This is a genomic window from Candidatus Polarisedimenticolaceae bacterium, from assembly GCA_036275915.1.
Taxonomy (GTDB): domain Bacteria; phylum Acidobacteriota; class Polarisedimenticolia; order Polarisedimenticolales; family DASRJG01; genus DASRJG01.
In genome coordinates this window covers 171748-228539 of record DASUCV010000011.1, presented here as the reverse complement: position 1 = coordinate 228539, position 56792 = coordinate 171748, and the positions used below count along the sequence as shown (strand labels likewise).

Annotated in this window: 54 protein-coding genes (2 of these 54 only partly in view); 34 read left to right on the top strand and 20 right to left on the bottom strand. The window is 68.1% G+C overall.

Annotation, left to right across the window (positions count from 1 at the left end; genetic code table 11):
- The 4 genes in view from VFV19_10620 to VFV19_10605 are tightly spaced (at most 21 nt apart) and all read left to right on the top strand, a layout consistent with a single transcriptional unit that may run on beyond the window.
- A protein-coding gene (locus VFV19_10620; protein HEX4824760.1) for a hypothetical protein crosses the window boundary here: on the top strand, positions 1 to 665 show its 3' end. It extends 880 nt beyond the left edge of the window; the window shows 665 of its 1545 coding nt (coding positions 881-1545); its start codon lies off the left edge, out of view; the stop codon is at positions 663 to 665.
- A complete protein-coding gene (locus VFV19_10615; GenBank protein HEX4824759.1) occupies positions 662 to 2863 on the top strand; it encodes a tetratricopeptide repeat protein in 2202 nt (733 codons plus the stop codon). Before VFV19_10620 ends, VFV19_10615 begins: the two co-directional genes overlap by 4 nt.
- Complete coding sequence (locus VFV19_10610) at positions 2860 to 3549, top strand: sulfatase-like hydrolase/transferase (protein ID HEX4824758.1); 690 nt, start codon at positions 2860 to 2862, stop codon at positions 3547 to 3549. The genes VFV19_10615 and VFV19_10610 overlap by 4 nt, the downstream gene beginning before the upstream one ends.
- A gap of 21 nt (positions 3550 to 3570) precedes the next feature.
- Entirely contained in the window at positions 3571 to 4548 is a 978-nt protein-coding gene (locus VFV19_10605; protein ID HEX4824757.1) for a tetratricopeptide repeat protein, read from the top strand.
- Here the strand turns inward: VFV19_10605 and VFV19_10600 are convergent.
- The 11 genes from VFV19_10600 to VFV19_10550 all read right to left on the bottom strand — a co-directional run bounded on the left by VFV19_10600 (position 4545) and on the right by VFV19_10550 (position 18710).
- Positions 4545 to 7175, bottom strand: coding sequence for a protein kinase (locus tag VFV19_10600; protein HEX4824756.1), 2631 nt, complete (start codon positions 7173 to 7175; stop codon positions 4545 to 4547). The two genes, VFV19_10605 and VFV19_10600, sit on opposite strands and share 4 nt — an antisense overlap.
- Position 7176: 1 nt before the next feature.
- A complete protein-coding gene (locus VFV19_10595) occupies positions 7177 to 7731 on the bottom strand; it encodes an ECF-type sigma factor (protein HEX4824755.1) in 555 nt (184 codons plus the stop codon).
- Between the two features lie 63 nt (positions 7732 to 7794).
- Positions 7795 to 11772 (bottom strand): FG-GAP-like repeat-containing protein, encoded by a 3978-nt coding sequence (locus VFV19_10590; protein HEX4824754.1) that lies wholly within the window; start codon positions 11770 to 11772, stop codon positions 7795 to 7797.
- 54 nt (positions 11773 to 11826) lie between these two features.
- On the bottom strand, positions 11827 to 12507 hold the full coding sequence (locus VFV19_10585; protein ID HEX4824753.1) for a cyclase family protein: 681 nt from the start codon (positions 12505 to 12507) through the stop codon (positions 11827 to 11829).
- On the bottom strand, positions 12444 to 13139 hold the full coding sequence (locus tag VFV19_10580) for a fatty acid desaturase (protein HEX4824752.1): 696 nt from the start codon (positions 13137 to 13139) through the stop codon (positions 12444 to 12446). Before VFV19_10580 ends, VFV19_10585 begins: the two co-directional genes overlap by 64 nt.
- A 104-nt stretch (positions 13140 to 13243) precedes the next feature.
- Positions 13244 to 14017: a tryptophan 2,3-dioxygenase family protein gene (locus VFV19_10575; GenBank protein HEX4824751.1), complete on the bottom strand. Its 774-nt coding sequence runs from the start codon at positions 14015 to 14017 to the stop codon at positions 13244 to 13246.
- Positions 14018 to 14022: 5 nt separating this feature from the next.
- Positions 14023 to 15327: an NAD(P)/FAD-dependent oxidoreductase gene (locus VFV19_10570; GenBank protein ID HEX4824750.1), complete on the bottom strand. Its 1305-nt coding sequence runs from the start codon at positions 15325 to 15327 to the stop codon at positions 14023 to 14025.
- The gene (gene kynU / locus VFV19_10565; protein ID HEX4824749.1) at positions 15324 to 16610 is read right to left on the bottom strand and encodes a kynureninase; all 1287 of its coding nucleotides are present in this window, start codon (positions 16608 to 16610) and stop codon (positions 15324 to 15326) included. The genes VFV19_10570 and kynU overlap by 4 nt, the downstream gene beginning before the upstream one ends.
- A 2-nt stretch (positions 16611 to 16612) precedes the next feature.
- Positions 16613 to 17641 (bottom strand): amidohydrolase family protein, encoded by a 1029-nt coding sequence (locus VFV19_10560; protein HEX4824748.1) that lies wholly within the window; start codon positions 17639 to 17641, stop codon positions 16613 to 16615.
- A 3-nt stretch (positions 17642 to 17644) separates the two neighbouring features.
- The gene (locus VFV19_10555; GenBank protein ID HEX4824747.1) at positions 17645 to 18169 is read right to left on the bottom strand and encodes a 3-hydroxyanthranilate 3,4-dioxygenase; all 525 of its coding nucleotides are present in this window, start codon (positions 18167 to 18169) and stop codon (positions 17645 to 17647) included.
- A gap of 37 nt (positions 18170 to 18206) precedes the next feature.
- Positions 18207 to 18710: a histidine phosphatase family protein gene (locus tag VFV19_10550; GenBank protein HEX4824746.1), complete on the bottom strand. Its 504-nt coding sequence runs from the start codon at positions 18708 to 18710 to the stop codon at positions 18207 to 18209.
- A 48-nt stretch (positions 18711 to 18758) separates the two neighbouring features.
- On the opposite strand from VFV19_10550, the gene VFV19_10545 reads away from it, so the two are divergent.
- From VFV19_10545 to VFV19_10530, 4 genes are all read left to right on the top strand, one after another.
- Positions 18759 to 19379, top strand: a complete 621-nt coding sequence (locus tag VFV19_10545; GenBank protein ID HEX4824745.1) for a hypothetical protein — start codon at positions 18759 to 18761, stop codon at positions 19377 to 19379.
- Positions 19376 to 20842, top strand: coding sequence for a TIM44-like domain-containing protein (locus VFV19_10540; protein ID HEX4824744.1), 1467 nt, complete (start codon positions 19376 to 19378; stop codon positions 20840 to 20842). The genes VFV19_10545 and VFV19_10540 overlap by 4 nt, the downstream gene beginning before the upstream one ends.
- Positions 20826 to 23864: a two-component regulator propeller domain-containing protein gene (locus VFV19_10535; GenBank protein ID HEX4824743.1), complete on the top strand. Its 3039-nt coding sequence runs from the start codon at positions 20826 to 20828 to the stop codon at positions 23862 to 23864. Before VFV19_10540 ends, VFV19_10535 begins: the two co-directional genes overlap by 17 nt.
- Before the next feature lie 67 nt (positions 23865 to 23931).
- The gene (locus VFV19_10530; GenBank protein ID HEX4824742.1) at positions 23932 to 24576 is read left to right on the top strand and encodes a response regulator transcription factor; all 645 of its coding nucleotides are present in this window, start codon (positions 23932 to 23934) and stop codon (positions 24574 to 24576) included.
- Between the two features lie 93 nt (positions 24577 to 24669).
- Here the strand turns inward: VFV19_10530 and VFV19_10525 are convergent, their stop codons facing one another.
- A complete protein-coding gene (locus VFV19_10525; protein ID HEX4824741.1) occupies positions 24670 to 25611 on the bottom strand; it encodes a metallophosphoesterase in 942 nt (313 codons plus the stop codon).
- A 35-nt stretch (positions 25612 to 25646) separates the two neighbouring features.
- On the opposite strand from VFV19_10525, the gene VFV19_10520 reads away from it, so the two are divergent.
- Both VFV19_10520 and VFV19_10515 read left to right on the top strand, forming a co-directional pair.
- Positions 25647 to 26711 carry an L-threonylcarbamoyladenylate synthase gene (locus VFV19_10520; GenBank protein HEX4824740.1) on the top strand — a complete coding sequence of 355 codons (1065 nt, stop codon included), beginning with the start codon at positions 25647 to 25649 and terminating at the stop codon, positions 26709 to 26711.
- A complete protein-coding gene (locus VFV19_10515; protein ID HEX4824739.1) occupies positions 26711 to 27046 on the top strand; it encodes a DUF6176 family protein in 336 nt (111 codons plus the stop codon). The genes VFV19_10520 and VFV19_10515 overlap by 1 nt, the downstream gene beginning before the upstream one ends.
- Before the next feature lie 94 nt (positions 27047 to 27140).
- Here VFV19_10515 and VFV19_10510 read toward each other — a convergent pair whose 3' ends face one another.
- A complete protein-coding gene (locus tag VFV19_10510; protein HEX4824738.1) occupies positions 27141 to 27521 on the bottom strand; it encodes a PQQ-binding-like beta-propeller repeat protein in 381 nt (126 codons plus the stop codon).
- Positions 27522 to 27628: 107 nt separating this feature from the next.
- Here VFV19_10510 and VFV19_10505 point away from each other — a divergent pair, with 107 nt between their 5' ends.
- From VFV19_10505 to VFV19_10490, 4 genes are all read left to right on the top strand, one after another.
- Entirely contained in the window at positions 27629 to 28519 is an 891-nt protein-coding gene (locus tag VFV19_10505) for a DNA-formamidopyrimidine glycosylase family protein (protein ID HEX4824737.1), read from the top strand.
- On the top strand, positions 28516 to 28899 hold the full coding sequence (locus tag VFV19_10500; GenBank protein ID HEX4824736.1) for a hypothetical protein: 384 nt from the start codon (positions 28516 to 28518) through the stop codon (positions 28897 to 28899). The genes VFV19_10505 and VFV19_10500 overlap by 4 nt, the downstream gene beginning before the upstream one ends.
- A 14-nt stretch (positions 28900 to 28913) precedes the next feature.
- The gene (gene mgtE, locus VFV19_10495) at positions 28914 to 30293 is read left to right on the top strand and encodes a magnesium transporter (protein ID HEX4824735.1); all 1380 of its coding nucleotides are present in this window, start codon (positions 28914 to 28916) and stop codon (positions 30291 to 30293) included.
- 139 nt (positions 30294 to 30432) lie between these two features.
- On the top strand, positions 30433 to 31377 hold the full coding sequence (locus tag VFV19_10490; protein ID HEX4824734.1) for a hypothetical protein: 945 nt from the start codon (positions 30433 to 30435) through the stop codon (positions 31375 to 31377).
- Positions 31378 to 31395: 18 nt separating this feature from the next.
- Here the strand turns inward: VFV19_10490 and VFV19_10485 are convergent, their stop codons facing one another.
- Positions 31396 to 31830 carry a response regulator gene (locus tag VFV19_10485; GenBank protein HEX4824733.1) on the bottom strand — a complete coding sequence of 145 codons (435 nt, stop codon included), beginning with the start codon at positions 31828 to 31830 and terminating at the stop codon, positions 31396 to 31398.
- A 255-nt stretch (positions 31831 to 32085) separates the two neighbouring features.
- Positions 32086 to 32637 (bottom strand): hypothetical protein, encoded by a 552-nt coding sequence (locus VFV19_10480; GenBank protein ID HEX4824732.1) that lies wholly within the window; start codon positions 32635 to 32637, stop codon positions 32086 to 32088.
- Positions 32638 to 32774: 137 nt separating this feature from the next.
- Here VFV19_10480 and VFV19_10475 point away from each other — a divergent pair, with 137 nt between their 5' ends.
- The gene (locus VFV19_10475) at positions 32775 to 33620 is read left to right on the top strand and encodes a PP2C family protein-serine/threonine phosphatase (GenBank protein HEX4824731.1); all 846 of its coding nucleotides are present in this window, start codon (positions 32775 to 32777) and stop codon (positions 33618 to 33620) included.
- 57 nt (positions 33621 to 33677) lie between these two features.
- Here the strand turns inward: VFV19_10475 and VFV19_10470 are convergent, their stop codons facing one another.
- Complete coding sequence (locus VFV19_10470; protein ID HEX4824730.1) at positions 33678 to 34139, bottom strand: GatB/YqeY domain-containing protein; 462 nt, start codon at positions 34137 to 34139, stop codon at positions 33678 to 33680.
- A 262-nt stretch (positions 34140 to 34401) separates the two neighbouring features.
- On the opposite strand from VFV19_10470, the gene VFV19_10465 reads away from it, so the two are divergent.
- The 15 genes from VFV19_10465 to VFV19_10395 all read left to right on the top strand — a co-directional run bounded on the left by VFV19_10465 (position 34402) and on the right by VFV19_10395 (position 52084).
- Positions 34402 to 34770 (top strand): hypothetical protein, encoded by a 369-nt coding sequence (locus tag VFV19_10465; protein ID HEX4824729.1) that lies wholly within the window; start codon positions 34402 to 34404, stop codon positions 34768 to 34770.
- 366 nt (positions 34771 to 35136) lie between these two features.
- Entirely contained in the window at positions 35137 to 36144 is a 1008-nt protein-coding gene (locus tag VFV19_10460) for a hypothetical protein (GenBank protein HEX4824728.1), read from the top strand.
- Positions 36141 to 37202, top strand: a complete 1062-nt coding sequence (locus tag VFV19_10455) for an LLM class flavin-dependent oxidoreductase (protein HEX4824727.1) — start codon at positions 36141 to 36143, stop codon at positions 37200 to 37202. Before VFV19_10460 ends, VFV19_10455 begins: the two co-directional genes overlap by 4 nt.
- Positions 37199 to 37795, top strand: a complete 597-nt coding sequence (locus VFV19_10450; protein HEX4824726.1) for a nitroreductase family protein — start codon at positions 37199 to 37201, stop codon at positions 37793 to 37795. Before VFV19_10455 ends, VFV19_10450 begins: the two co-directional genes overlap by 4 nt.
- 128 nt (positions 37796 to 37923) lie before the next feature.
- Positions 37924 to 38658 (top strand): amino acid racemase, encoded by a 735-nt coding sequence (locus VFV19_10445; GenBank protein ID HEX4824725.1) that lies wholly within the window; start codon positions 37924 to 37926, stop codon positions 38656 to 38658.
- Positions 38659 to 39035: 377 nt separating this feature from the next.
- Positions 39036 to 39341, top strand: a complete 306-nt coding sequence (locus tag VFV19_10440; protein HEX4824724.1) for a hypothetical protein — start codon at positions 39036 to 39038, stop codon at positions 39339 to 39341.
- On the top strand, positions 39334 to 41478 hold the full coding sequence (locus tag VFV19_10435) for a hypothetical protein (GenBank protein HEX4824723.1): 2145 nt from the start codon (positions 39334 to 39336) through the stop codon (positions 41476 to 41478). Before VFV19_10440 ends, VFV19_10435 begins: the two co-directional genes overlap by 8 nt.
- A gap of 52 nt (positions 41479 to 41530) precedes the next feature.
- A complete protein-coding gene (locus tag VFV19_10430) occupies positions 41531 to 42664 on the top strand; it encodes a prolipoprotein diacylglyceryl transferase family protein (protein ID HEX4824722.1) in 1134 nt (377 codons plus the stop codon).
- A gap of 1 nt (position 42665) precedes the next feature.
- Positions 42666 to 44198, top strand: coding sequence for a hypothetical protein (locus tag VFV19_10425; protein ID HEX4824721.1), 1533 nt, complete (start codon positions 42666 to 42668; stop codon positions 44196 to 44198).
- A gap of 16 nt (positions 44199 to 44214) precedes the next feature.
- Entirely contained in the window at positions 44215 to 44427 is a 213-nt protein-coding gene (locus tag VFV19_10420) for a hypothetical protein (protein HEX4824720.1), read from the top strand.
- Positions 44428 to 44429: 2 nt separating this feature from the next.
- Positions 44430 to 45485 carry a hypothetical protein gene (locus tag VFV19_10415; protein ID HEX4824719.1) on the top strand — a complete coding sequence of 352 codons (1056 nt, stop codon included), beginning with the start codon at positions 44430 to 44432 and terminating at the stop codon, positions 45483 to 45485.
- 25 nt (positions 45486 to 45510) lie between these two features.
- Positions 45511 to 48399 carry a two-component regulator propeller domain-containing protein gene (locus VFV19_10410; protein ID HEX4824718.1) on the top strand — a complete coding sequence of 963 codons (2889 nt, stop codon included), beginning with the start codon at positions 45511 to 45513 and terminating at the stop codon, positions 48397 to 48399.
- Between the two features lie 55 nt (positions 48400 to 48454).
- Positions 48455 to 49102 (top strand): response regulator transcription factor, encoded by a 648-nt coding sequence (locus tag VFV19_10405; protein HEX4824717.1) that lies wholly within the window; start codon positions 48455 to 48457, stop codon positions 49100 to 49102.
- A gap of 77 nt (positions 49103 to 49179) precedes the next feature.
- On the top strand, positions 49180 to 51531 hold the full coding sequence (locus VFV19_10400; protein HEX4824716.1) for a hypothetical protein: 2352 nt from the start codon (positions 49180 to 49182) through the stop codon (positions 51529 to 51531).
- A 13-nt stretch (positions 51532 to 51544) separates the two neighbouring features.
- The gene (locus VFV19_10395; GenBank protein HEX4824715.1) at positions 51545 to 52084 is read left to right on the top strand and encodes a hypothetical protein; all 540 of its coding nucleotides are present in this window, start codon (positions 51545 to 51547) and stop codon (positions 52082 to 52084) included.
- Between the two features lie 10 nt (positions 52085 to 52094).
- Here VFV19_10395 and VFV19_10390 read toward each other — a convergent pair whose 3' ends face one another.
- The 3 genes from VFV19_10390 to VFV19_10380 form a co-directional block, all read right to left on the bottom strand.
- Positions 52095 to 52955: a hypothetical protein gene (locus VFV19_10390; GenBank protein ID HEX4824714.1), complete on the bottom strand. Its 861-nt coding sequence runs from the start codon at positions 52953 to 52955 to the stop codon at positions 52095 to 52097.
- A gap of 74 nt (positions 52956 to 53029) precedes the next feature.
- Positions 53030 to 53398, bottom strand: coding sequence for a cupin domain-containing protein (locus VFV19_10385; GenBank protein ID HEX4824713.1), 369 nt, complete (start codon positions 53396 to 53398; stop codon positions 53030 to 53032).
- Positions 53399 to 53446: 48 nt separating this feature from the next.
- The gene (locus VFV19_10380) at positions 53447 to 53830 is read right to left on the bottom strand and encodes a hypothetical protein (protein HEX4824712.1); all 384 of its coding nucleotides are present in this window, start codon (positions 53828 to 53830) and stop codon (positions 53447 to 53449) included.
- A gap of 27 nt (positions 53831 to 53857) precedes the next feature.
- Here VFV19_10380 and VFV19_10375 point away from each other — a divergent pair, with 27 nt between their 5' ends.
- From VFV19_10375 to VFV19_10360, 4 genes are all read left to right on the top strand, one after another.
- The gene (locus tag VFV19_10375; GenBank protein ID HEX4824711.1) at positions 53858 to 54520 is read left to right on the top strand and encodes a hypothetical protein; all 663 of its coding nucleotides are present in this window, start codon (positions 53858 to 53860) and stop codon (positions 54518 to 54520) included.
- A complete protein-coding gene (locus VFV19_10370; protein HEX4824710.1) occupies positions 54517 to 55200 on the top strand; it encodes a CPBP family intramembrane glutamic endopeptidase in 684 nt (227 codons plus the stop codon). The genes VFV19_10375 and VFV19_10370 overlap by 4 nt, the downstream gene beginning before the upstream one ends.
- Complete coding sequence (locus VFV19_10365; protein HEX4824709.1) at positions 55197 to 55604, top strand: YciI family protein; 408 nt, start codon at positions 55197 to 55199, stop codon at positions 55602 to 55604. Before VFV19_10370 ends, VFV19_10365 begins: the two co-directional genes overlap by 4 nt.
- 81 nt (positions 55605 to 55685) lie before the next feature.
- Complete coding sequence (locus VFV19_10360) at positions 55686 to 56009, top strand: antibiotic biosynthesis monooxygenase (protein ID HEX4824708.1); 324 nt, start codon at positions 55686 to 55688, stop codon at positions 56007 to 56009.
- Positions 56010 to 56071: 62 nt separating this feature from the next.
- On the opposite strand, the gene hemF is transcribed toward VFV19_10360, so the two are convergent.
- Positions 56072 to 56792, bottom strand: the 3' portion of a protein-coding gene (gene hemF, locus VFV19_10355; protein ID HEX4824707.1) for an oxygen-dependent coproporphyrinogen oxidase. 185 nt of this gene lie beyond the right edge of the window; 721 of the gene's 906 nt are visible here — the last part of the coding sequence; the start codon falls outside the window, past its right edge; it ends in the stop codon at positions 56072 to 56074.

The window sequence follows — 56792 nt, the reverse complement described above, 5'->3', positions numbered from 1 at the left end:
CGATCGTCGCGGCGGTCCTCGTCGCGGTGTCCTACGCGAAGCGTTGGGACACGGCCCCCAGGCGCGGCATTATCGTGGCGCTGGCGCTCACGTTCGTCCTCACCGTCGCCTGGCGGTGGGCGCCGATCAACCTTCAGTGGACCGCGATCGGACCGGCGCTGATGATCGCGTGGGCGCTGTCACGGTGGAGCAGGAAGCGACTCGCCGCCGGCATCGCGTGGGCCTGGATCGCCGCCTTCGCCTTCGTCGGCGCCTACCGGATCGGCATGACCCTGTCGCCCGACGGATGGGTCGCCCTCCGGACGCCGGCCGGCACCTGGAAATCGTTCAACAAGCGCCAGGCATCGCAGCTCCAGGGCCTCGTCGACGAGATCGGCAAGCGCCTCTCCCCGGACGAGCCGCTCCTCTGCAAGTCGGTCCCGCTCGTCAACTTCATGACCCGGCATCCGAACCCGACGCGCTTCGATCTCTTCGTTCCTCCCGATTACACGCCCGAGCCCCAGGTCCGCGAGGCGATCGCCACCCTCGACCGCATCCACCTCCGGTGGATCGCGACCCCCGCGTTCGTGCCGTCCGAGAGCCTCTTCGATCGTTGGCTCCTCGAGCACTACGAGCTGGCGTGGGACAACGGAGAGTTCGGCCTGTGGCAGAGGACGGCGCCGTGACCGCTTTCGCGCGCCGCGCCGCCGTGATCTTCGTCGTCGCGTTCGCCCTCCGCGGGGCCCACGTCGCCGCGATCTCGCACACTCCGTTCGCGCACGTCCTCATGGGCGACGCCCGCGGCTACGACCGATGGGCGGCGGAGATCGCGGGCGGCGACTGGCTCGGGAAGGAGACGTTCTACCAAGCGCCCCTCTATCCCTACGTCCTCGGCGCGCTCTACACGATCGCCGGTCACGATCCGTCGGCGGCGCGGTGGCTCCAGGCGATCCTCGGTGCGTTCGCTTGCGTGCTCCTCGCCTGGGCCGGGCGGCAGTGGTTCTCCGAGCGGCACGGGATCGTCGCGGGAGCGGTCCTGGCCGTCTACCCGGCCGCGATCTTTTTCGACGGCCTGATCCAGAAGGCGGCGCTGGACAACCTCCTCATGTGCGCGGTGCTCGCCGCGGCCGGAACCTTCGCGCTCTCGGAGCGGATGGCGCTCGTGCCGCTCCTCGGCGTTCTCCTCGGCCTGTTCGCGCTGACGCGGGAGAACGCGCTCGTCTTCATCGTGGTGCTCGCGGCGTGGATCCCGTGGCAGCTCGCCGCGCGACCGCTTCGCGATCGAATGCGTGGCGTCCTCCTCCTCGTCGCAGGGGTCGCGATCGTGCTTCTCCCCGTCGGGCTCCGGAACCTCGCCGTCGGCGGCGACTTCCTCCTGACGACGTCGCAGGCGGGCCCGAATTTCTACATCGGGAACCATGAGGGGGCGAACGGGCGATACGTTCCCATCCGGCCCGGCCGCGAGATTCCGGAGTTCGAGCGCACCGACGCACGGGAGGTCGCCGAGCAGGCGGTCGGCCATCCACTCTCTCCGGCGGCGGTGTCGTCGTACTGGTGGTCGCGGGCGTTCGCGTGGATCCGCGCGCATCCTGGCGACTGGGCCGCGCTCTTCGTGCGCAAGATCGCGTACACGTGGAACCGCGCCGAGATCGCGGACACCGAGAGCCTCGAGGTCCATGCGTCCGCGTCACCGGTGCTGGGCGCGCTCACCGCCATCCTCGGGTTCGGAACGCTCGTCGCCTTCGCGGTCCCCGGCATGGTCGTCGCGTGGAGGGCGAAGCCGCGGCCCCTCCTCCTCTACGCGATGCTCTTCCCGTTCTCGATCGCGGTCGCCGTCTTCTACGTCTTCGCGCGCTACCGCTTCCCGATGGTGCCGCTCCTCATCCTCTTCGCGTCGGCCGCCCTCGTTTCCGGGCTCGATTGGATCCGCGACCGGAAGCGGCGCGTCGAGGCGCCGGTTGCGGCGGCGGTCGCCGTCGGAGCGATCCTCGGCCTGATGCCTCCGATGGTGCCGCCCCAGTCGTCGATGCGCCTCGCCGAGATGAACCTCGGCATCGCGTTCGCCGAGATCCACGAATACGAGAATGCCGTGGCGTCGTTCCGCCGCGCGATCGCCCTCGCCCCGCGCGTGGCGCAGGCCCATTACGAGCTGGGACGATCGCTCGTCGCTCTCGGCCGGATCGACGACGCGCAGAAGGAGCTCCAGGCTGCCGTCGATCTCGACCCGCGCTCGGCGGACGCGCACGACGAGCTCGGGGCCCTGCTCGTGCGGCGCGGCGACCCGGCCGCCGCCGAAGCGCAGTTCAAGGAAGCGCACGCGATCGACCCGCAGCGGCCGACGACGCTCGCAAACCTGGGGAGCGTCGCGCTCAAGCAGGGCCGCGCTGCCGAAGCCGCGGAGTGGTACGCGCAGGCGATCGCGCTCGCCCCGGCGATCGCCGGTTATCACTACGGACACGCGGTCGCCCTCATCGACGCGGGGCGCGCGGACGAAGCGATCGCGGAGCTTCGCGAGACGATCCGGCTCGATCCCGCGTCCGCGGCAGCCTACGACGACCTCGGCGTGACCCTCGCCCGAGGCGGCGATCTCGCCGGAGCCGAGCGCAGCTTCGAAGCCGCTTACCGCATCGACCCGAAGCGGACGTCGTCGCTCATCAACCTCGGCGGGATCGCCGCAAGCCGCGGCGAGAACGATCGGGCGGCCGACTGGTACCGGAAGGCGATCGCGGTGGAGCCTCATCTCACCGCCGCTCGTCTCAACCTCGCGCTCGTGCTCGAGAAAGCGGGACGGCTCGACGAGGCGCGCCACGAGGCCCAAGAAGCGTTGCGTCTCGACCCGAACAATCCCGATGCCGCACGTGCGGCGGCGCATTTCGGACGATGAAGCGCGCTCTCGTCGCGCTCGCCCTGGTCCTCAGCGCGTGCGCGAAGCCTGCCGCGCCCGCCGCTCCGCCCAGCATCGTCCTCGTCACGATCGACACCTGGCGCGCCGATGCGATCGGGGCGAGCGGCAGCGGCAAGGTCGCGACGCCGAACCTCGACGCGCTGGCGGCGAGCGGCCTCTACGCACCGAGGGCGTGGGCCTCGGCGACGCTCACCGCGCCCAGCCACGCTTCGATCTTGACCGGCGTGCAGCCGTACCGTCACGGGATTCGCGACAACCAGGGCTACCGGCTCGCAACCGGTATCGCCACGCTGGCCTCGGCGTTGAAGGCTGCCGGGTTTCAAACGGCAGCTTTCGTGTCGGCGCATCCTCTCCGGCACGGCACCGGCCTCGACGCCGGGTTCGACGTCTACGACGACCGGATGGCGCCGGGCGATCCGCTCTCGGTGACGCCGCGCTGGCGGCCCGGCGCCGAGACGGTGGAAGCGGCGCGTGCCTGGCTGCACGAGGTCCATGGGCGCTCGTTCGTGTGGGTTCACCTCTACGAGCCTCACGACCCGTACCAACCGCCTGCACCGTATCCTCAGAATTACTACGGTGAGGTCGCCTACACCGACGAGCTCGTCGGGCGCCTCCGCGCCGACGCCAAGAGCTCGATCTGGATCGTGTGCGGCGATCACGGCTAGGCGCTCGGCGATCACGGCGAGCTGACGCACGGCCTCTTCGTCTACGACGCGACCGCGCGCGTGCCGCTCATCGTCTCGGCCCCCGGAACGATCGCGCCGCGCCGGCTCGACGCCGCGCGGCTCGTCGACGTCATGCCGACGATCCTCGCGCTCGCCGGCGTCAACGTCCCCGCGGGCCTCGACGGACGGTCGCTGCTCGAGCAGGCCGGCGGAACGACGAACGCCTACGTCGAGACGATGTACGCTGCGCTCGAGTTCGGCGCTGCGCCGGTCCGCGCGCTCTCTGACGGAAAGATGAAGGCGATCGACGTCCCGAAGCGCGAGCTGTACGACCTGGTGGCCGACCCGGGCGAGACACGCAGCCTGCCGGCGCAAAGGCCTCTCTTCGACCTGCTCGCCGCCCGTCCCGCAACGCCCGATCCTCCCAACCTCGCCGAATCGAAGGAATCGAGCGAAGCGCTCCGCTCGCTCGGCTACGTCGGCGCCGGCGGCGCCTACCCGCTCGGGGCCGGCGGCATGGACCCGAAGGACTTCGCGCCGCTCTACCGCACGCTCGACGATGCGCATGCGCTGGCGCTCGCGCGCCGCTTCCCCGAAGCCGCGTCGCGCTACGCGACCCTCATCGCGTCGTTCCCCCGCTCGTCGATGCTCGAGCAGGAATACGGGATGGTCCTCGTCGCCAGCGGCCGGCCGCAGGATGCGGAGCCGCATCTCCAGCGCGCGGTGAACCTCGACGAGACGAACGTCCACGCGCGGCTCGGTCTGGCCAACGTCGCTCTCGCGCGCAACGACTTTCCGCTCGCCGAGAAGCGCCTGCTCGCCGTCGTCGCGCTCGACCCCGACGACATCGAAGCGAACTTCGACCTCGGCCTCCTCTATTTCCAGACGCTGAAGCAACCTGCGAAGGCGCGGCCGTACTGGGAACGATTCCTGGCGATGCAGCCGAACGACCCCGAGGCGCCGAAGATCAGGGAGATGCTCTCGAGCGCGCCGCGCTAAGCCGACGACTTGCGGACGGCTTCCTTCGTCGAAGGATGGTCCGCACCGACCGTGGTTTGCAGGTGTCGCACGGCTTCCTCGTAGGCGCGCTTCGCGGCGTCGCGATCGCCGCCCGCCGCCTCGACGTCGCCCTGCGTCAGGAGAGAGAGCCCGACGAAGAACGACGGCCCGTCCTTGTCGACGAGCGAGCGCGCGAGATCGAGAGCCTTGCCTGCAGCATCCCGCGCCGCGGCCGTGTCGTGAAGCGCAAGCTTGATCTGGGCGAGCCGGTCCAGCGTGACCACTTTCAGCAAGTTCGGGCGCTTGGCGTGCGAGAAAAAATCCAGCGCCTCACCATAGGCGGCGATCGCCGACGCGTCGTCTCCTCGAGCGGCAGCGATGCGCCCGCGTAGGTACGACAACGCGCCTTTTCGATTCGTGCTGATGTGCGATCCGCCGAGGAACGGTTGCAGCTGGCGCAGGTCTTCTTCCGCGCGCCCGGTCTCCCCGCGATCGAGATCGCTCTCCGTCAGCAGGAGCAGCCCCTCGATCTGGTCGGTTTCCGACTGGCGCGCTCGCGCCACGCGAATCCCGTCCTGGCTGAGCGTGCCCGCTTCTTCCGGATGGCCGGCACGCAGAAGGGCGTTGGCAAGATTGTTCGATGCGCTGGGCTTCGCGTCTTGTCCTTCGATGGCCCGATCCAAGTCGTACACGCGGCGCAGCAGCGTCACGGACTTGCCGACGTCGCCGCGCATGTGGAGGATGCCCCAGTTGTTCAGGGTGTCGGAGGCCGTGATCGTCTGCTCCTGACCGCTCGCCTCGAGCGTCTTCACCGCGAGGTCGTAGGTCGCGTCGGCCTTTCCGATCTGATGGCTCAGGTAGTAACCCTGGGCGAGGGCGTTCAGCGCATCGACCTTGACCGATGCGGACGCGCCGTGGGTCCTGTCCAGGATCGCGATCGCCTTCTCCGCGTTTTCGACCATCGGTTGAGCTTCGTCGGTGATGAACCCGAACTGCGCCCGGACGAGAAGACACTCCGCACGCTGCGGGTCGTACAGTCCGCCGTCCGGCAGTCCGCCGAGCGCGCGCTCCATCATCCGCTCGGCTTCCTTCGCGTCTCCGCCCTCGATCATCGTCATGAACGCCAGCGGGCAGAGGGCTCGAGCGCGGACGAGAGGGTCGTTCATGCGCTCCGCGACCTGGTCGGCTTTCTCGAGGAGCGGTTTCGCCTTGTCCCAATGGCTCGTCTCGGCGTAGAGCCCGCCGATCGTCGCCAGGAGGTCCGACCGCGTCGCGTCGTCGTGCGCGAATTGCTTGTCGATCGTCCCCTCGGCACGCTCGAGCAGCTCCGTCAGCGTGAACTTTCCGTCTCCGGGCGCCGCCCCGCTGAGAAGGGATCCGACGAACTCGTTGGTCGCCGTTGCCCGCGCGAGCTGCGCCAGCGCGGCATCGCGCTGGAGGCGCGCTTCCTGCGCTTGCCAGGCGATCCCCACGGCTCCGGCGATGAGAGCGAAGGCGACCATCATCGCCGCCGCGACTTGCGGACGATTGCGGCGGACGAACTTCGCGACGCGATAGCCGAGGGAGGTCGGGCGCGCCTGAATCGGCTGGTGCGCCAGGAATCGCCGGATGTCGTCGGCGAACGCCTCTGCCGAGGCGTACCGCTCATCGGGTTTCTTCCGGAGCGCCTTGGCGACGATCGTGTCGAGGTCGCCGCGAATGAGCCCTCGCGGCGGCTCGTTCTCGACGACGGACTTGACGACGTCGGCCGGCGTGCCTCCGCCGCCCCCGGTGGGATGCCGTCCGGTGAGCAGCACGAAGAGGAGGACGCCGAGCGCGTACACGTCGGTTGCGGTCGTGATCGCGCCGCCGGTCAGCTGCTCGGGCGCCGCATAGGCCGGCGTCATCGCGGCCTGTCCCTCGCCGGTGAGGGTCGCTCCGCCATCCCCCGTCGCGATCAGCTTCGCGATCCCGAAGTCGAGCAGCTTGACCTGTCCGTTCTTGGCGACGAGCACGTTGGCCGGTTTGAGATCGCGATGAACGACGAGGTTCGCATGTGCGAAGGCCACCGCATCGAGCACGTCGAGGAACATGCGGACGCGCGCTTCGATCGAAAGCCCGTGCCGGTCGCCGTACGCATCGATGCGCTCGCCGTCGACGTATTCGAGAATCAGATAGGGCTGGCCGAGCGACGACACTCCCGCGTCGATGAGCTGCGCGATGTGCGGGTGCTTGAGCCGCGCGAGCAGATTCCCCTCGCGCTTGAACCGAGCTTCGCCTTCGTGACCGATCAAGCTCGCGTTCAGGAGCTTGACCGCCGCCGTCCCCGCGAAGCGGCCGTCGCTGCGATCGGCGAGCCAGACGGTGCCCATCCCGCCCTGGCCGACCGGCTCGCGGAGCGTGTACGCGCCGACGACGAGGCCGGCAAGTGACGCCTCCGGCTGCGCTGGAGCCGCGTCTTCGCCGAGGAAGTTGTCGCGGCTCAGCTCGTCGTGCGCGACGAGGAGCGCCTCGAGATCCCCGGCGATCGCCTCGTCCTCGGCACGAAGGGACGAGAGGAACGACGCGCGCTCGGCGCGCGGGAGGTCGAGCGCGCGGTCGAGATAGGGGCTGACGATCTGCCAGCGTTCGTTGCTGAGCGGCGGCATGTCAGCCCTTGATCGCTCCGTGCAGATAGATCCGCGCCTTCTCCCACTGACGCTGGACGGTCCGCTCGGAGGTGCCGGTCATCGCCGCAATCTCCTCGAAGGAGAATCCGCAGAAGAACTTCAGATCGACGACTTGAACGAGCGCGGGCTCCACGTTTCGCAGTTGCTCGAGCGCATCGCCGATCCGGGTCAATTCCTGATTGTCAGTCCCTGGAGCGACCCCTTCGGTCTCCATCGCAACGAGCGTGTACTCGCCGCCGCGCTTCTGCGCCTTGCGCTCGCGCGCGTAGTCGATGATCAGGCCACGCATGGCGCGCGACGCATAGGCCATGAAGCGTGCGCGGTCGGGAAACATCACTCCGTCGCGCTTCGACATGTCGAGGTAGGCCTCGTGCAGCAAGCTGGTCGTGCCGATCGTGAGCTGGCCTGCGTTTTTCGCCAGCTGCCCGCGGGCAAGCCGGTGCAGCTCGGCGTAGAGCGCCTTGAACAACGCGTCGGCGGCCGAGCGATTTCCTGATTCGGCCACGGCGAACAGAGACGCCAGTGACTCCCCCACTCGTCTCGAAACTACCCCGCTGCGTGCGTCCCGGCAAGCGATTTGCGCGATTTTGGTAGGGACTCATGGGCAAGTACTCCCCATGCGAGGGGTGCCGTCGCTCATGGTTCCAAGCGTGCCGCTGCCAATGCCGTTCGGGCACGCATTTCTGGCCCGGCTCAGGTAGTAAGAAACCGGTGACGAGAGCGGCGGCACGAACGTGTCGGTCGCCGAAGGACTCTGCACACCGGAAACGATGCAGCCTGTCGAGAAGTCGGCCGCGAGGCCCGAGCGAAGCAGGTCGTAGCTCAGCCCCGTGGGGGATCCCCCAGGCGATGCCGGAGCGCTCCAGACCAGCGTCGTCTTTCCGCTGAACATCAGGTTCGAGGTTTCACCGGGTGCCGCCCAGACATTCCCATTCTGGTCGTCGCAATCAGCTTGAGCGAAGGTGCACGACGGATCGCTGGCGGCACCGTAACCGTCGCCGTCGCTGTCGATGCAGCCGGACATGCGGAGCTTCGCTTCGGTGGACGTATTCCCGACTGCCGTGATCCACGGCGTACGCGGGAAGAACGGGTTCGCGCTCGTCGTGCGCACGCGCCAGTGATAGGTCGAGCCGTGACCGAGACCGGAAGCCAGGACGTTGAACGATGCCAAGCTGCCGGCCGAACCCGGCGCGCCGGTGTCGGTGACCGGAGTCGAACCGAGTCCGCTCCCGTTGTACGGCGTTCCGCTGGGTTTGACGTCCCACACGAGGCGGACCCGAGATCGGCCTGCCGCCGTCCCTCCGAGCGCCGCGAGATGGAACCCGGTCTGCGAATCCGACTTCCCGAAGAGGGAGATCGGCGTCGTCAGATTCGATTCAAGCTGCCGGGGTAACCGCCGCTTGGTGGTTCCGTTCGAGGCCGGCCCTCCGCCGAGGTAGACCGACGCGGTTCCCTGGTTGCTCTGGTCGACGGTCTGAGTGTTGTAACCGACGACGATGTCCGGGAATCCGTCGCCATTGACGTCCCCGGCCGAGGCGATGGGCTGACCAACGTTCGCGACGTGAAAGCCGATCGTCGGTGCCCAACCGGACGATCGCAGGACCCCGTCAGCCGCGCCGAACAGCATCCCCGTCATCGTCAGGACGTCCCCGTAACCGTCCTGGTCGATGTCCGCTGCGGATGCCACTTGGCAGAGGACGTTCGTGTAGGCGGTGTCGAGCGTCATCCCGGCGGGCCCGCCGAACCAGATCGGTCCCGGACCAGGCGACGGGTTATTGCATGGCTGCCCGACGAGGACGTCGGAGTATCCATCGCCATTGATGTCGCCTCCGCTGGCGACGCTGGAACCGTATTGCGCTCCCGCGATGTTCGACTCCTGGCTCCAGAGGAGATTGAGGGGGGTGCCGACGACCGCTGAGCCGGTGAAGACGAATGCCTCTCCCTCGTTCGACTGACCGTTCGAAAATGTCGGCGCACCGATGATGACGTCGGAGAACCCATCTCCGTTGACGTCGCCTGCGCTGGCCACGCTGTAGCCGAATTCCATCCCCGCGGTGTTCCCGAATCGAGTCCAGGCAGGCGTCGCGCTGAGGCCTGACGCGGATCCAAGGTAGAGATCGACGCGGCCGTTGAATGTCCCCGCCTGTGAGTTGTAGGGCCAACCGACGAGGATGTCCGAGTATCCATCGCCGTTGACGTCACCCGCGGAGGCGACCGAAATCCCGGAGCTCGTGGGACCGTTCAGCGACCAGCTCGGCGTCAAGGGTAATCCGCTTGCCGAGCCGTAGTACACCGCGACGGTATTCGTCGGCGAGCCAGGCGCCGCGATGATGACGTCGGCATAGCCGTCTCCATTGACGTCGCCTGCGCCGGCCAACGCGATGCCGAGCTGAGCGGCCGTGACGTTGCTCTCCACGCTCCATGCCGCGATTGTCGAGACGCCGCTGGGGCCGCCCATGTAGAGATATGCCTTCCCTTCCTGTCCCTGGCCATTGCTGTAGAGGTACGAGCCGACGAGGACATCCGAATAGCCGTCGCCATTGACGTCACCGGCGGAAGCCACCGTCACGCCATAGCCGGCGCTCGCCTGACTCCCCTCGCCGGTCCACTGTGGGGCGTTGTTCGGCGGGTCCGCCGAGACGCGATCCACGACAGCGCTTCCGTTACTCGACGGATCCTCCTCGCCGTAGATAAGGTCCGAAAATCCGTCGCCGTCCACGTCGCCGGCGGTGCCGACCGAAATACCCATGAGGACGCCGGCAATTCCCCCCTGGCGGTCGTACCACGGGTCGGTCGCGAGTCCGGAAGGTCCTCCGACGAAGCAGACGACGCGTCCTGCGTTCGTGGCGTGCTGCGGCGCCCCGATGATGACGTCGGCGTAGCCGTCGCCGTTCACGTCCCCGGCGGTCGCAACGGACGCGCCGAAGTGGGCTCCCGCGACGTCCAGCTCTTTCGTCCATGCGGCGGTCGTTGCGGGTCCACCCGGACCGCCGTAATAGACGTAGACCCGTCCTTCGGCGTCGGATGGATCGTCGTACCAAGGCGCTCCCACGATGATGTCGGCGTAACCGTCGCCGTTGACGTCTCCCGCGGTCGCCACGGATGCGCCGTACTGCGCGCCCGCTTGGTTCGACTCGCCCGTCCAGACGGCGGACGCCGCGAGGCCTCCGGGGCCGCCCAAGTACACGAACGCGCGTCCCTCGTTCAACTCGGGGTTGTCGTACTGGTCGGCGCCAATGATCACGTCGTCGTACCCGTCGCCGTTCACGTCACCGGCGGTCGCCACCGAGACGCCGAAGTCCGCGTTGGCTTGATTGCTTTCGGCGGTCCAGGCCGCGTTCGCCGCCAGGCCGGAAGCGCTGCCCAGGAAGACGTAGGCGCGACCCTCGAGCGATTGGCCGTTCGCCTCGGACGGCGCGCCGATGATCACGTCGGCGTAGCCGTCGCCGTTGACGTCCCCTGCGGTCGCGGCGGAATTGCCGAACGCGCCGAAGAGCTGCGCCCCCTCTTTGGTCCATGAAGCGACAGCGGGAAGCCCTCCGGGCTGTCCGTAGTAGACCCACACCTTCCCGGACCCGTTGTTCCATCCCGGCGAACTGACGATCACGTCGGCGTAACCGTCGCCGTTCACGTCGCCAGCGGCGGCGACCACCCAGCCGAAGTTGGCTTGTATCTGATCGCTCTCGGCGGTCCAGGCGGGTGTTGTCGCGAGACCGTTCGGACCCCCCAGGTAAAGGTACGCGCGCCCTTCGCCGTCCTGCCCGTTGTCGTAAAGAGGAGCGCCGATGATCACGTCGGAATAGCCGTCGCCGTTGACGTCGCCCGCCGTCGACACGGAGTAGCCGAACCACGAAGCCGACTGCCCGCTTCCCTGTTGCCACGTCGCGTTGCTGACGAACTTGATACGAGGGTCGACCGTGACCGGATAGGTCGCACCCGTGTCATCGAAGGAAAGCCGGATTCCCAAGTGCCCGGTGTGCGAGTAAGGACCGAGATGGGCCGGCAGCTCGTTCCCACGCGCGTCGGTCACCTTGAGATCCGTGTAATGCAACAAGGCTTCGCCGCCGGGCACACCCAGCGCGATCGCGCCGTCGCCTCTGGATTTCAGGGGCTCCAGTGTGCCCGACAACGCGAGGTCGATCACAAAGGTGCCGCGGGTTCCTTCGGGAGGGGCGGCGATCGTGAATCCCTGCTCCAGCCCGTCGGGATCGTTGACGTACCACTCGTGGATTTCTCCGCGCACGTAGATCATTCGTGCGCCGTCCACCTGTGACGTCGCGGTGGCGGGAGCCGCGAGCGACGAGGGCCGCCCGGTGGCTGCCAGCGTCAGTCCCATCTCCCATCGGCTCGCCGATTCGTCGCGAGGGACGAGGTGGATACCTGTTTCGTCGAATGACGTCCGGAACCCCTGCGCGTGGTTGGGGGCTTGCCAAGTCCCCTGCACCGAGGTGATCTCGTACTCGCGCTGCTGCAGGCGCATTTCCGCTTCATCGATCCAGCTCGAGGGCGGCGGCGCCGCCGAGAGTGCGGGCAGGATCGATGACAGGGCGACGGCGGCGAACGTGATGGAGCGCATGGCTTCCTCCCTGCCGGAGTAATCGCAATCGGCAGGGAAGAGCCGCCAGGGTCGCTAAAGACTCCTGAGAATCGCCCTTACCGGGCTGGCGTCGAACCCCACCAGGCGCAGGGGCAGCGCGATGAGCTCGTATTCCCCCTCGGGGACCCGGTCGAGGACGAGCCCTTCGAGGATCGCCATGTCGTGGGCGAGGAAGCGCGCGTGCGCGACCAGCTCCTTGGCGTCCTGGAGGTCGACGCTCGGCGTGTCGATCCCGACGAGGCGCGCGCCGCGCTCGTGGAGCAGGTCGACCGTCTCCGGGGCGAAGGCGGCGAAGTCGGCGTTCCAGCGCTCGGAATCGGGGAAGGTGCCGGTCGCGACGAGGATCCGCTCGGCGCGGAGGTCACCGGGGACCATCTCGGGCGTGATCTTCGTGCCTCGCGCGACCGGGATGTGCACGACGCGGCACGGGCCCAGGTAGAAGTCGAGCGGACGCTCGTCGATCGCGGCGGCGTCCTTGCCGTAGTGCGACGGCGCGTCGGCGTGGGCGCCGAGGTGCACGGTGGCGTGCAGGGTCGAGAGGGTGATGTTGTCGCCGCGCCGCATGTCGAGGAGGACCTCGCGCGAAGGCGGCGTGTCGCCCGGCCAGACGCCGAGGGCCGTCGAGACCGGCGGCGTGATGTCGTAGACGATTAGGCAGTCGCCTTGGCGACCTTCGCGAGCCCCATGAGCTCGAGCGAGCGGATCACGGGCCACGCGGGGTCGATCTCCGACGCCTTGACGCTGAACTTCGCCATGCGAGGGTGGCCGTGGTGGTTGTTGTGCAGCCCCTCGCCCCCGGTGAGGAGCGCCACCGAGCGGAAGTTCCCCGCGGTGTTGTCGAAGTTCTTGTAGCCGAACGCGTGGCAGAGGCCGTTGATCGACGACGAGAGGACGAAGACGTAACTGAAGCCGGCGAACGTCGCCGCGAAGATCCCCCACCAGAAGCCGAGCGTCAGGCAGAGGAGGCCGGTGCCGACCGCCATCCCGAGGAGACCGTTGTTGAACGCGATCTTGTCCCAGAAGTCGGACTTCTGGAGGTCCTTGGCGAACGTGGAGACCGTCTCGGGGTTCCGCGCTTCCTTGATGTAGTAATAGACGTTCCCGAGCTGGACCTTCCAGAAACCCAGGAGCTTCGGGCTGTGCGGATCGCCGTCTTCTTCGGTGTGCGCGTGGTGCTTGCGGTGTACCGCCACCCACTCGCGCGGGATGATCCCCGTCGTGAGCCACACGGCGAGGCGGAACAGCCAGGCGATCACCGGGTTGAAAATGACGGCGCGGTGCGTGATGCCGCGGTGGAGATAGATCGTGGTGCTGAACACCATGACCTGGAGGACGATGAGCGACACACCCAACGCGATTAAAAACGAGATCAGCACCATCACCTCGCGGAAAAAGAACGGGCTACCGTCGGGAATAAGGATAGAGGTTCGAGCGGCCCACGTCGAGTCCTCTACAACTCGTGCCGGATCGCCCATAAGTCCGGGAACACCGGGCGAAAGAGACTTTGCTTCAAGAACTCCACACCCAAAGATCCGCCGGTGCCTTTCTTGTTGCCGATCGTGCGTTCCACGAGCTTCACGTGGCGGTACTTCCATTCTTGGAACCCCTCGTCGAGATCGGTCATCGACTCGAAGAGGATCGCCAATTCCGGACGAGTCTTGTAGAGATGGAGGAGACCGCTCTGGATCTCCAGGCTCGGAGGATGGGCGTCATTGCCCCGCTGCGACGACGGAATCGCGACGCCGTGGCGCTCGAGGAACTCGTAGAAGTGATCGATGAGGGAGGGCGCCTGGAGGCGCGCCTCGAGCAACGCCCTCGCGTGGGGCGACGCCGCGAAGCGGAGCATCTCGGGGCGCTTCAGGCCGAGGACGAACTCCAGCTCGCGGAACTGGAACGACTGGAACCCGGAAGCGGTGTCGAGGCGGTCGCGGAACGCCGAGAACGACATCGGCGTCATCGTCTCGAGGATGTCGAGCTGGCCGACGAGCGTCTTCATGATCGTGCGGAGGCGCTTGAAGGTGTGGATCGCGCCGAACGTGTCGCCCGCGCTGAAGTCCGCCTTCGCCTTCTCGATCTCGTGGAGCATCTCCTTGAACCACAGCTCGAAGACCTGGTGGATGACGATGAAGAGCATCTCGTCGTGCTCGGCCGGGGTCGAGCGAGGTTCCTGGAGGTCGAGCAGGCGCTCGATGTGGAGGTAGCTGGCGTACGTGAGCTCGGGCATGGGCCTCACCTCAGGAGGAGCGACAGGACGAGCGCGACGAGCACGACGGCGGCGGCCGCCGCGGCCCAGCGCAGGATGCGCCACTGGAGCGCCGCGCGGCGGACCGCGTCGGCGTAGGGCACGCGGCTGAACGACACCATGTAGTAGAGCGGCACGAACCGGCCGGGGAACACGCGCGCCAGAAGCTTCTCGAGCTTCTTGCCGAGGAGGAACGCCTTCGACGCAGTCTTGTCGCGCATCTCGACGAAGTTCGCGAGCGCGAGGTCGGCGACGGCGTCGGCGTGGACCTTGCGGCGGCTCTCGTAGTCGGCGAGCGCGGCCGCGACGTCGCCGGGCCGGGCCGCGAGGCACTCGTCGAGGACGATGCAATCCTCGAACGCGGCGTTGGCCCCCTGCCCGTAGAACGGCACGATCGCATGCGCCGCATCGCCCAGGAGCACGGCGCGGCCCTCGAACCGCCACGGCGCGCAGCGTACGGTGACGAGCGAGCCCACGGGGTTCAAGACGAAGTCTTCCTCGAGCGCAGGCATCAACGGCACGGCGTCGGGGAAGACGCGCTCGAAGTACGCCCGCACCTCGGGTGCGGTGGTCAGCGCCGAGAACGAGTTCGGTCCGGAGAAACGCCAGAAGCAGGTGCAGGTGAAGGAGCGGTCGACGTTGGGGAGCGCGATCATCATGAAGCCGCCGCGCGGCCAGATGTGGAGCGCGTTCGGCTCCATCGCGAACTCGCCGTTCTTCGCCGGGATCGTCAGCTCCTTGTAGCCGAACTCGAGGTAGTCCTGCCGGTAGTCGAACCGGTCGCTCTTCTGGAGCGCGAGACGAACCTCGGAGTAGGCGCCGTCCGCTCCCACGACGAGGTCGGCTTCGGCTACCGAGGCATCGTCGAAGGTGCAGCGCCCGGCGGCGAGATCGACGTCGACGCAGCGCTTCGCGAAGACGACCTCGACGTTCGGCATCGCCTCGGCCGCCTCGACGAGGAGCTTGTTCAGTCCGGCGCGCGAGACCGAATGAATGACGTGGTGCGCCTCGTGGCCGTACGGCTGGAAGGCGAGCGTGCCGTCCGGACCGTGGACCATCCGGCCGCGCATCGGGATCGCGACCTCGAGCAGCTCGCGCATCAGGCCGGCGCGCTCGAGGCCCGCGAGGCCGCGCGTCGAGATCGCGAGGTTGATCGAGCGCCCGCGCCCCGCGCTCGTCTTCCGCGGGTCGGGACGCCGCTCGAAGACGCGCACGCGGTGGCCCGCGCGGCCCAGGAGAACCGCCATGAGCGATCCGCCGAGGCCGGCGCCGACGACGGTCACCGATCTCATGCGGCCCCGGCCAGGACCCGAGCGAGCCGCCAGACTTCGTGGAAGGTGTTGTACAGCGGCACCGGGGCGACGCGGATGACGTCGGGGGGCCGGTGGTCGGCGACGACACCCGCCGCCTCGAGGGCGCGGAGCACGATCTTCGGCTCGTCGAGGACACGGAGCGAGAGCTGGCACCCGCGCGCCGCCGGATCGCTCGGCGTGATCAACTCGAAAGAGGGGACAGCTTCCGAAACTCCTCTGGAGTTTCGGAAGCTGTCCCCTCTGATCAGCCACTCGAGGTAGCCGGTCAGCGCGAGCGACTTCGTCCGCAGCGACTGCATACCGGCCTCGGAGAAGATCTCGAGCGAGGCGGCGAGAGGCGCCATGGCGAGGATCGGCGGATTCGAAAGCTGCCAGCCGTCGGCGCCCGCGCGCGGCACGAAGGTGCGCTCGGCATCCATGCGGAAGCGTGTCGCCGGATCGTTCCCCCACCAGCCCGCGAGACGCGGGAGCTTCGCGTCGGCGCCGTGACGCTCGTGCACGAAGCAGCCGCCGACCGCCCCCGGCCCGGCGTTCAGGTACTTGTAGGAGCACCAGACGGCGAAGTCGACGTTCCAGTCGTGGAGCGCGAGCGGAACGTTCCCGGCGGCGTGCGCGAGGTCCCAGCCGGCGATGCAGCCGCGCGCCTGCGCGGCGGCGGTGATCGCCGGCATGTCGAGGAGCTGGCCGGTGTAGTACTGGACGCCGGGGAGGAGGACGAGCGCGATCTCGTCCCCGCGCGCCTCGATCGTGGCGACGACGTCCTCGGTGCGGAGGGTGGTCTCGCCGTCACGCGGCCGCTGCCGGATCAACCCCTCCACGGGATCGAAGCCGTGGACCGCGAGCTGCGACTCCATGGCGTAGGTGTCGGACGGGAAGGCGCCGTCCTCGATCAGGATCTTGTGCCGCTTCGCATCCGGCCGGTAGAAGCTCGCCATCATGAGATGAAGGTTGACGGTGAGCCCGTTCATCATGACCACTTCGCCGGGACGCGCGCCGACGAGCGCGGCCCCGCTCTCGCGGAAGATCTCGTGGTACGAAAACCAAGGCGTCTTCGCCTGGAAGTGACCCTCGACGCCGAGGCGAGACCAATCGTCGAGCTCCTGGATCACGCGCGTCCGTGCGGCCTTGGGCATGAGGCCGAGCGAGTTGCCGTTCACGTAGAGGACCGGCGGGATCTCGAAGCGCTCGCGGAACCTGGCGAGCGGATCGCGCTCGTCCAGGCGTTTAGCGAACTCCTCCGACGATTCATAGACCGGCGGCATCGTCAGACCTGGAACCGCTCGCGCGGGGCGGCGAGGAACTCGAGCGCCGTGCCGGCGAGGAGCCGGTCCTTCGTGGCGTCGTCGAACTCGGCGATCGACTCGATGAGCGCGCCGGGCATCGCCTCGCCGAGCGGGAACGGATAGTCCGAGCCCATCGCGACGCGCTCGGCACCGATCAGGCGGACGAGGTAGCGCAGCGCCTCGGGATCGTGGACGAGGGAGTCGACGTAGAACCGGCCGAGGTAGTCGCGCGGCGCAACGGCGTTGTCGACCGCGCAGAGATCGGGACGCGACGCGAAGCCGTGCTGGATCCGGCCGACGGTGCCGGGGAACGAGCCGCCGCCGTGCGCGAAGGCGATCCGCAGCTTGGGCAGCCGCTCGAGCACGCCGCCGAAGATCACGGAGCAGATCGCGAGCGACGTCTCCGTGGGCATCCCGACGAGCCACGGGAGCCAGTACTTCGTCATCCGCTCCTTGCCGAGGATGTCCCACGGGTGGACGAAGACGCACGCGCCGAGATCGGCCGCCGCCTCGAAGATCGGGAACAGCTCGGGCTGATCGAGGCTCCACCCGTTGACGTGCGTGCCGATCTGCACGCCGGCGAGCTTCAGGTCCTTCGTGCAGCGCTCGAGCTCGTAGATCGCGAGCTCCGTGCTCTGCATCGGCAGCGTCCCGAGGCCGGCGAAGCGGTGCGGCGATTGCGCCACGACCGACGCGACGTGATCGTTCAGGAGCGCCGCGAGGTCGAGCGTGTGCTCGGGCTTCGCCCAGTAGTTGAACATCACCGGCACCGTGGAGAGCACCTGGACGTCGACGCCGGTCGACGTGCACTCCTCGAGCCTCCGCCTGGGGTCCCAGCAGTTGTCCTGGATCTCGCGGAAGAGCGCACCGTCCAGGATCATCCGCGCGCAACCCGGCGCGTGATGGTCGAGCTGGATGAACCCCGGCGTCCCGTACCGCTCGGTGAGGTCCGGCAGGTGCTCGGGGAGGATGTGCGTGTGAAGGTCGACCTTCAGGCGGCGATCGGGCAAACGTCAGGCCTTCGCCGGCGCCGGCGGCTGCATGACGGTGCCGCATGCCTTGCAAGTTCTCATGTGCTCGTCGGCGAAGAACCGCTCGATGATCGGCTTCAGCTCGGTCGCGAGATCCTTGCAGTGGAATTGGGCGTCGTAGAGCAGGTTGCCGCAGCTCTCGCAGAACCACGTGAGGTGGTCGATCTCCTTCTCGGCGCGCATCCGCTCGACGACCATGCCGACCGTTCCCGCCGGCCGCTGCGGGGAGTGCGGGATGCCGGGCGGGAGCAGGAAGATGTCTCCTTCGCGGAGCACGATGTCGCGCGGCTTCCCGTCCTCGATGATCTTGACGACGATCGTCCCCTCGAGCTGGTAGAACAGCTCCTCGCCGTCCTCGATGTGGTAGTCCTTCCGGGCGTTCGGGCCGCCGACGATCATCACCTGGAACTCGGCGTCCTTGAAGACGAGCTGGTTGCCGACCGGCGGCTTCAGCAGGTGCCGGTGCTCGTCGATCCAGTGCTTGAGATTGAACGCGGAGAGCGCCATGTCCGGTCCTCCGGGGCGATTCTAGCGCGCCGGCCCGCTAGAGCGCGGCGACCGCCTTGGGGCGGAGGAATCCCTCGAGCACCGCATCGCCGGGCCGCAGCTCGTTCCACCGATCGATCTCGGCGGCGAAGAGAAGCACCGCACCGGTCGGCACGTCGAAGGCGCGCGACGGGGCGCCGCACAGAAGGCCGGCCGCTTCCTCGATGCCGGGACTGTGGGCGACGACGATGGCCGAGCTGGCGGACGCCGGCAGCTCGCGCAGGGTCTGGAGCCACGCGTCGCCGTCGGCGTTGTACAGCCGCGAGACGGTCTTGAGCGCCCCTTTCCACCTCATCGCCTGTGACGCGATCTCCGCGGTCTCCTTGGCACGGACCGCCGTCGACGAGACGACCGCGTCGGGGACCGCATCGAGCTTGGCGATCGCCTTCCCCATGCGCTCGGCATCGTGCCGCCCGCGGGGGGCCAGCGCGCGGTCGAAGTCGGATTGATCGGGCGCTCCGGTCTCGGACTTGGCGTGGCGCATCAGGAGAATCGATTTCACGGCTCGAATGTACACTCCCCGGCGCCCGGTGGAAAAAGGGTCGGGGCGATGATCAAGACCGATCGTGAATTCTCGGAGGCGGTGGAGCGCGCCGTCCGCGCGGCGGAGCGGGGAACCTCCGCCGAGCTGATCGTCGTCGTCGCCTCGCGGTCCGGCTCGTACCTCGACACCGCGCTCACGGTCGGGGCCGCCGCCGCGACGGCCACCCTCCTCGTCGCCCTCTTCGCGCCCATTTCGCTCCGGCCCGCGGCGGTCGCGATCGAGGTGCCGCTCGCGTTCGTGGTCGCCGCCTGGATCGCCCACCGCCTCCCCCCGCTCGTGCGCGCGCTGATCCCGGCCGCGCGGGCGAAGCGCCACGTCGAGCGCGCCGCCGCCGAGCACTTCCTCGCCGAAGCGGTGCACGGCACGAGCGGGCGCACCGGTCTTCTCATCTACGTCTCGCTCCTCGAAGAGCGGGCCGCGATCGTTCCCGACCTCGGTCTCCAGGGGCGGGTGCCGATCGCCCTGCTCCGCGACGTGAAATGGGGAGCGACCGACCTGGACCGCTTGCGCACGACCGACGACCTCCTGCGCGGCATCGCCGCGCTGGGAGCGATCCTCCGCGAGCGGCTCCCCGCGGAAGGTCACGACAAGAACGAGTCGCCCGACGCGCCGCGGATCTTCAATTGATCCGGCGCCTTCCCGGAATCGCCGTCCTCGTCCTGAGCGTCACGGCCGCCGCCGCGCGCGTCGGCGGAGGCGGCGGCTATTCCGGCGGAGGAGGCGATCACGGCGGAGGCGGCGACTTCGGTCTCGTCTTCGGCCTCGTCCGCATCCTTCTGTGGCTCGTCTTCAGTCACCCGCTGCTCGGGATCCCGCTCGTCATCCTGATCCTCGTCGTCCTCTCGCGCGCGTCGCGCGCGGGGACGTTCCGGTCGGGAGTCGCCGAGCGGCCGACCGTCTATCCGCTCGCAGCACCGCGGCGCGAAGGGCCGGTGAACCTCACGCCGGTGCGCGCCACCGATCCGATGTTCTCGGAGCCGGTCTTCCTCGATTTCGCGCAGCTCGTCTACGTGCGGGCGCACGAGCTGCGCGGCAAGGGAAGCCGCGAGCCGCTGGCACCGTGGATGAGCGCGGCGGCGATCGACACGCTCTTCGCCGACCGCCAGGGCCTCGACGCGGTCGACGACGTCGTCATCGGAGCGGTCAAGGTCACCCAGGCCTCGACCGAGACCGGCTTCGTGCGGCTCGACGTGCGCTTCGAGGCGAACATGACCGAGACGCGCGGAGGAGCGCGAGCGCAGATCCTGACCGCCGAGATCTGGACGTTCCGCCGCAAGGCCGGTGTGCGCTCGCCCGTGCCGGCGCGGATGCGCGCCCTGGGGTGCGCGGGATGCGGCTCGACGCTCGAGCCGAAGTCCGACGGGACCTGCCCGAGCTGCGGCGGCGTCCGTGTCGGCGGCGCCACGCAGTGGGAGGTCGGTGCGATCCCGTACGGCGACCGCCGCCCGCTGACGGCGCCGGAATTGTCGCTCGCCGACGGCGACGGCGTGGAGAGCGGCACCGACCGCCCGATCGTCTTCGACCCACGCCTGCCCGCCGCGAAGCGGACGCTCGAAGGAAAGTACCCCGGCCACGATTGGAGCGCGTTCGAGGCGCGCGTGCGCGCCGCGTTCCTCGCGCTCCAGAAGGCGTGGTCGAGCCGGACATGGGAGGACGCGCGCCCGTACGAGACCGACGCTCTCTTCCAGTCCCACCGCTTCTGGATGGAGCGCTACCGCGCGTTCGGGCTCGTCAACCACGTCGACGATGCGGCGGTCTCGAGCGTCGTCGTCGCGAAGATCGACGCCGACGCCTTCTACGACGCGGTCACCGTGAGGATCTATGCCTCGGCGCGCGACTGGACCGAGGACGCGCACGGGAAGATCGTGGGCGGCGACCGCTCGCGTTCCACGATGTTCTCCGAGTACTGGACCTTCCTGCGGGCGGTCCCCGGAAGCATCGCCCCGCTGACGAGCTGCCCGACCTGCGGCGCCGCGCTGCCCGCCTCCGGCGGTGCGACGGTGTGCCCCTCGTGCGGCTCGAAGCTCGAAGGCGACTCGCTTGACTGGGTCGCGTCGCGTATCGAACAGGACGATGCGTACGCGGGATGAAGAGGGGACAGCTTCCGAAACTCGGGCTTCGGAGTTTCGGAAGCTGTCCCCTCTGATCCCCCTCGCGCTCGCGTTCTCGATCGCCGGCGCTGCGCACGCCGAAACGCTTCCGCTGCGCGTGTACGACGTACCGGAAGGGCTCTCGAACAGTCGTATCACCGCGATCCTGCAGGCGCGCCGCGGCGATCTGTGGGTCGCGACGTGGGACGGGATCAGCCGCTTCGACGGGTACGAGTTCACGAACTTCAACACGCACGACGGGCTGCCGGGCTCGCTCGTCTCCGCGATCGCAGAAGATCGCGGCGGCGGACTGTGGTTCGGGACCTTCAACTCCGGCCTCGCGCGCCTCATCGACGATCCCGCCAAGCGCGCGGCGCCCGGGAAGAAGTTCGCGACCTATCACGTCGCGGCCGCCGACGGCGCCGACTCGATCGGCGCGGTCGCGGTCGACGCGAAGAACCGGCTCTGGTGCGCGACGCGCGCCGGCATCTACCGCGCCGATCTCGACGCGGGCGAGCCGGTCTTCGTCGCCGTGCTTCCCGGGGTTGACGTCTCCTGGCCGCAGCTCTTCGCCGTCGAGCCGCGCGGCCGCGTCTTCGCGGGCGACGGGCTAACCACTGTCTGGGAGATCGGTGATGGAGCGCCGGTGCGCCATAGCCTGCCGAGGGAATCGTCGGGCGACATGTGGAACGTCGTGCTCGCGAACGAGGGTGGGCTCTGGGTCTCGACCGGCGATCAGCTCTGGCGGTTCACGCCGAAGGGCCCCGGCATCCCCGAGGACGTCTGGCGCCGCGCGCCGCTCAACCTCGGTCCGGACAACTACGTCCGCATGGTCGCCGAGGACGGCGAAGGCACGCTCTGGGTCGCGACCTACCGCGGGCTGATCCGATGGCGCAACGGCAGCGCGATGCCGTTCACGACCGAGCAGGGACTCCCCGACGATAAGATCCGCACGCTGACGATCGATCGCGACGGCAACCTCTGGATCGGGACGCACAACGGTGGGCTCGCGAAGCTGCCGCGCGGCGGACTCGTCAATTTCACGACCGCGGACGGGCTGACCGACCGCAACGTCCTCTTCGTCGTCGAGTCGATGGACCGCCACATCTACGCGGCGACCGATCGCGCAGGGGTCGTCGAGATCGAGAACGGCCGCGCGCATCGGCTCCCCGGCTCGGACGCGGCGTCGATGCGCAACATCTGTCTGGCCCAAGACAAGCACGGCGACTGGTGGATCGGCATCGGGACCGGACTCTACTTCACCGAGGGCCCGGAGCTGCGATTTGACCGCCTGCGGCACCTGACCACCGCCGACGGCATCCCGGACCCGGACACGCTGGTGATGGGAGTCTTTCGCGACCGGGACGGCAGCGTGGTGCTCGGTCAGGGGCCGCGGATGCTCACCGAGATCACGCCGCGTGAGGGAGAGCGCCCCGCCGTCGTGACTGTGCCGCTTCCCTCGCCGCCTGCCGAGTGGCTGGCACGCAGGGTCCTCCGCGACCGCGCGGGAACGCTGTGGGTCTCGTCGTACAACTATCTGGGCCGGCTCAAGGACGGCGCCATCGCGAGCCTCTCGAATTCTCCCGGTTTGCCCGACACGCAGGTCCGCACGCTCCTTCAGGACAAGCGCGGCCGCGTCTGGCTCGGACACCGGAACCTCGGCCTCTCGATGACCGACCAGCCCGAAGCACGGACGCCGCGCTTCGCGAACTGGACGGTGCAGGACGGTCTTTCGAGCGACACGGTGTGGGCTCTCGGCGAGGACGATGCAGGACGCATCTACGTCGGCACCGCACGCGGGCTCGACCGCCTCGATCCCGAGACGGGACGCATCCGCCACTTCGGCCCGGCGGACGGGCTCGCGGGGGCGATCGTCAACGACATCCTCTCGGACGATCGCGGCCGGCTCTGGATCTCGACGAACGGCGGCATCAGCGTGCTCGACCCGCGCACCGAGCGCACGGCGTCGCGCCCGCCCGCGGCGTACGTCAGCCGTGTCGCGATCTCGGGGGTCGAGCTCGAACTGCCCGAGTCGGGGACGCGGCGCCTCGGCGAGCTGTCGCTCCCGTGGCCGCGGAACACGATCGCCTTCTCGTGGGTCGCGGTGGGGTTCGAGGCGGAGCGCGGCCTCCGCTACGAGACGCGCCTCGAGGGCGCGGACAGCGCGTGGTCGAAGCCGTCCGACGCGCGCCAGGTGAACTACGCGAATCTCGGGCCGGGGCGCTACAGCTTCCGGGTGCGGTCGGTCTCGCCCGAGGGTGTCGCCGCGGAGGACGCGGCGTCGGTGAGCTTCCGCATCTTGCCGCCGTTCTGGCGGCGTGGCTGGTTCCTGGCGCTGGTGGCGCTCGCGATCGCGGCGGCGGTGTTCGGCGGCCACGAGCTGCGCGTCCGCAGACTGATGGCGATGGAGCGCATCCGCCGTCAGATCGCGACCGACCTCCACGATGACATGGGATCGGGGCTCGTGGAGATTGCGGTCCTCGCCGAGGTCGCGAAGCGCCGCGCCGACGCCGAGAGCGCGCCGCTCCTCGGCCAGGCGGCCGAGCTCGCCCGCGGCCTCCGCGATTCGATGAGCGATATCGTGTGGGCGATCGACCCGCGCCGGGACCGCCTCGCCGACCTCGTGCAGCGCTTGCGGCAGGTCGCGTTCAATCTCCTCGAAGCCGAAGGCGTGCGCGTGGCGTTCGAGGCGCCGCCCACGGAGACGATCGAGAGGATCGAGCTCCCGCCCGACCGTCGCCGCCATCTCTTCCTCGCCGTCAAGGAGGCGCTGGCGAACGCCGCGAGGCACGCCGGCGCTTCGAGCGTGACCGTCACGATGACCCTCGCGCACCGCCGGCTCCTCTTGAGCGTCGCCGACGACGGGCGGGGGTTCGAGGTGGGCACCGCAACGGGCGGTCGCGGGCTGGGCAACCTGAAGCATCGCGCGGAGGCGTTGGGCGGCGCTTTCACCGTGGAGAGTGCTCCGGGAAAGGGCACGACGGTCCGCCTCGACGTTCCGCTCCGCGGCGATGTGGTTTGAAGACCTACATGACGATGCGGTTGCTGCGACCACCCGCCCGCCGTAGCGTGACCTCAACGAGGTCGGCATGAGCCGGGCAAGGGTCGCGATCGTCGAGGACCAGCGCGCGCTGCGCGAAGGGCTGAGGGCGCTCGTCGGCGGCACCGGCGATTTCGAGATCGCGGGCGCGTACGGATCGATGGAAGAAGCTCTGCCGGCAATCGAATCGAAGCCGGTCGACCTCGTCCTCGCCGACATCGGCCTTCCCGGGATGTCCGGCATCGAAGGCGTGCGCCGATTGAAGGCACAGCACCCGTCGATGCAGATCCTCATGATCACGGTGTACGCCGACAACGAGCACGTCTTCGAAGCGATCTGCGCCGGCGCCTGCGGCTACCTCTTGAAGGACACGCCGCCCGGGAAGCTCCTCGACGCCCTACGCGAGGTCCAGGGCGGCGGCGCCCCGATGTCCCCGGAGATCGCGCGCAAGGTCGTCGAAATGTTCCAGCGCGTCGCCCCGCCCCCGTCAACCGCCGGCCACAACCTCTCGCCGCGCGAGGTCGAGGTCTTGAAGCTTCTCGCCGAGGGCCACGTCTACAAGACCGCCGCGGCGAAGCTCGACCTCTCGGTCGACACGATCCGCTTCCACATCCGCAACATCTACGAGAAGCTCCACGTCCACTCGAAGTCGGAAGCGGTGCTCGCCGCGTTGCGGGCGGGAATCCTCAGTTAGGGACAGTCACCGTATTTTCCTTACACTGTTCCGATGCGGCCCATGAAACTCGTCTAGCCGGGAACACCAGTGCGAAATTCGGTAGCTGTCCCCTCATTTCCTCAAAGTCACGAGCAGCACCTCGGGCGAGCACCACAGGCGCAGCGGGATGCCCGAGACGCCGACGCCGCGGCTGACGATGAGCTGCGCCGCATCCTTGTAATAACGCCCCTCGTCGAGACGGTAGCGGCTCATCCTCACGAAGACCGGCCGCCCGGGGATCCGCACCTGCCCGCCGTGGGTATGACCAGAGAGCACGAGCGACACGCCGCGCGCAGCGGCGTCGAAGAAGGCGTCGGGGTTGTGCGACGCCAAGATCACCGGCGCTCCGGGCGCGACGCGCGCCGCTTCGGCCAAGGCCCCCGGAAGATCGGGCGCTCCAACGTTCCAGTCGTCGATTCCCGCCAAGGCGATGCGCGCCCCGTCGCGCTCGAGCGCGACCGCCGTGTTGTCGAGCATCCGCACGCCGCACGACTCGAGCAGCCCCGTCAAGCCATCGAGATCGTGCGTGTAGTGGTCGTGGTTCCCGAGCACGCCGTAGACGCCGAGGGGCGCGCGTAACCGCATCAGCGTCGCTACGTGCGCCGCGACCTCGCGTACGTTCGAGGTCGCGATGTCCCCGCCGTGGATGACGACATCCGCGTGGAGCCCCGCGAGCTCGTCGACCACCTGCCACAGCAGGTCGCGGGACAGGAACGGTCCTGCATGGATGTCCGAGACGAACAGCACGCGCAGGCGATCGAACGCCGCCGGCAGCCCCGGGACCGGCACCTCCGCCTCCGACACGGTGAAGTACCGGGAGAGGATCACCCCGTACGGAATCCTCATCCCCGGGATGAGCTGCCAGATGTGCCGGCTCAGGAAGAGGCTGGTCGCGCGCTCGATCTTCCGGAACCATCCCTGCTTCGGATCGAAGTGAGCGCGCGGCGTCGGCGCAGCCGGATGCGGCGGATCGAGGGCGGCGTGGACGGGCGGTGCCAGGACCCGGCGGCGCATGGCCGCTATTATGGCGAGCCTCCGGGGGACGCATCGTGGCCACCATCCTCACACCGACCGCCGACAACGTGCGCCGCGCGGCCGACGCCCTGCGCCGCGGCGAGCTGATCGGCCTTCCGACCGAGACGGTTTACGGCCTCGCCGCCAATGCCTTCGACGCCGCCGCCGTTGCCCGCATCTTCGCCGCAAAGGAGCGCCCCAGCTTCGACCCGCTCATCGTCCACGTCGTCCGCCCCGAAGGCCCGCTCGAGCGAGAGGTCCTCGGTGGCCTCGAGGACATCGGCGTCGTCAGCGTGAAGGGGCTCCCCCAGCTGGCGAGAGAGCGCGCCGACGTCCTCTTGAGGAAGTTCTGGCCCGGCCCGCTCACCCTCGTCCTCCCGCGCGGCAAGAAGATCCCCGACCTCGTGACGAGCGGCCTCGACACCGTCGCCATCCGCATGCCCAGCCATCCCGTCGCGCAGGCGCTCCTCAAGGCTGCCGAGATCCCGCTCGCCGCACCGTCCGCGAACCGCTTCGGCCGCATCAGCCCCACGACCGCCGCGCATGTCGTCGAGGAGCTCGGCGAGCGCGTCGGCATCGTGCTCGACGGAGGCGCCTGCACCGTCGGCGTCGAATCGACCGTCGTCGCGATCAGCCCGAGCGGCGCGCTCACGCTCCTCCGTCCCGGTGGCATCGCCGCCGAGGCGATCGAAGCGGCCGCGCACGTCCGCCTTGCGCAAGCGACCGCCCCCGCTGCCGGCAAGCCCGCGCCCTCGCCCGGCATGAGCGAGGTGCACTACGCGCCTCGCACGCCGCTCTTCATCGCCCCGGGTCCCGACGCCCTGCCCCGCGGCGCCACGAACCTCGGTCTGATCGGCGTCTTCGCCGATGGCAAAGCCGTCGCGAAGGCGGCCGCCGAGGCCGAGAAGCGCTACGCGTTGCCGGTCGTCACGCGCGCATTGACCCAGTCCGGCGACCTCGAAGAAGCCGCCCGCAACCTCTTCACGATGCTGCGCGAGCTCGACGCGGGCGACGTCTCCGCGATCCTTGCCTACCCGCCGCAGGGCCAGGAGGGACTCGCCCTCGCGATCTCGGATCGGCTGAGGAGAGCGTCGCACTGATGCTGCGAGTCAGCATTCGTCGCATCAAGCCTGGAAAGGAAGCGCGCCTTCGCGCATGGCTTGCGGAGCTCAACGCGAGAGCCGAAGAGGTTCGGGTGACTTTTGAGGCGGAGACGGTTCGGGCGGAGCAGGCCTACATCATTCCCACCAGGGAAGGGCCACTTCTTGTGTACGCCGTTGAGGCGGAGAGCATCGATCGCGCCAAGGAAGCCTTCCGTGACTCACAACACGCTATCGATCAGCAGCACTGTTCCGTGATGGACGAGTGTTTGGGTGAATCCCTCGGACTTCACCCCGCCTACGATGTCGCTGTGAACCACCGAGACCGCGGCTAGGGCCAAGCGACGACGAGCAACTCCCTCGCGCCGAGGAGCTCGCGTGCCAAGGCACGAGCTGGCTCTCCCAGACGACCGTGCTCGAGTCGGTGGCCTAGCTCCCGGCCGCCGCAGCCATTCCTGCCGCCGCGCCCCCGGCGTCGTCTCTGTTCTTCTGAATCTGCGCCATCGCTGGCACTTGCCCCGCCCCGGCAATCGTGACGAACCCTAATCCCATTCCCTCGAGCCGGTTGTTCCAGAGGATGTGACCCGTCGCGGGATCGAGGGCGAAGACCTCGCCCTTCGTCGCGGCCACGACTCTCTGCCCGTCGAACGTGACGTTGACGAACGAGCCGCCCTTGAGAAACGTTCGCCACGCTACAGAACCCGTCGCTGGGTCGAGCGCCAGAACCTCGAATGCCGACGAAGATCGCGTTGCGCTGTTCCATCGGATCCCCCTTTGTGCTGCCTGGATCGAGGGTACGGCGCGGGGCATTGCGGCGTTCGAAAGCCTCCTCGTTCTAACGGTTAAGTTCCTGTTACTTGACGCGGCCCTGACAGTGCTTGAGTCTGTTGCGCCATGAATTCCTGGAAATCGCGCTGATGCCCGAGCTGCCGGACGTCGACGTCTACGTCGCCGCTCTGGCCGCGCGCGTCGACGGCGCCACGCTCGAGCGCATCAGGCTCAAGAGCCCGTTCCTGCTCCGCTCGGTCACGCCGCCGATACGAGAAGCGGAAGGTCAGCGCGTCCACGGCGTCCGGCGCCTCGGCAAGCGCGTCGTCATCGTCTTGGACGACAACCTCTTCCTCGCCATCCACCTGATGATCGCCGGCCGTCTTCACTGGAAGGACAAGGGCGCCGCCCTGGCCGGCAAGGTCGCGCTCGCCGCCTTCGACTTCTCGGCGGGCACGCTCACGCTCACCGAAGCGGGCTCGAAGAAGCGCGCCTCGCTCCACCTGGTGCGGGGCGAGCAAGCGCTCCAAGACCTCGCGCGCGGCGGCATCGAGCCGCTCGACGCCACACCCGCGCAGTTCCGCGCCGCGTTGACGCGCGAGAACCGGACATTGAAGCGCGCGCTCACCGACCCCTCGATCTTCAGCGGCATCGGCAACGCTTACTCCGACGAGATCCTCCACGCCGCGCGCCTCTCCCCCGCCCAGCTCACGCGCAACCTCGACGACGCCGAGATCGCACGCCTCCAGATCGCGGTGCGCGACACACTCATCGGTTGGCGCGATCGCCTGACCGCCGAAGCCGCCGGAAAGTTCCCCGAGAAAGTCACCGCGTTTCGGCCCGGCATGGCCGTCCACGGCCGCTTCCGGCAGCCGTGCCCCGCATGCGGCTCACCCGTCCAGCGTATCGTCTACGCCGAGAACGAGGCGAACTATTGTGCGCGGTGTCAAACCGGTGGACGCCTTCTCGCCGATCGGGCGATGTCGCGTCTCCTCGGAAAGGACTGGCCGAAGACGCTCGACGAACTGGAGCGCGGATGACCAACAACAATCTGCTGAGGATCACGTCCCTCCTTTCACTCCTCCTGCTCACGCTTCATGTGACCGACGACATCGTCCGCGGGATCTCGAAGGCCGAGTCCTCGAACACCGCGCTCGTCGTCCTGGCGGTCCTCCTCTACAGCACTCTCGTGCTCGCCAGGACTCGAACCGGGCACGTCATCATGTTCGTCGTGGGATTGCTCGCGGCAGGCATGCCGGTGATTCACATGAGGGGCACGCACTATCCCGAGCACGCCGCGTCCCCCGGCGGCTTCTTCTTCGTCTGGACGCTCTGGGCGCTCGGCGCGCTCGGCGGTGTCACGATGATCCTCTCCGTACGCGGACTGTGGAGAATGCGACGGGGAGGCACTCTGGACTGACGGGAGAATCGATCATGGCGGTTCAGCAGACGAAAAGAGAGCTCGAAGCGGTCCTGCGCAAGGGCGATTACGCCGCATGCAGAGAGGCGGTCAAGAACTGGCCGCCGCGCGACATCGCGGAGCTGCTGGACGACGCGTCAAGAGAGGACGAAGTCGTTCTGTTCCGCATCCTGCCTCGCGAGGTCGCGGCCGAGACGTTCAGCTACCTGGCGCCGTACCAGCAAGAACGGTTGCTCAAGGCAATGGCGAGAGATGACGTCACGGCGATCCTCGATCGGATGCCGGACGACGATCGCACGCTGCTTCTCGAGGAGATGCCCGCCAGCGCGACGAAGCAGCTCCTCGAGCTCTTGACGCCGAAGGAGCGTGCCGACGCCGTCAGGATGCTCGGCTACCCCGAGGACAGCGTCGGGCGCCTGATGACCGCCCACTACGTGGCCGTGCGGGCCGACTGGACGGTGCAACAGGTTCTCGATCACGTGCGCGAGCGCGGTCATGACAGCGAGACGCTGAGCCTGATCTACGTCGTCGACGAGAAGGGCATCCTGATCGACGACATCCGGATCCGCAGCTTCCTGCTGGCGCCGCTCACCGCCAAGGTCTCCGATCTCATGGACTACCGCTACGTGGCACTCAAGGCGACGGATCGCCAGCGGGATGCCGTGCAGGTGTTCCAGCAGCAGGATCTCAAGGCGCTTCCGGTCACGGACTCGGCGGGCGTCTTGATCGGCATCGTGACGATCGACGACGTCCTCGAGGTGGCCGAGAGAGCGGCGACGAGGGAAATCCAGCGGGTCGGCGGCTCCGAGGCGCTGGAAGAGCCCTACATGGAGATCTCTCTTGCCCGGCTCGTGAGGAAGCGGGCGGGCTGGCTCGTGATCCTGTTCCTCGGAGAGATGCTGACGGCGACCGCGATGGGCTTCTTCGAGAAGGAGATCGCGAAGGCGGTCGTCCTGGCGCTGTTCGTCCCCCTCATCATCTCGAGCGGCGGGAACTCCGGATCGCAGGCATCGACCTTGGTCATTCGCGCGCTTGCGCTTGGAGAGGTGAAGCTCCGCGACTGGTGGCGCGTGGCGCGGCGCGAGGTCTTCTCCGGCCTCGCCCTCGGCGGCATCCTCGGTACGATCGGCTTCCTCCGCATCACGGTTTGGTCGTTTTTCTCGAATCTCTACGGCCCCCACTGGCTGCTCGTGGCATTGACGGTCGGTCTCGCGCTTATCGGGATCGTTCTGTGGGGAACGCTCGCAGGCTCGATGCTGCCGTTCGTCCTTCGCCGACTCGGTTTCGACCCAGCGACCTCTTCCGCTCCCTTCGTCGCCACGCTCGTCGACGTCACGGGCCTCGTCATCTACTTCAGCGTCGGTATCGTGATCTTGCGTGGCACGCTGCTGTAGCCCCAGGCTCCGGTCACGCTCCGTCGAGCACGCATCTTGCTCGTGAGAACGCGGACCAAGTTGACACCGCGTCCCGTTCGGCGTATCCGGTCTTATGGGGGCGTGTCATTTGCCGGGACGGGGCGGAAAGAGGTGGGGTATGAGAACGCTTTTCGTGATCGCCGGAGTTACGTTATTGTCATTGCGCGTCGCGGCGCAGACACAAACCATCACATTCGTCTCCGACACGTCCTGGTCGGTCACCGACCCGCAGGGGAACCCTCTCGGCTTCGCGCAGAGCGTGTGCGGCGCTCCCGGCGCCCCGCTTCCACCCAACTGCACGGCCGCACCTGGAGGCGTCTGGGGAGCGGACAGTCAATTGTCCGAGATCCCGGGAGCAACCTGGATCTGGGCTCCGGGGCTCGCGGGCAGTACTCCGATCAGCACCGATCCGGAGGTCCTGTTCACGAACGCGTTCTTTCTCGCGGGACCACCGGTGAGCGGCACCATTCGGATCGCCGCCGACGATTTCGCGAAGGTACTCGTGAACGGAGCGCCTGCCGGAACCATCGGAAGCCTGACGGACGCAGGCGCTTCCGCGGCGGCTTCCGCCTCCCTCACGACGTTCGATCTCACCCCGTTCCTCGTCCCCGGCGCGAACATCATCACCATCGATGGGGCGAACGCCTCGTTCGGTTGTACCACCTATGATTGCAACCCCGCGGGGGTCGTCTTCGGCGGCTCGCTCGAGTACTTCGCGATCACGTCGCTCCCCATCGACATCCAGCCCGGGAGCTTTCCCAACACGATCAACCCTCGAAGCAAGGGCGTGACCCCGGTCGCGATCCTCTCGGTGCCGGGCTTCGACGCGAGGAGCGTCGTCCCCTCCACGGTCAGGTTCGGCAAGACCGGGACCGAGACCGGTCCCGTGCACTACTCGTATCAAGACGTCGATCTGGACGGCGATCTCGACCTTGTCCTGACGTTCAAGACCCAGTCGACGGGCATCCGCTGCGGCACGACCTCCGCGGTGCTTCGCGGGACGTTGGTCACCGGGCAGACGATGGACGGGACCGATTCGGTCGTCACCACCGGCTGCAAGTAGCGACCCGACGGGTCTCGATCACGCCACGCGTGGTGAAGCCGCGGCCCGCCGCACCTGCGCGATCAAGTCAGCCGGGTCGAACGGCTTCGTGAGCAGGATGCCGCCCAGGCGGCGGACGCGATCCTCGAGCCACGGGTCGGCGTAGCCGGTGAGCATCACCACGGGAAGGCGCGGCTTCAGCCGCCGGCACGACTCGAGCAACCGCAACCCGTCATAGATCGGCATCCGCCAGTCGGTCACGACGATGTCCGCCCCTTCGGCCAGAAGGAGCAGCATGCCGGTCAGTGCGTCGGGGGCGGTGACCGCCTCGAATCCTTCCTCGTCGATCAGCTCTCCGAGCCACTCGCGCATCGCTTCGTCGTCTTCGACGACGAGAACCCGGGCTGAATGAGGGCGCGGCGCCACCCGGAGCGCCGGCGGCGTGCGGAGCGTGGGGGCGAATTCGACGTTCATGGCTCAGGAGCTCTCATTACAACACCTTCCTTTTCGTACGATCGTGTCTCCGGTGAAAACCTCCTCGCGAACGACGTGCCAGCGCGCGATGAGCGGCCGCGGTGACGGATCGGGGCAATTCCCTGAGTCGTGACCGAGACCGGTGTGGCATCGCGCTACGTTCTGAGGCGTTTTCGTACTCGCGTGTCGATCGCCACCCAAAGCGGGCTTCGCGCGCCACGATCGTGAGGTGATGACTACGAGAAACCGACGCCGCTACATCCGCGAGAGTACTCGCGCAATGGGATTGGTCACGCGGATCGCGGTCACCGAGTCGGCGCTGTCGTAACCGACGCTCAGCTCGATGCCGTCGTCATAGCAGTAGGTCACCGTGCGCTCGCCGATCTCGGGGCCGGTGACGTGCCCGTCGACGAACGTCGTCCCGTACAACGCCTCGACCCTCTTGCGGGCATCGCCCAGCCGCAGTCCCCGCCCGCTGGCGTACGTCGCGTCGGCACGGTCGCTGCTGATCTGAAGGATCTCGATTCTGTCGCCGTGTCCCGAGACGCCGAGCGCGGTCTCGCCGCGGGTCCACTTGTGCTTGACCCACTGCTGGCCTTCCGCGTCGCGGTCGAAGAAGAGGTACTTCGACTTCTGCGGCTTCCCCATGCGCGTATCGACAGCCGACATCGTGTCGCGCTTGATGTCGAACCCGGCCACGGTCCGCTCGGAAGGCCCCGGGATGACCTTGTCGGCGGGGCACATGCCTGCGTGAGAGGTGGACGCGAGGAGAAGGCAGAGCGCGAGGGTCGAGAGAATGGCTTTCATGCCGAGTAGTACGTCCGGAAGTGCGTTTGGTCGGGAAATCGACTGGAGGAAGTAGGCCCGAGCGCCGATCCGGCAATGCCGCGCGCGGGCGTCGATGCGGCGCCTGCCCTACCATGCCCGGCCAAGGAGGACAGGCGATGAACGGCGCGGATGTGATCTCGGACGAGCTTCGGAACTTCTCTTACATCATGAAATTCCTGAAGCCATCGGCGGGCGAGAGGCCGCGCCTCGCGGGGATCGACATCGACTCCGACTCGCTGCCGCTGAACGGCGTGCTCGGCGGCGACCACATCGTCTACGTTGACTTCAACAGGCGCTACGACCTCGACGATCTCGCGGCGAAGGCGGCCGCCGCGGGCAGGTCGGACCTCGCGGCGCAGCTTCGCGAGAACAAGCACCGCGCCGGAATCCTCCTCGCCGATGTCGCCGGCCACCGCCTGACCGATGCGCTCGTCGCCGCGATGCTCCACCAGGCGTTTCTGGTCGGCGCCCACTACGAGCTCGAGATGTTCGGCCAGATCACGACCCGCCTGTTCGAGCACATCCGGACGCGCTTCTACGAATCGACGAACATCAAGAAGCTCATCGCGCTGATCTACGGCGAGATCACCGACAAGGGACGCTTCCGCTACCTCTCCGCCGGCCACACGCCGCCGCGGGTCTTCTCGCGCGAGTTCAGCAGGATCATGCCCCTCGGCGCGGAGCGCACCATCTCCGAATCGCTCATCGGCATCTTCCCCGCGTCCACCGGCGCCCGCGTCAACGAGATCGAGCTCCTCGGCTCGGGGGACATCCTCCTCCTGGCCACCGACGGACTCTTCGACCACGCCGACGGGCGCTTCCTGGCCGAAGGCCTCGAGCCGTGCCTGGACGATGCGAAGGATCTCTCGGCGACCGAGATCTGCGCGCGACTGCGGAAGGCGATCGTCGCCTACGGGCCGGCGGACGACGACATTTCGTACGTGGTGGTCAAGCGGTCCTGAAGGCCGTCACGGTCGTGGGCGATCGCGGGAGGCTGCGAGGAACGCGCCCCGCCTGCTTCAGGCCAACAGCTCGCGGACGATCCGGTTCACAACAGCGCCGTCGGCCGCACCTTTCAGCTTCGGCATCACGATCTTCATGATCGCCCCCATCTCCTTCGCCGAGGTCGCTCCCGTCTCGGCGATCGCGGCGGCGACGATCCGGCGGACCTCATCGTCGGACATCTGGGCAGGCAAGTACTGCTGAACGATCGCGAGCTCGGCCTCTTCCTTGGTCGCGAGGTCTTCTTTCCCACCGTTCCGGAAGGCCTCGATGGAATCGCGGCGCTGCTTGGCGTACGCGGCGATCACCGCAAGGGATTCCGCATCTTCGAGGACGTAGTCCGGACCCTTGCGCGTCCGCTGCTCGACCTCGGCCTCCATGATCTTCGACTTGAGCATGCGGACGACACCGAGCCGCAGCGTGTCCTTGGCCTTCATCGCGGCGGTCAGATCGGCGACGATGCGTTCTCTGATCTTCATGTGTCTCTCGGTCGCTGAGTGGAATCCAACGACCGACGATACCATCGGCGCACCGAACTCACCTCGACGCACGGACGCGCGGGAGGGCGCCCCATCCGTGTATCTCGACTATCGCGCCCTGGTCACGAGACGGGTAGAAATGACGCACGCGCCGATGAAAAGACCGTGTGTTCGCACCTGGCACGGGGATAGCACTGTCTCCTGCTTGGTCGAGCGGGGTCAATCGCATCGGCCATCGCGCCAACGACTTCGGAGGTGCCTCATGCGAGCCAGTCTCTCGATCCTCGTCGCATCCGCGCTCTGTTTCGGCATCGTCTCCGCTGCCGAGCCCGTCCGCGGCGACCACCACCATGGCGAACCTCCCGGCCACGCGAAGCATGGCGGTCTCCCGCCAGGGCTCGCGAAGAAGTTCGGGCCCAGCGTCCCGGAGCGGTGTTACGTCGCCGTCGACCCGCGCTATGACGATCGCGCGTGGTTCCTGATCGACGGGCGCTGGGTACTCCGGCAAGGGTTCGAGCCCGACGTGCGTGTCGAGGTGCGCCACGTCTTGGCACTCCCGCCGTTGCCGAGTCCGCCGCCGGTGCCCCTCCCGAAGCTCCAAGTCGGCCTGCACGTCGTGCTCTTCGGGTGATCATCGTCCGCGGGAGATAGGAACATCAGGGAAGGGCACGACCTTTCGCGTGAGCTTCCCGCGAAGCTACCCGGACGCCTGACAGCGGGGCCGTCCGGGGCGTGGACGGCGGCCAAAGCGCGGCAGAAAGTTCCCCCACCGGCGCCGGGCGTGCGTATATTGTCGAGGCCTCAGGAGGAAGTGATGGCCTCGCGTTCCCGCATGCTCATGTGTTGTTGTCGAACCCAAGGCGGGAGAGGAGTGCCGCGAGCCTGAGCCACCACTGATCTGAGGTTCGAGCATTTCAGACCCGCAACGGCGCCGCCGGAGCGGGTTTTTTGTTGTCCGGCACCGGCGTCGCCTCGCGGGACAGGAGGACACGACGCCATGGCCCTCACACGACCGATCGCGATCTTCTACGAGCATCCGCATTGGTTCGAGCCGCTCTTCGCGGAGCTCTCGCGCCGGGGTATTCCCTTCCTCAAGCTCGACGCCGCGCGGCATGCGTTCGATCCCGCGGGCCACGAGGAGTCGTTCGCGCTCCTCTTCAACCGGATGAGCCCTTCGGCGTGGAAGCGAGGCCATGGCGAGGCGATCTTTTCGACGCGTGACTTCATCGCGCACGTCGAGGGCCGCGGCGTTCCCGTGTTCAACGGCGCTCGCGCCTTCGGCTTCGAGATCAGCAAAGCGTTGCAAGTGTCGCTCTTGGAGCGGCTGCAACTTCCCGTCCCGCGCACGCGCGTCGTCAACCACCCGTCGCTCCTGCTCGGTGCTTCGCGAGAGCTTCGCTTCCCGCTCGTCGTCAAGCCGAACGTCGGTGGAAGCGGAGCCGGGATTATCCGGTTCGACGATGCCTCGGAGCTCTTGGCCGCGGTCGTCGCAGGCCGCGTCGGGACCGGCTTGGACGGCACGACCCTGCTCCAGGAGTACCACGCGCCCCGACACGATTCGATCGTCCGTGTCGAGACGCTCGAGGGACGGTACCTCTACGGGATCCGCATTCATCTCGGCGAAGGCGCGGGATTCGACCTCTGCCCCGCGGATGTGTGCAAGACCGTGGGGGGCGACGACCTCGTGAGCGCCGCGTGTCCGGTCGGCGCGGCCAAGGCGGGCCTGACCGTCGAGGCGTTCACGCCACCGGCCGAGATCGTCCGGCAGGTCGAGCGGATCGCGCAGGCGGCCGACCTCGACGTCGGAGGGATCGAGTACCTGGAAAGCGATCGCGATGGGCGCCTGTACTTCTATGACGTCAACGCGCTCTCCAACTTCGTCGCCGATCCGGTGCGTGTCGTGGGACTCGACCCGACCGCGCGCCTCGTCGACGCCCTTCTTGCACGTGCAAGGTCCGAGGACGCCGAGGCGCCGGCCGCCGCGGCCGGGGGGAGGGGGCTATGAGCTTGAGATTCGGATATTGGCTCCCCGTCTTCGGAGGATGGCTCCGCAACGTCGACGACGAGGGAATGCCCGCGACCTGGGAGTACGTGCGCGACCTCGCGGTGCGCAGCGAGAAGATCGGGTTCGACCTCACGCTCGTCGCGGAGCTGAATCTGAACGACATCAAAGGCCCGGAGGCCCCCGCGCTCGACGCGTGGTCGACGGCGGCGGCGTTGGCCGCGGTCACACGCCGCCTCGAGCTGATGGTCGCGGTGCGGCCGACGTTCCACCATCCGGCGCTCTTCGCCAAGCAGGCGGCCAACATCGATCGGATCAGCGGCGGACGGCTGGCCTTGAACGTCGTCTCCTCGTGGTGGAAGGATGAGTCGAGGCAGCACGGACTTCCGTTCGACGAGCACGACCGGCGCTACGAGCGCACGGACGAGTGGCTCTCGGTCGTCAAGGGAATGTGGACCGAATCCAGGTTCACGCACGCCGGGCAGCTCTACCGGATCGACGAGGCGATCCTCGAGCCCAAGCCCGCCCGCGCGCCGTGGCCCCCGTTCTACGCCGGCGGCGAGTCGGAAGCCGCGAAGGACCTGATCGCGCGCCAAGGGGACGCTTACGTCATGCACGGCGACGCGCCCGAGACGATCGCCCGCAAGATCGCCGACATGCGGGAGCGTCGCGCGCGCCTCGCCCCGAACGCACCACCGCTCCTCTTCGGCGTCTCCGGCTTCGTCGTCTGCCGCAGGACCGACGAGGCCGCGAGACGTGAGATCGCGCGCATCACCGACGTGCGCGCGAGCGCGCGCGGTTACTCCAACTACGAGCAATGGATCGCCGGCACGAAGCTCGAGACGAGGGTCAGCCTCGAGGACTACTCGGTCTCGAACCGTGGCCTGCGGTCGGGGCTCGTCGGAACCCCCGACGCGATCGCGGAGCGGCTCGGCGCGTTCGAGCGAGCGGGCGCCGATCTGACGCTTCTTCAGTTCTCGCCGCAGGCGGAGGAGATGGATCGCTTCGCCTCAGAGGTGATCCCCCGGCTGCGCCGGCAGGGAGAGGAGTCCGTCGCATGAGCACGCCGGTCCGCGCCCTCGACGGCCCTCCACTCGTCCATGAGCTTCTCGCCAGACGCAGGAGCCCACGGGCGATCGATCCCCGTCGGCCGGTCTCGCGACTTGCGATCCGCACGCTTCTCGAAGCGGCGCGGATCGCGCCGTCATGCTTCAACGAGCAGCCGTGGCGCTTTCTCGTTTTTGACGCCGAGGACCAGGAGGCGCTCGAGCGCGCGCGAAGCTGTCTCGTCGACGGCAACGCGTGGGCGCGGCGGGCGCCGGTGCTCCTCTTGTCTGTTGCCGCCGAGCGATGGACTGACGGAACCCCGAACCGGCACGCGCAGCACGATGTCGGCCTCGCCTCCGAGAACCTTGCCCTCGAGGCGACCGCTCTTGGCCTCGCGGTTCACCTCATGGCCGGCTTCGATGCCGATCGCGCGCGCGAGCTGTTCGGCATCCCCGACGGATTCACCCCGATGGCGATGATCGCGCTCGGCCATCCCGGCACGGCGGACGACCTCCCTGCCACGCTTCGCGAGCGCGAGCACGCCCCGCGCCGGCGGAAGCCGATCGGTGAGATCGCGTTCGATGCGCATTGGGGGGTCGGATACTGAAGGATGCCGATACCAGCCGTCGATCGACTCACGGACACGGCGACGGCCCGGCCGCCCGCGCGCGGCTCTCCGCGATCGATTTGCTCTGAAGCTTGCGCGCAAGGCGCGCGTCCGTCATACCTACGTCCATGCAATCCACAAAACACATCGGCATCGTCGCCGTCTCCGGTGAAGGCGCGGCGCTCTGCTATCGCACGATCGTCACCGAGGGTGCTGCGATCCTCGGCCGACACGCGCATCCCGAAGTGTCGATGCACACGATCCCGCTCAGCGAGCACATGCGTCCCATCGAGGCCGACCGGTGGGAGGAGGCGGGCGAGCTGTTGCTCGTCTCCGCGCGGAAGCTGGCGTCGATCGGGGCGGAGATCCTGATCTGCCCCGACAACACGGCACATCAGGGGCTGGACCTGGTGCGCGAGAAGTCGCCGGTGCCGTGGCTGCACATCGCGGAGGAGGTCGGCGCGGTCGCTGCGGCGGCCGGGTACAAGCGTCTCGGCATCACGGGGACGCGGTATCTCATGGAAGGGCCGGTCTATCGCCAGAAGCTCGCGGTGCGCGGCATCGGGAGCGCGGTTCCCGACGCCGAGGAGCGCTTCGGGATCAACACGATCATCTTCGACGAGCTGGTGAGCGGGCACTTCACGGAGCCGTCGCGCGAGTACCTGCGCCGGGCGATCCGCGGGCTCGCCGAACGCGGGTGCGACGCGGTCGTCTTGGGCTGCACGGAGATTCCGCTCCTGATCGCGCAGGAGGATTCGCCGATCCCGGTGATTGACTCGACGCGCACGCTGGCGCGGGCGGCGCTCAGAGAGGCGACGAAGGGGATGGGGGCTGATGTTCGGCGTGCTCCGGGTGTCCGATAGGCAACGGCCGCCGTGTTCCTAGCGGTCCAAAGTCCTCGGGGAGCGCCGCACCCTCCGTCTCGTTCGAACCGAACACGTGATTCCTTTCACGGGCTAGCATCCCGTGAATATTCTTGATCACCCTTTAGCCGGATCGTCGAGCGGCTGATCGCGCTGCACCGGCGGACGGGCCTGCCCAGGCGCACTTCGTCGCCCTCGCACATTGGCAATTACCCGAACCGTTGCCAAACCGCATCAGTATATGTTGCTTGACAGCACCATCTGTGATGCGTATGAGTAGGGAATCAAGTTCGGCACCGCACTGATCGCGACCCCGAACAAACGATCGAGTCGGCGTCGACCCGTGGCGCGGTGAACGCGTCACCGTGGGGGATGCGATGAACGAGTCTGCCCTCGAAATTCGATCTCTGGACGAGCTGAGGCGCCACGAGCCCGAAATACTGCGACGCATCGCCGCGGTGCCCAACGGCGGGAATCTGTTCCTCGCCCACCCGTTCATGCTCTTTTCCGAGATCGGGGTCGTCGTGTCGAGCGCCCTACGAGCCGAGCTCGTGCGGGCACGGCCGCTTTTCCATGTTTCCGTGCAGGCCTATCGAGCGATCAAGAGATCGCCCAAGGGTCAGAGGTCCGTCGTCGCAGTGAACCATCTGTTCGCCGACGGACGCGGGAACTGCCATGAGTAGGCTCGCGGGCTTCGACCTGTCGATCGAGATCACCGCCGACGCGATCTTGCGGCTCATCGAATCGACCGTCACCAATCCGTTCGATGGCACGCCTCTCGTTGCGCCGTTCGAGCTCTCGCTCGTCGCCGCGCACCTGATCGTCGAAACGCTCACGCTGACCGCCGACGAACCGGGGAACGCGTTCGTCCTCGGTTTCGTATTCGACGACAGTACGGTGTTCGATACCCAGGTGTTCGGGGCCCCGCTCATCTCATCGGCAACGGTCGATTCGCTGGATGGAACGATCTCGTTCCGAATCCCCGTTCAGAACACGCCGGCGGGTTCGGCGGAGATCGTCCCCTTCCTCGATTTCGCCAGTGCGACGATCTCCGTGGACTTTTCCCCCGGCTCGGATGCGCGCCTGACGGCTGCCGGGGAGACCCCGGCGAATGTCGAGGCCAAAGCGGCGTCTCTCGTCCGCCTCGGCGTGTCGGGAATGAAGCCGATCGCATTGGACAAGGTGATTCCGTTCACTCTCGTCGCGGCCGGCGACGGCCAACTCTATCCGACCGACTACACCGATCCGGTGAATCCCTACAAGGCGCTCTGCGCGAGCCCAACGATGGACCTCGAATTCGTCTCCGTCCGGGCCTTCGCCAAGCGCGATGCAGTCACCTCGCAAGACTTCCTCGTCGTGTTCGGCGAGGTCATCGCGCAGAACGTGGGCAACGGGGATCCTTCGCAGAAGACGACCACGTCTCTTTCCGCCGGCGACGACCTCTGCATCAGCCTCTCCCCCGAGATCTTCAAACGGTTCTTCTTCTGCCCTGCGATCTCGTGCGCGCTCACGACCGCGAAGCTCGACGACAAGAAGCACGTTCAATCGCAATGCGGGACCGACACGATCGACCTGGGGTCGGACCGGAAGCTCACTCGACTGGACTTTCAATTCCAGGACGGCTCCATCGCCCTCGACATCGCCGGCCGGTATGAGCCCACCTGCTTGACGGGTGTCGCTCAACTCCCCGCAACGCTCACCTTCCAAGTTGCCGGTGGCGCGGTCGCGTTGAGCGCGAACTTCGGCCAGCTTCAATTCCAAGCCAGCGTCGATGACTGGTGCTGGGCACTGGCCGGCATCTTCGGCGGCCCTGTGGGCTTGGCGGTTGCGGGCGCTCTGCAGGCGATCGCGGATAGCTTCGGGTCGCGCCTCGACGACTTCGTCAAGTCGTTTGCGGACTTCGGAGCGACGGGTGGTCTGTTCAAGCTCCCGCAAGCGACCGTCAACGACGTGGTCGTCACTCCGGAGGATCTCACGTTCGGGGCGACAGGCACGGTCGCATTGCCAGCGGGCAAGAGGGAAGGCCTTGCCCTCGTCGGATCGGCAGTGCCGGTCTCCCAGACGGCGGTCCCGCAGCCCGACGGGAACATTCAAGGGACGCTGAGCATTCCCGCCGGCTGCATGGCTGGGGACTATCCGTTCACGGAGTACTCGCAGCAGATCGTCGCGACCTACCAGGCGGTGCCAACACTGTTGGGGCAGCCGCTCCAATTCGAATGGCGAGTGAGCGCCGGCGCGACCACGGTCCTGCTGGCCCCCGGCAGCGGCACTCTCGAGATTCCCGATGTCGATACGCTCTACGACCTGTCGACGATTCCCGTGACTCAACCGGTCCACCTCGACTATTCGCTCGGTCCCGACACGCTCACACTGAGAAACCACCCGGGCGAAGGCACATTCTGGATTGGTATCGATCTTCTCGTGACCGATCCGGTCGGACGAACTGCTGAGGCCCTCGCGTCGACACCGATCAAGGGCGATGAGGTCGACATCGGCGGCGGGTATCTGGAGCGGCTGCAGTACTGCCTCCGCAAGCTCATGGACGAGATCAAAGCGGCAGTCACTCCGAGACCGATCAGGGTTCCTCCGTGGGTCCCGGTGAACTACCCAGCCCCGGACGTCCTGACAAAGCTGATCACTGCGGTCGCAGCGGTCGGCGGCCCTGCGGCGGAACAGTTCTTGGTCTTCGCGCGGCTCGCGCACGGCACGTCGTTCTACCGCGCGCTGTTCGCCAACCGCTTCGGTCCGCAGCTCTCCGCAATGCGACGGCGTCAGTCCATCGATTCGCGGGAATTGTCCTGGAATCGGATTCTTCCATGAGGGGGACACGATGAGCGGCATAGATCCCAACGGAGCCGGATTCAGCTGCACGATGCAAGACCTTTGCAACGCTGTCGACAGTTGCTCGAAGGGCAACTGTGGCGATTGCAATCAGTCCCCCACCGATCCCACGGCGGGCGTTCTCTTCCTCTCGTTCTGGTTGGGCTCGCACATGCTACGGGCGGCAACGCCGCTGACGGTGCGCTTCGCCGGGCGGCGGATCGATCTCGATCGTGATCCCCGACCCGGCGACAGCTTCGATCGCGAGGAGATCGTGGAAGGGCTCGTCCCCGGGACCGGTCCGGTCTGCGTGACGGCGCGAATCCCCCATGTCTCGCAAGGGCGGTGGTCGATCTCCGTGCTGTCGTCGGAAGGGACCGACGGTTCGTTCTGGTCCGGTGAGGTCACCCAGGAGACCAGGGTCGCGATGAACGACGCCGGCGAACCGACGCCCTGGCTCGCCCAAGTCGGGCGCGGACGAGGTCCCGGCGTGATCAAGCCTGCGTGGTTGGTGGCCGTGGGGACGGCTGTCGTTGCGGGGCTGACGATGCAACTGGCCGCTGTCGGGCGCAGTTCCATCGGCGGTGTCGCCGCGACGCTAGTGCTGCTCAGCGCGGTGGCCGCCGGTTACGTCGGGGCCAAGGCGTGGTTCGTCGTGGAGACGCGCAGATCTTGGCGTCAGTTCGGGACGGCGGGGGTCTCGGTCCAGGGGTACCTCCTGGCGGCCACCGTCACGATGTTGCTGGGAGCTTGGGTTGCGGGCTTGCCGATCGGCGCACTCCTGGGCCTTTCGACCCCGGGCCTGTTCGTGGGCCTCGGGCTCGGCAGGGTCGGATGCTTCCTTTCGGGATGCTGCGCTGGCGGTTCGACGAACTCCCGATGGGGTCTCTGGTCTTCCGATGGCCGGATCGCGGCACGACGGATTCCGACTCAGCTGCTCGAGTCCGCCGGGTGCTTGTTGATCGCGTTGGCTTCGCTCTCGGTCACTCGTGCGATCGCACCGGCAGGCTGGCTGCTCGGCGCGGCCTGGGCTGCGTACACCGCGATGCGCGTGCTGGTCATCCTTCCCTTGCGCGACGGACGGCCCGTTCCGGTCGAACCCGCGCGTGCAGCCGAGCCAACGAGCCGGACGCATCGCGGGCTTGCGCCGCACGTCACCGAGCTCGTGCGCATCCATGGACTGTGAGATGGGCGCTCACGGTTCGACCGCTTGCCGGAAGCTGTCCCCTCTCGTCATGGCGCTGGCGCTCGGGGTGACGGGATGCTCGATGACGGTGGAGCAGCAGCTCCAGCGCGTCGCCAAAGATTGGTGCCAGACGATCCGCGCGAGCCAGGTCTTGCCGATTTATCCGCTGTCGGAAGACCTCCAGCCGGGTGATGTGTTCCTGGTCCGGACGCCGATCCAGGATCAGCAGCGCGAGTACGCCGAGAAGGGCTACCTCCAGCTCGACTACCACATCAAGCGCATCATCTACGACGGCCACACGGAGACACCCCCGGTGGCCTCCCTCTACCCGGCCTTCTACGGCGTCGATCGCTACGGCATCAACTACACCGTGCATCCGCCGGCGCAATGGCAATTCCCTGCGGACGGTCATGACGGGGAAACAGGCTGGACGCTGGCGCCGCGGGCGGCGTTCCCGAGCTACAGCTTCTCGGTGAGCCGGTCGGGCGGGATGAACGTGGGAATCCCGGTGCAGGGCGTGCCGGTGGGTTTGAACCTCCTCGGGTCGAGCACGGCTACGGGATCGGTCACGATCGCCGATGCTTACACCTACGGCGTCGACATCGAGCGGATGAAGACGCTGCTGACCGGCTGGGCGGACACACAGCCCGCGAAGGACTTCCTCAAGGCGTTTCCCCCGAGTGACACCGGCCGGCGGGATGCCAAGGGCCGGCGGATCTGGGACTACGCGCTCCTGCGCGTGGTCACGCGCGTCTACCTCACAGGGCGCGTCAACGTTTCGCTCTTCGCCGGCAAGTCCGGTGGCGGCAACCTCTCCGCCGGCGAGCCGCGGCCGGTCGATGCGTTGACGATCGGGAAGGACTCGGATGCGCTGAGCAACCTCGAGAACGTGAACCGCGTTCTCCGTGGCGAGGCGCCCACCAGCGGGATCAAAGCGGTCACCGGCTCGACGACGCCGGCTCCCGCGGATGGAACGACGCAGACGGGCACCACGGAAACCAAGAACGAGACCGGCGACACGGCGCCGGCCGCACCGGCGGCGACGGCAGCCGCGACGACGGGCACCGCCACGCCGCCGGCATCGACGGGTGCGCCGGTGGTCGCGGGTGCGGCGGCCGTCACGAAGTCGCTGGCGCCGGGCGGATCAATCCAGGTCGCCTCCGCGTCGAGCCGGACGATCTCGATGGACGAGACATTCCCCCGGCCGCTCGTAATCGGCTACCTGGGGTTCGATGTCACGATCGAGCGGGACGGCAAGCTCGGGCGATTCGTGTCGACGCTCGACAACTTGCTCAACCGTCCGACCATCGAAGAGAACCCGCCCGTCACGTACGACGCCCAGGACGCCTCGGTCACCGCGCTGAATGACTGGCTGCGTCACAACGACGATGCCGTGAACGCGCAGCACCGCCAAGCCCTCGACGACTGGCTCGCGCTCCACCGGCTCTCGGCGATCCCGCTGTCGGACTTCAAGAACGCCGTCGAGTATCGAGCCGAACGCCAGGCGGCGGTGAAAGACCTCGTGAAGCAATGACGGAAAGGAGCCACGGATGGCATTCCCCAGTCCGATTACCAATGTCCCGCGCGCGAGAGTCGGCGGCGTCGTCCAGGACATGCTCGACTCCGACGACAGCGTGAGCCTGGTCGAGGCCCACGAGGACGACAACGGTACGTTCACCGTCGTGCCGCACCGCACGTCGGCGAATGTATCGAGCTCCGTCGACTTCAAGCGATTCAAGAAGAGCGATTTCCCGGACGCGTGACGATGGCCGGGCCTCCGCTCTACGCGAGCATGGTGCTGCTGTGGGCGCTCATGATGGCCCCGCCGGTCTTCTATCTGACGCGCGTCTGGCCCCGCCGGCGGCGTGAGGTCCTGGCGCTGCTGTCGAACGAGGCGATCGCGCTCTACTTCGAGACCTACTACCCGGCGGAGGTCCCCGACGTCCGGGACGGACGCGAGCGGATCGCGCGGTTCTTCGACGAGCAGTTCAGCAGGCGCAGGTACTACCTTCCGCTGCTGCTGCTCGCGGCGATGTCGGCGTTCGTCGTGTACTGGAGCATGAGCAACCTCTCGGAATCGCTGCGGCACGACGTCGCACCCAGCGAGAAGATCATGCTCGCGGTCCTTGCCCTCGCGGGCGCGTACATGTGGGTGGTGAGCGAGCTGATCACCCGATGGCGGGCCCACGACATGGCACCGTCGGACCTCATCGGCGCATGCCTGAGGCTCGCCATCGGGTTGCCGATGGGGTATGCGCTGTCCGCTCTGTCCATCCAGGAGATCCGCGGGCCGCTCGCGTTCATGCTCGGCGCGTTCCCGACGAAGACCTTGATGGGGATCGCGCGCCGCGTGTCGTCCAAGAAGCTCGATCTCGGGGAAGACGGCCCGTTCGTCGAGAGCGAGCTCGAGAAGCTGCAAGGGATCAACACGCGCGCTGCGGAGAAGCTGGCCGACGAAGGGGTGACGACGATCGTTCAGCTCGCCTACGGCGACCCGCTCGATCTCATGCACCGCTGCTCGAGCTTCAGCTTCAGCTACATCGTCGACTGCATGAGCCAGGCGCTGGCATGGATCTACTTCCCGAAGGACCTGCCGAACCTGACGCGCTACTCGATGCGTGGGGCGATGGAGATCGGCACGCTCATCGACGACCTGGACGGCGGCAATGCCGCCGCGAGCGCCGCGGCGAGGGCGACGTTGACGGCCGGCGCGAAGTGCATCGCGCTCGATGAAGCGGTGCTCGAACGCACGCTACGCGAGATCGCGGGCGATCCTTACACGCTATTCATCCGGGCGGTGTGGCAGCAGAACGGGTCCTAGGACACGGCTGAGCGACAATGCCCCCATGCGTCTCGTCGTCCCCGGACGCCGGGCCCTGGCCCACGCGGCGGTCGTCGTCGCGTCATGCGCGGTCGTTCGGGACGCGCTCGGCCTCGAGCGGCTGCAACGGAGGTTCGATCTCGAGCGCGGGCTTCCGTTCTCGGAGATCAACTCGATCGCACAGGACAGCCGCGGGTACCTGTGGATCACGGCAGGCGGGGCTTTGTTTCGATACGACGGCGTGGAGGTCCGACCGTGGGCGAGGGAGCTGGAGCGCCGCTACGTCAAAGTGGTCGCCACGGGGCCCTCGGGAGAGGTCCTCGTGCGCGAGGGCCCGGGCGACGTCGGGAGGCTCGACGAGGTGGTCGGCGATGCGATCCGGCCGGTCGTGGGGCGGGACGGTGCGCCGGTCGTCATCGTGGGGAAGCCGATCTGGGACCGGACTTCGAGGATCTGGGCGATCGGCGAGGATCGCATCTGGTCGAAGCCCGCGGGCGGCGCATGGACGGAGTCCTCGGCGGCGAATTCGGGCAGGCCGACGCTCCTCGAAGTGTCGGAGGACGGCGCGCCGATCCTCGTCACGCGGTCGGCGATCTCCCGCCTCGACGCCGGCGGCGCGCCGGGACGCCTCGCCGCGATCGAGGGGGTGCAACGCGCGTCGGTGCGAGCGGACGGCTCGCTCGTCGTGCTCCACGTCCCGCCTGGGGGCGGTGGGCGCGTGGTGTCGATCCGCGGTGCCGAGACGCGCGAGCTGTTCCGCATGGCGGCGCGACCGATCGACATGGTCGAGCGGAGCGGCACGCTGTGGGTCGCGTACGACTCTTCGCTCGTTGCCCTGCGCCCCGGGTCGCCGCCTGAGATCCTCGGTCCGCGCGAGGGGGTGCCGAGCGGTGGGCCGCTCCTCGTCGATCGCGAGGGGAGCCTCTGGCTCGCGAGCTATCGCGGGCTCCTTCAGTACCCGGCGCCCGACACCGTCGCGTGGTCTTCGGCGGACGGGATGGCGTCGCCGAGCGTGCGGCGGCTGGCGCTCGCGGACGAAGGGGTGTGGGTCGATTCGTGGGGCGGGCTGACGCTGCTCCGTGGCGAAGGTGCTTCATGGCGTCCGGAGCGTGTCCCGGACACCGGAACGAGCGCGGTGTGCATGGCGAGCGACGGCACGATGTGGGCCGGGGCGGCGGGTCGGTTCGTCTCGCACCGTCGTGTCGGTTTCGTCTCGTTGCCGCAGCCGGGATTGACGAACGTCGGTGCGTGCACGCCGGGTGCCTCCGGCCGGATGTGGCTCTCCACGAATCTCGGGTTGATGGTGTCGAGCGGAGAGACGCCATCACCGCGTGTTGGGCCCACGGCGTTCCACGGCGCGTCGCCGGTGGCGCTGCTCGAGGATCGTGACGGGCGTCTCTGGGCGAGCGCGGGTGAAGATGTCTGCCACGCCGACGCCGGTGCGGTCGCGGGCGGGAGCGAGGCGAGCTGGGGCTGCTCCCGGATCGAGGGCGCCGGAGAGGTCACCTCTCTCGCCGAGATCGCGCCGGGAGAGATCTGGGCGGGCACGCTCCTCGCGGGCGTCTACCGCAGCGCGGGAACGGACCGCTTCGAGCGGATCGCCGGCTCGAGCGCGCTGCCGACGCCTCTGGTGCGCAGGCTTCGCGCCTCCCCTTCCGGCGGCGCCTGGATCGTGAGCTTCGGAACGATCGTCCGTGCGGTCGCGCGTCCGGGAACCGAAGCGGGATGGGAGATCGTCGAGCGCCCGTCGCCGTGGCACGGCCTGATGATCAGCGACGCCGAGGATCTCGTCGAAGACGCTTCGGGCGATCTCTGGATCGCGACGCTCGCGGGGCTGGTGCGCATCCCGTTTCAGGTTCGGCGCGCGCCGGCTCCGGTCCCGCCCGTCGAGCTCGAGGAGTCGCTCGTCGAGGGACGGCCGCTCCCGCGCGAGGGGCGCATCGGCCTCCCCTATCGCCACAACACGATCGAGCTCCGGTTCGCGGCGCTCTCGTACCGGGACCCGTCGCGGCTGCGCTACCAGGTGCGGCTCGGACCGGATGCCCCCTGGCTCGACGCGTCGAGCCGGCCGTCGTTCCAGTTCGTGAACCTGCCGCCGGGCCGCTATCACGCCGAGGTGCGCGGGTCGCTCGACGGAGCGCACTGGTCGGCGGCGCCCGCGAGCGTCGCGTTCGACGTGCTTCCCCCGTTCTGGCGCACATGGTGGTTCGTCTCGCTCGCCGCCCTCGCGGCCGCCTTGTCGGCGTTGGCGCTCTACCGCTACCGCGTGGCGCAGCTCATCCGCATCGAGCGCGTGCGCGCGCATATCGCGACCGATCTTCACGACGACATTGGGGCGACGCTGTCGCAGATCGCGATCCTGAGCGAGGTCGCGCGCAAGCGGCTGGCGCGCGGCGCCGGCGAGGTGGCGCCGCTCCTCGAGACGGTGGCCCGTGAAGCGCGGCGCGTGGTCGGATCGATGAGCGACGTCGTGTGGGCGGTCGACCCGCGCCACGATCGCGCCGAAGACCTCGCCCTTCGCATGCGCCGCTACGCCGAGGACACGTGCGCCGCGCAGGGGATCGCGCTCGTCTTCTCGGCGCAGGCGCCGGACGGCGGGCGGCTCGACCCGCGCCTGAGGCGCCAGACGTTCCTCCTCTTCAAGGAGAGCGTCAACAACGCGGCGAAGCACGCCGCATGCAGGACGCTGACGGTGGACCTGCGGGTCGAGGGCGGCGCGCTGGACCTCGTCGTGACCGACGACGGACGCGGCTTCGACGTCGCGGCGACCCCCGCGGGGACCGGCCTCGCGAGCCTGCGGCAGCGCTCGGCCGCCCTCGGGGGCGCATGCGAGATCTCGTCGAACCCGGCGGCGGGGACGACCGTCGCGGTCCACGCGCCGCTCCGGCAACACAGGGACGCGAACCCTGTCTGATCGCACAGTGCCGGATCGTCCGCGATGACGGTAAGGTCTTCGTGAGGAGGCGCTCGTGACGGACCGGGTCATCCGGGTGGCGGTCATCGAAGATCGGCCCGACATCCGGGAGGCGCTCGAGCTCTTGCTCGACGAGACCGAAGGCCTCGCCTTCGCGGGGGCGTGGGGATCGATGGAGGAGGCGCTCCCGCGGATCGCGCCGCCGCTGCCGGACGTCGTGCTGGTCGACATCGGACTTCCCGGGATGTCGGGGATCGAGGGGATCCGCATCCTCGCGCGGCGCCACCCGGCGCTGATCCTCCTCGTGCTCTCGATCTACGCCGAGGACCAGAGAATCTTCGACGCGCTGTGCGCGGGGGCGACGGGCTATCTCGTCAAGAACACCCCGCCGGACGAGCTGATCGACGCGCTGCGCCAAGCGGTCGCGGGAGGCTCGCCGATGTCCCCGCAGATCGCCCGCCGGGTGATCGGGCTCTTCCGCGAGCTGGCGCCGAAGTCGCCGCCCGATTACCACCTGACGCCGCACGAGACGCGCCTCCTGCGGCTGATGGCGGAGGGGCTTCACTACCGGACGGCGGGCGAGCGCCTCGGCGTCACGGCGAGCACGGTGTCGTTCCACCTCCAGCAGATCTACCGGAAGCTCCAGGTGCAGACGAAATCGGAGGCGGTCGCGAAGGCCCTCCGCGAGGGGTTGATCGAGTAGCGTTCCCTCTTTTCTGTGTGATCACACAGTTCCCGCAAGTGCGATCGGCCGGTACGTTCGGGCGCGAGGTGCGACCCATGAAGAACCGGACCGTCATCGCGATCTCTTCGTTGCTGCTCGCCGCCGCGGCGCTTGCGGCCGATCCGCCCACGCTCGTCAACTACCAGGGCGTCCTGAGGGACGCGTCGGACAAGCCGAGGAACGGCACGTTCGACATGGTCTTCCGCTTCTTCGACGCGGCGACAGCGGGGAACGAGATCCTCGTCGACTCCCACACCGGAGGCGGCGGGAACGCCGTCGCGGTGACCGGGGGGCTATTCGACGTGCAGCTCGGTGGAGGAACCGTCACCGACGGCTCGGGCGCGGGGGCGTACACCTCGCTCGACCAGGTGTTCCGCGACTTCGGCGCCACGTATCTCCAGATCACGGTCGGCGGCGAGGTGTTGAGCCCGCGCCTAAGGGTCCAGTCGTCGGCGTATGCGCTGAACGCGAGCAACCTCCAGGGGAAGCCTGCGTCGGGCTTCGTCGATACCTCCGCGTCCACGCAGACCAAGGCCGGCCACCTCGTCGTCAACGGCGGGCTCGAGACGTCGGTCGCCTCCGGCATCGCGCTCAACGCGACCGGCACTCAGACTGGCGGCGCGTTCGGCGCCAACGGCGCCTTCGCCTACGTCGCCGACACCGGCGTCATCAAGACCGGCATCCGCGCGCAGGGCGACGACGCCGGCGGGTGGTTCCGCAACAACAACACGGTCGACGAGGCGTGGCTCGGTTACAACCACATCGGCGTGTCCGCGCACGGCAGCTCAGGGGGCGGATACCTCTACGACAACTCTGGGGACTACGCGGACGTCGGCTCCGGCGGGTACGGCGTCTACGGGCACGGGACCGCGACCGGCGGCTACTTCGAAAACACTCAGGTGTCGATCAACTTGGCCACGGGGTCGATCGGCGCCTACGCCTCGGGAGCCCCGGGCGCGCGCTTCGTCTCGAGGTCCGGGTTCGGAACGATCGACCTGGGGAGCGGCGACTTCGGAGCGATGGGGTACGGAGCCTATCCGGGCGCAGGCGGTTACTTCGCCGACTCGACCTACAGCGGGAAGTCGTGGATCGGGTTCGGCGACGAGGGGATCTACGGCATCGGCAACTATGCGGGCGGCTTTTTCACGCGCGCCTACCACAACGTCAACGCCTACCTGGGGAGCTCGGACTATTTCGGGAATCCAACTGCGATCTACGGCTACAGCAACGAGCCGGGCGGCTTTCCGGGTTTCTTCCGCGACGACTACTACGGCAACTACGCCTGGGTCGGCAGCGCGGGGAGCAAGATCACCGGGACGGGCGGCGTCAGCTTCATCCAGAACCACCCGACCGATCCGTCGCGGACGATCGTCTATACCGCGCCCGAAGGAGACGAGGTCGCCGTCTACACGCGGGGATCGGGGCGGCTCGTCCACGGCGAGGCGCGCGTCACGCTCGGCGAGACGTTCGCGCTCGTCGCGAACCCGGACATCGGGCTCACCGGGACCGTGACGCCGATCGGCGACGCGGTGCCGCTCGCGATCGTCGAGAAGAGCACCCACGTGATCGTCGTGCGCGGCCCCGCGGATTCGGACGCCGAATTCGACTACATGGTCTGGGGCCTGCGCATCGGCTTCGAAGATCGCGCCGTCGTACAGGTGCGAAGGCACGACGCTTCGATCCCGTCGCACCGCGTCGAGGAAGACGAGTACGACAAGGCGCCGGAGCTCCGGAGCTACAGCGCGCTCTCGCGATTCACCCGCATGCACCAGGCGCTGACGGGACGCGCCGAGGCTCCCGACCTCACCGCGTCGAAGGCGCTCGAGGCCGCGATCCACGTCTACGATCCCGCGACCGACGCCGTCGGTCCGCACAAGAACGCGCCGGAGCCGAAGGCTCCCGTGGCAACGCCTCCGCCGCCGGCGCGAATAGCGACGCCGCAGCCGGTCGTGGAGACGACGCGGATGGGTGCCATCGCGCCCGACATCGGCATTCACGAAGGAGGGTCGAGCGCACTCGTAGAGACTTTCCCGCCGAACACCACGCCGGTCGCGGTGGAGGAGACGGTCGCCGCCGGCGACGTGATCGCGAGCGACGGCGCTCGTCCCGGCGATCTGCGGCGTGCCGTGCGCGCCGCCGATCCCGGTGTCGTCGGGATCGTCGCCGGCGCCGCGTCGGTGGTCTGGACCGAGACGGCTCCTCTCGCCTTGCCGGGGACGATCGTCGCGTGCCGCGTGGACGCGAGCTACGGCGCGATCGCCATGAACGATCTGCTCGTGGCCTCGGCGACGCCGGGGTATGCGATGCGCGCCGGAGAGAACCCGTCCCAGGGCACCGTCGTCGGTAAGGCGCTCGAGCCGCTGCCCTCCGGAACGGGGCTCATCCGGGTCCTCGTCATGACGCGCTGAGCCGGAGGCGAACATGCACACGCGCATCGTCGTGCTCGCCATCGCGGCCGCAGCCGCGGCGCCGGCGCTCGCGCAGACGAGCGCGAGCTACAAGCTCACCGAATCGATCGTGAACAACGGGGGCGACCCGGTGAACGGCGCCTCCGGCGCCTCCGCCAGCCATCGGATCAAGCTCGACGCCCTCGGCGACGGGTTCCTCGGCGTCGGCCTCGCAAGCGCCAGCTTCCACATGGACGGCGGCTTCGTCGATGTCTACCCGCCTCCCGGTGAAGTGCAGCAGCAGCTCTTCACGAGCAAGACCTCGATGGTGTGGAATCCCGAGCGATCGGTCGGACAGTACGAGGTCTACCGCGACGCGCTCAGCGGCTTCTTGGGCGGCGGCACCTGCTTCTCATCGGGGCTGACCGCCGAAAGCGCGACCGATGCGGCGACGCCGGCCGCGGGCCAGGGCTACTTCTATCTCGTCACCGCCCGGAACCGCCTCGGCGAGGAAGGGACGAAGGGACTCCGCACGAGCGGCGTCGAGCGTCCGAACCCGTCTCCGTGTCCGTAGCGCTCGACGTTCAGTCCTTCGGCCCCGACCCGCAGGTCGGGTTGCTCCCGGACACGAGGTAGAACTCGGTGCCCTGCGGCATTGCGACCGTCAGGCCGGTGGCCGGGTCCGTCGCCGTGCCGACCGTCACGTCGAAGCTGCCGCTCGACGCCGAGTCGTCGAACGCGGTGTAGTTCTCGGCGTTCGAATCGGGGCTCCACGTCAGGTGGATGTTCGAGCCGCCGCTCGCCTTGTCGACGTGCAGACCGGCGACCGTGCCCGGCATGGGATCGCACCAACCTTGCGTGAGCTCCGATTCGCCGTCGGGGAGCGCCGGCTGATCCGACTGATCGAAAACGTTCGGGTCGTTCGAGAGGCCGAGCGCGAACTGGGTGCCGGGACAACCGACGTTGCTGGCTGTGAAGCCTCCGCTCGCGGCGCAGTCGTCGGCGGTGACTTCGTATCCGGCCGGCGCACAGTTGTCCGTCACCGTTTGCACGATAGCCTCGCACTTCTGCGCGATCGAGAGCGCGGCGCTCACGGGGAAGCTGCCCCCGCAGGTCGCGGACGCTCCCGTCTGCCGGCAGAGCGATGACAGCTTCACGTAGACGGTGGCGTCCCGCATGGGCGCATGCGTCGTGTGCACCGTGACGTCGACGCCCGTGTACCCAGGGCAGATCCAGTTGCAGACGTTTTGATCCCAGGTGCAATCGGAGCGTGGCGCGACACCCAACGGATCGCAGACCGCGCAGATCCACTGGCAAGTCTCAGTGGACCATACGCATCCGAAGCGCGGAGCCGGGCCTGGAGGATCGCAGACTTGCGCGGCCGCGGCACCGTACAGCCCGAGTACCGCGGTGAGGCGGATCGCAAGGCGAAGAGCTTGCCTCATGCGCTCCTACCTTCTTACCACGAAGGGTCGCCCGCCGCCTGGCGTGTCGACCGGCTTGGCAATCTGCTCCCCCCTTATCTCGGCTTGTAGGCCTCGCCCGGCGTGCCGCCCATCGCGAGGATCGTCACACCCTTCGAACCGGGGGTGATCTTGCGCTTCACCGTGGGCCCGACGCGGATGAGCATTCCGGGCTTCATCGCGATCGTCTTGCCTTCGACCTTCATGCGCGCCGTGCCCTTGAGCACCGTGTAGACCTCTTCCTGGCCGTCTTTGGAGTGATCGTGATCGGGGTAGTCCTTCCAGCCTGCGGGGAGGTTAAGGATGTTCATCCCCCACGACTTCACGCCGAGGCTCTTGCCGGCATAGAGGAAACGCTTCGGAGACTTCGGGGTCTCCTGGTGGCCGTCGAGATCTTTGAACGCTTTCACGGTAACGTCGCTCATCGAGTGCCTCTCCCTCCGGCATCGCGCCGGGATTCGGTGTCTGTCCCCTTATTGCGGCGGTGTGCACGCGCCGGCCAGCTTGCAGTTGACGAAAGCGATCACGACGTTCCGATCGCCTTCCTCGATCTTGGAGGAGCCTTGCACGCGGTCGCGGAGCGAGAGGAGCTGGCCGTCGGTCATCGTCCCGTACCAGACCGGATCGTGCAGGTTGAAGATCTTGAGCGCGCGCGCATTCGTCGTCGGCAGTCCGGGACGATGGCACCCGCCGCACGACGCCTGCGCGAGCACGTCGCGCGCCGGCTCGACCCACGGGTTCGCGGGCGCCGTCGCAGCCGCAGGGGCCGCCGGCGCCGGGCTCGCCTGCGGGACTCCGTCGAGACCGGCGATCGCGGTGCAGACGGAGAACAGGAGCGAGACAAGGAAAAAGCCCACGCGCGTCCTCGGTTAGACTCCGGCTTCATGGTCCACCCGGACCGGGGGGAGCGCAACTTGAATCGCGATCGCAAGGCCGGAATCCTGCTCGTCCTCAGCGCGCTCGCGGGCGTGCTCGTGATGGCGGTGCATCCCACCGGGCACGCGATGATGCAGCCGGGAGCGTTCGGGCATACGGCGCACGTCAACGTGTGGGCGCACGGTCTCGCCATCGCGTCGTTGCCGGTCATCTTTCTCGGGCTGCTCGCGGTGGCGCGGCGCCTCGCTTGGAGCGACTGCGCGATCGCCGGTCTCGTCGTGTTCGGCTTCGGGCTCATCGCGGTCGCGTCGGCGGCGATCGCCAGCGGCTTCGTCGCGACCGAGGTCGTCGAACGCATGCTCGATGCGTCGGGCGCCGCGCACGACACGTACGACGTGCTCCTCGAGTACACGCACGCTCTCAATCAGGGCTACGCCAGGGTCAACGTAGGGGCGACGTCGGTCGGGATGCTCCTCTTCTCGATCGCGATCCTGAAGACCCGGCTCATGCCGCGCGCGCTCGGAATTCTCGGCGCCGTCGTCGGGGCCGTCGTCTTGGTCGCCCTCCTGGCTGGCCATTTCCGCTTGGACGTTCACGGCTACGGTCTCGTCATCCTGCTCCAGACGATCTGGCTCGTGTGGGCTGGGATCGTCCTCATGCGCCCCGAGTGACCGAGCGCGGCGCGGCCCGCCTGTCGGTCGCGGTCGTCATCGCGGCGTGGGCGTTTCTCGTCGTGCGCCAGATCCTGCGCGACCCCGCCGTGCTGCCGACGCCGGAGGCGATCGTCATCGGCGCGTGCCTTCGTGCCGCGATCACGCTCGTCCTCGTGTGGGCACTCCTGCGTGCCGGCGGCGAGAGCCTCCGTTCGCTCGGATTCGACCCGGGCTCCCCGGTTCCCTTCGCGCTGCGCACGCTCGGGCTGGCGGTCGCGCTCTTCCTCGTGACGAACGTCGTCGTGAACGGCGTGCTCACGAAGCTGGTCGGCCGTTCGGGAGCGCCGCCGGTCGCCGAGCTGTTCCACGATCCGCGCTCGGCCCCGCTGTGGATCGTGAGCGCCGTCGTCGGCGGAGGATTCTCCGAGGAGCTGGGCCGCGCATTCGTGCTCACCCGTTTCGAGAAGGCGTTCGGCCGGGCCGGGCTCGTGGTGGCGCTCGTCGTCGACACCGCCGTCTTCGGGCTCGGCCACCTCTACCAGGGAACGGCGAGCGCGATCTCGGCCGGCCTCACCGGCGTGATTCTGGCGTTCATCTTCCTGTGGAGGCGCCGGGTGGTCGATGCCATGACCGTTCACGCCCTCTTCGACCTGATGGGAATCGCCGTGGCCTTTGCTCTGTATGGGAGGACGCCATGAGAACGATCCTCGCGACGCTCGCGCTCTTGTGCGGACTGTCCGCGCTCGCCGCCGACATGCCGTCGAACATGACGACCTACTACTTCGGGATCCTGGAGAAGGGCGACAGGTGGACTCCGGGAGATACCCCCGAGCTCCAGAAGATCCAGGAAGGTCACTTGGCGCACCTCACCGCGATGTGGAAGGCGGGCAAGCTGGTCCTCGCAGGACCGCTCGGCGACGCGGGAGACTGGCGCGGCGTCCTGATCTATCGCACCAGGACGATCGAGGAGGCGCAGACGCTCGCCAACGACGACCCCGCCGTGAAGGCCGGTCGCCTCAAGGTGACGATGCACCCGTGGTGGGTGCAGAAGGGCATCCTCCCCGACCCGCTCGAGAACCCGGACTCCAAGCCGAAGCCGTGAAAATCGGCTGACAGGCTCCGCTTCCTGGGTCAGAATGTTCGGTCAACGCACGCGAGACGGCGCGAGACGAAGGGAGTCCCGATGATCGCCCGCACCTGGCACGGCCGTGTGGTCACCGAGAAGGCGGACGCCTACCTCGCCCACCTGAAGCGCACCGGTCTGAACGAGTTCCGCGCCAGCCCGGGGAACATGGGCGTTTACGTCCTTCGCCGCGACGACGGAGGGATCACGCACTTCCACGTCATGACGTTGTGGTCGTCGATGGACGCGATCCGCAGTTTCGCCGGCGGTGACCCGAACCGTGCGCGCTATTACGCGCAGGACGACGAGTACCTGCTCGAGCGCGAGCCGACGACCACCCACTACGACGTCTTGATGGCGGTCACCGGCCCGCCGACCTCCTGAGGAAGAGGGGACAGTTTCCGAAACTCGAACTGCGAGTTTCGGAAACTGTCCCCTCTTCACTCTTACACCCAGTCGCGGGGGCGCAGGAACTCTTCGGACAGCTCGGCTTCGCGGGTTCCCGGCTCTGGGGACCAGTCGTAGCGCCATCGCACGCGCGGTGGGAGCGACATGAGGATCGACTCGGTGCGTCCGCCGGACTGGAGCCCGAAGAGGGTGCCGCGGTCGTAGACGAGGTTGAACTCGACGTAACGGCCCCGCCGGTAGAGCTGGAACTCCCGCTCGCGCTCGCCGTAGGCGGCATCCCGGCGGCGCCGCACGATCGGCAGGTAGCCGTCGAGGTAGCCGGTGCCCACGGCGCGGACGAACGCGAAGGCGCGGTCGAACCCCCAGGTGTCGAGGTCATCGAAGAAGAGCCCTCCGATCCCCCGCGGCTCGTCGCGGTGCTTGATCCAGAAGTACTCGTCGCAGCGGCGCTTGAGGCGCGGGTACACGTCGCCGCCGAACGGCGCGCAGAGGTCGCGAGCGGTGCGATGCCAGTGCTCGCAGTCCTCGCGGTAGCCGTAGAACGGCGTGAGGTCGAATCCGCCGCCGAACCACCACACCGGATCGGGCCGCGACGCGGCGACGAAGAGCCGCACGTTCATGTGCGAGGTGGGGACGTGCGGATTGCGGGGATGGACGACCACGGAGACGCCGAGCGCCTCCCACGACGCGCCCGCCAGCTCGGGGCGGCGGGAGGTCGCCGCGGCGGGAAGCGCCTGGCCACGGACGTGAGAGAACCCG

Excerpts from the sequence above, each read along its gene's own strand:
- VFV19_10610 (HEX4824758.1), top strand. The coding sequence starts at position 2,860 with ATGAAGCGCGCTCTCGTCGCGCTCGCCCTGGTCCTCAGCGCGTGCGCG.
- VFV19_10600 (HEX4824756.1), bottom strand. The coding sequence starts at position 7,175 with ATGCCGCCGCTCAGCAACGAACGCTGGCAGATCGTCAGCCCCTATCTC.
- VFV19_10590 (HEX4824754.1), bottom strand. The coding sequence starts at position 11,772 with ATGCGCTCCATCACGTTCGCCGCCGTCGCCCTGTCATCGATCCTGCCC.
- VFV19_10575 (HEX4824751.1), bottom strand. The coding sequence starts at position 14,017 with ATGCCCGAGCTCACGTACGCCAGCTACCTCCACATCGAGCGCCTGCTC.
- VFV19_10570 (HEX4824750.1), bottom strand. The coding sequence starts at position 15,327 with ATGAGATCGGTGACCGTCGTCGGCGCCGGCCTCGGCGGATCGCTCATG.
- kynU (HEX4824749.1), bottom strand. The coding sequence starts at position 16,610 with ATGCCGCCGGTCTATGAATCGTCGGAGGAGTTCGCTAAACGCCTGGAC.
- VFV19_10555 (HEX4824747.1), bottom strand. The coding sequence starts at position 18,169 with ATGGCGCTCTCCGCGTTCAATCTCAAGCACTGGATCGACGAGCACCGG.
- VFV19_10545 (HEX4824745.1), top strand. The coding sequence starts at position 18,759 with ATGATCAAGACCGATCGTGAATTCTCGGAGGCGGTGGAGCGCGCCGTC.
- VFV19_10535 (HEX4824743.1), top strand. The coding sequence starts at position 20,826 with ATGCGTACGCGGGATGAAGAGGGGACAGCTTCCGAAACTCGGGCTTCG.
- VFV19_10530 (HEX4824742.1), top strand. The coding sequence starts at position 23,932 with ATGAGCCGGGCAAGGGTCGCGATCGTCGAGGACCAGCGCGCGCTGCGC.
- VFV19_10525 (HEX4824741.1), bottom strand. The coding sequence starts at position 25,611 with ATGCGCCGCCGGGTCCTGGCACCGCCCGTCCACGCCGCCCTCGATCCG.
- VFV19_10515 (HEX4824739.1), top strand. The coding sequence starts at position 26,711 with ATGCTGCGAGTCAGCATTCGTCGCATCAAGCCTGGAAAGGAAGCGCGC.
- VFV19_10510 (HEX4824738.1), bottom strand. The coding sequence starts at position 27,521 with ATGCCCCGCGCCGTACCCTCGATCCAGGCAGCACAAAGGGGGATCCGA.
- VFV19_10505 (HEX4824737.1), top strand. The coding sequence starts at position 27,629 with ATGCCCGAGCTGCCGGACGTCGACGTCTACGTCGCCGCTCTGGCCGCG.
- VFV19_10500 (HEX4824736.1), top strand. The coding sequence starts at position 28,516 with ATGACCAACAACAATCTGCTGAGGATCACGTCCCTCCTTTCACTCCTC.
- mgtE (HEX4824735.1), top strand. The coding sequence starts at position 28,914 with ATGGCGGTTCAGCAGACGAAAAGAGAGCTCGAAGCGGTCCTGCGCAAG.
- VFV19_10490 (HEX4824734.1), top strand. The coding sequence starts at position 30,433 with ATGAGAACGCTTTTCGTGATCGCCGGAGTTACGTTATTGTCATTGCGC.
- VFV19_10485 (HEX4824733.1), bottom strand. The coding sequence starts at position 31,830 with ATGAACGTCGAATTCGCCCCCACGCTCCGCACGCCGCCGGCGCTCCGG.
- VFV19_10480 (HEX4824732.1), bottom strand. The coding sequence starts at position 32,637 with ATGAAAGCCATTCTCTCGACCCTCGCGCTCTGCCTTCTCCTCGCGTCC.
- VFV19_10475 (HEX4824731.1), top strand. The coding sequence starts at position 32,775 with ATGAACGGCGCGGATGTGATCTCGGACGAGCTTCGGAACTTCTCTTAC.
- VFV19_10470 (HEX4824730.1), bottom strand. The coding sequence starts at position 34,139 with ATGAAGATCAGAGAACGCATCGTCGCCGATCTGACCGCCGCGATGAAG.
- VFV19_10465 (HEX4824729.1), top strand. The coding sequence starts at position 34,402 with ATGCGAGCCAGTCTCTCGATCCTCGTCGCATCCGCGCTCTGTTTCGGC.
- VFV19_10460 (HEX4824728.1), top strand. The coding sequence starts at position 35,137 with ATGGCCCTCACACGACCGATCGCGATCTTCTACGAGCATCCGCATTGG.
- VFV19_10455 (HEX4824727.1), top strand. The coding sequence starts at position 36,141 with ATGAGCTTGAGATTCGGATATTGGCTCCCCGTCTTCGGAGGATGGCTC.
- VFV19_10450 (HEX4824726.1), top strand. The coding sequence starts at position 37,199 with ATGAGCACGCCGGTCCGCGCCCTCGACGGCCCTCCACTCGTCCATGAG.
- VFV19_10445 (HEX4824725.1), top strand. The coding sequence starts at position 37,924 with ATGCAATCCACAAAACACATCGGCATCGTCGCCGTCTCCGGTGAAGGC.
- VFV19_10440 (HEX4824724.1), top strand. The coding sequence starts at position 39,036 with ATGAACGAGTCTGCCCTCGAAATTCGATCTCTGGACGAGCTGAGGCGC.
- VFV19_10435 (HEX4824723.1), top strand. The coding sequence starts at position 39,334 with ATGAGTAGGCTCGCGGGCTTCGACCTGTCGATCGAGATCACCGCCGAC.
- VFV19_10430 (HEX4824722.1), top strand. The coding sequence starts at position 41,531 with ATGCAAGACCTTTGCAACGCTGTCGACAGTTGCTCGAAGGGCAACTGT.
- VFV19_10425 (HEX4824721.1), top strand. The coding sequence starts at position 42,666 with ATGGGCGCTCACGGTTCGACCGCTTGCCGGAAGCTGTCCCCTCTCGTC.
- VFV19_10420 (HEX4824720.1), top strand. The coding sequence starts at position 44,215 with ATGGCATTCCCCAGTCCGATTACCAATGTCCCGCGCGCGAGAGTCGGC.
- VFV19_10415 (HEX4824719.1), top strand. The coding sequence starts at position 44,430 with ATGGCCGGGCCTCCGCTCTACGCGAGCATGGTGCTGCTGTGGGCGCTC.
- VFV19_10410 (HEX4824718.1), top strand. The coding sequence starts at position 45,511 with ATGCGTCTCGTCGTCCCCGGACGCCGGGCCCTGGCCCACGCGGCGGTC.
- VFV19_10400 (HEX4824716.1), top strand. The coding sequence starts at position 49,180 with ATGAAGAACCGGACCGTCATCGCGATCTCTTCGTTGCTGCTCGCCGCC.
- VFV19_10395 (HEX4824715.1), top strand. The coding sequence starts at position 51,545 with ATGCACACGCGCATCGTCGTGCTCGCCATCGCGGCCGCAGCCGCGGCG.
- VFV19_10390 (HEX4824714.1), bottom strand. The coding sequence starts at position 52,955 with ATGAGGCAAGCTCTTCGCCTTGCGATCCGCCTCACCGCGGTACTCGGG.
- VFV19_10385 (HEX4824713.1), bottom strand. The coding sequence starts at position 53,398 with ATGAGCGACGTTACCGTGAAAGCGTTCAAAGATCTCGACGGCCACCAG.
- VFV19_10375 (HEX4824711.1), top strand. The coding sequence starts at position 53,858 with ATGGTCCACCCGGACCGGGGGGAGCGCAACTTGAATCGCGATCGCAAG.
- VFV19_10365 (HEX4824709.1), top strand. The coding sequence starts at position 55,197 with ATGAGAACGATCCTCGCGACGCTCGCGCTCTTGTGCGGACTGTCCGCG.
- VFV19_10360 (HEX4824708.1), top strand. The coding sequence starts at position 55,686 with ATGATCGCCCGCACCTGGCACGGCCGTGTGGTCACCGAGAAGGCGGAC.